General features: G+C 57.6%; 49 protein-coding genes, 1 tRNA gene and 6 pseudogenes (1 of these 56 cut by a window edge). 31 read left to right on the forward strand and 25 right to left on the reverse strand.

The window, feature by feature from the left end:
- The 6 genes from ACQZ5K_RS19110 to ACQZ5K_RS19135 all read left to right on the forward strand — a co-directional run.
- Positions 1-368: hypothetical protein (locus ACQZ5K_RS19110; RefSeq protein WP_448741136.1), on the forward strand; the 368-nt coding region annotated here is incomplete at its 5' end.
- Between the two features lie 67 nt (positions 369-435).
- Positions 436-675 (forward strand): hypothetical protein, encoded by a 240-nt coding sequence (locus tag ACQZ5K_RS19115; RefSeq protein WP_448741137.1) that lies wholly within the window; start codon positions 436-438, stop codon positions 673-675.
- Between the two features lie 263 nt (positions 676-938).
- Positions 939-1,418 (forward strand): hypothetical protein, encoded by a 480-nt coding sequence (locus ACQZ5K_RS19120; RefSeq protein WP_448741138.1) that lies wholly within the window; start codon positions 939-941, stop codon positions 1,416-1,418.
- 2 nt (positions 1,419-1,420) lie between these two features.
- Positions 1,421-2,083 carry an SOS response-associated peptidase gene (locus tag ACQZ5K_RS19125; protein WP_448741139.1) on the forward strand — a complete coding sequence of 221 codons (663 nt, stop codon included), beginning with the start codon at positions 1,421-1,423 and terminating at the stop codon, positions 2,081-2,083.
- Positions 2,084-2,092: 9 nt separating this feature from the next.
- Positions 2,093-2,506 (forward strand): hypothetical protein, encoded by a 414-nt coding sequence (locus tag ACQZ5K_RS19130; protein ID WP_448741140.1) that lies wholly within the window; start codon positions 2,093-2,095, stop codon positions 2,504-2,506.
- Positions 2,503-2,676 (forward strand): hypothetical protein, encoded by a 174-nt coding sequence (locus tag ACQZ5K_RS19135; protein WP_448741141.1) that lies wholly within the window; start codon positions 2,503-2,505, stop codon positions 2,674-2,676. Before ACQZ5K_RS19130 ends, ACQZ5K_RS19135 begins: the two co-directional genes overlap by 4 nt.
- A gap of 272 nt (positions 2,677-2,948) precedes the next feature.
- Here ACQZ5K_RS19135 and ACQZ5K_RS19140 read toward each other — a convergent pair whose 3' ends face one another.
- On the reverse strand, positions 2,949-3,740 hold the full coding sequence (locus ACQZ5K_RS19140; protein WP_448741142.1) for a hypothetical protein: 792 nt from the start codon (positions 3,738-3,740) through the stop codon (positions 2,949-2,951).
- Positions 3,741-3,855: 115 nt separating this feature from the next.
- Between ACQZ5K_RS19140 and istA the strand changes: the two genes are divergently transcribed.
- Both istA and istB read left to right on the forward strand, forming a co-directional pair.
- Positions 3,856-5,382: an IS21 family transposase gene (istA, locus tag ACQZ5K_RS19145; protein WP_174059040.1), complete on the forward strand. Its 1,527-nt coding sequence runs from the start codon at positions 3,856-3,858 to the stop codon at positions 5,380-5,382.
- Positions 5,372-6,184 (forward strand): IS21-like element helper ATPase IstB, encoded by an 813-nt coding sequence (istB, locus tag ACQZ5K_RS19150; RefSeq protein ID WP_174059039.1) that lies wholly within the window; start codon positions 5,372-5,374, stop codon positions 6,182-6,184. The genes istA and istB overlap by 11 nt, the downstream gene beginning before the upstream one ends.
- A 32-nt stretch (positions 6,185-6,216) precedes the next feature.
- Here istB and ACQZ5K_RS19155 read toward each other — a convergent pair whose 3' ends face one another.
- From ACQZ5K_RS19155 to ACQZ5K_RS19165, 3 genes and pseudogenes are all read right to left on the reverse strand, one after another.
- Positions 6,217-7,626, reverse strand: coding sequence for an ABC transporter substrate-binding protein (locus ACQZ5K_RS19155; RefSeq protein WP_448741143.1), 1,410 nt, complete (start codon positions 7,624-7,626; stop codon positions 6,217-6,219).
- A 379-nt stretch (positions 7,627-8,005) separates the two neighbouring features.
- Positions 8,006-8,238, reverse strand: a pseudogene (locus ACQZ5K_RS19160) (Na/Pi cotransporter family protein); the annotation flags it as partial.
- Positions 8,239-8,593: 355 nt separating this feature from the next.
- Positions 8,594-8,678, reverse strand: a tRNA-Leu gene (locus tag ACQZ5K_RS19165).
- A gap of 381 nt (positions 8,679-9,059) precedes the next feature.
- Between ACQZ5K_RS19165 and ACQZ5K_RS19170 the strand changes: the two are divergent.
- Positions 9,060-9,344, forward strand: a pseudogene (locus tag ACQZ5K_RS19170) (acetyl-CoA C-acetyltransferase); the annotation flags it as partial.
- A gap of 147 nt (positions 9,345-9,491) precedes the next feature.
- The gene (locus tag ACQZ5K_RS19175) at positions 9,492-9,884 is read left to right on the forward strand and encodes a LysR family transcriptional regulator (protein WP_174056022.1); all 393 of its coding nucleotides are present in this window, start codon (positions 9,492-9,494) and stop codon (positions 9,882-9,884) included.
- A 139-nt stretch (positions 9,885-10,023) separates the two neighbouring features.
- On the opposite strand, the gene ACQZ5K_RS19180 is transcribed toward ACQZ5K_RS19175, so the two are convergent.
- A complete protein-coding gene (locus tag ACQZ5K_RS19180; protein WP_149622362.1) occupies positions 10,024-10,620 on the reverse strand; it encodes a TetR/AcrR family transcriptional regulator in 597 nt (198 codons plus the stop codon).
- Between the two features lie 213 nt (positions 10,621-10,833).
- Here ACQZ5K_RS19180 and ACQZ5K_RS19185 point away from each other — a divergent pair, with 213 nt between their 5' ends.
- From ACQZ5K_RS19185 to ACQZ5K_RS19195, 3 genes are read left to right on the forward strand one after another with little or no spacing between them, the layout of a single operon-like run.
- Positions 10,834-12,510: an FUSC family protein gene (locus ACQZ5K_RS19185; protein WP_174056016.1), complete on the forward strand. Its 1,677-nt coding sequence runs from the start codon at positions 10,834-10,836 to the stop codon at positions 12,508-12,510.
- Positions 12,503-13,975: an aldehyde dehydrogenase family protein gene (locus ACQZ5K_RS19190; protein WP_149622364.1), complete on the forward strand. Its 1,473-nt coding sequence runs from the start codon at positions 12,503-12,505 to the stop codon at positions 13,973-13,975. Before ACQZ5K_RS19185 ends, ACQZ5K_RS19190 begins: the two co-directional genes overlap by 8 nt.
- A gap of 43 nt (positions 13,976-14,018) precedes the next feature.
- On the forward strand, positions 14,019-15,509 hold the full coding sequence (locus ACQZ5K_RS19195) for a carotenoid oxygenase family protein (protein WP_149622365.1): 1,491 nt from the start codon (positions 14,019-14,021) through the stop codon (positions 15,507-15,509).
- 168 nt (positions 15,510-15,677) lie between these two features.
- Here ACQZ5K_RS19195 and ACQZ5K_RS19200 read toward each other — a convergent pair.
- The 4 genes and pseudogenes from ACQZ5K_RS19200 to ACQZ5K_RS19215 form a co-directional block, all read right to left on the reverse strand.
- Positions 15,678-16,151 (reverse strand): annotated as a pseudogene (locus tag ACQZ5K_RS19200) (substrate-binding domain-containing protein); the annotation flags it as partial.
- A 600-nt stretch (positions 16,152-16,751) separates the two neighbouring features.
- Positions 16,752-18,308, reverse strand: coding sequence for a carboxylesterase/lipase family protein (locus ACQZ5K_RS19205; protein WP_149622366.1), 1,557 nt, complete (start codon positions 18,306-18,308; stop codon positions 16,752-16,754).
- A gap of 54 nt (positions 18,309-18,362) precedes the next feature.
- The gene (locus ACQZ5K_RS19210) at positions 18,363-19,772 is read right to left on the reverse strand and encodes a neutral/alkaline non-lysosomal ceramidase N-terminal domain-containing protein (RefSeq protein ID WP_448741144.1); all 1,410 of its coding nucleotides are present in this window, start codon (positions 19,770-19,772) and stop codon (positions 18,363-18,365) included.
- A 156-nt stretch (positions 19,773-19,928) separates the two neighbouring features.
- Positions 19,929-21,593 (reverse strand): carboxylesterase/lipase family protein, encoded by a 1,665-nt coding sequence (locus ACQZ5K_RS19215; protein ID WP_149622368.1) that lies wholly within the window; start codon positions 21,591-21,593, stop codon positions 19,929-19,931.
- Between the two features lie 381 nt (positions 21,594-21,974).
- Between ACQZ5K_RS19215 and ACQZ5K_RS19220 the strand changes: the two are divergent.
- Positions 21,975-22,614 (forward strand): annotated as a pseudogene (locus ACQZ5K_RS19220) (IS5 family transposase); the annotation flags it as partial.
- Between the two features lie 260 nt (positions 22,615-22,874).
- Here ACQZ5K_RS19220 and ACQZ5K_RS19225 read toward each other — a convergent pair.
- Positions 22,875-23,600 (reverse strand): response regulator, encoded by a 726-nt coding sequence (locus ACQZ5K_RS19225; RefSeq protein WP_149622370.1) that lies wholly within the window; start codon positions 23,598-23,600, stop codon positions 22,875-22,877.
- Between the two features lie 225 nt (positions 23,601-23,825).
- Between ACQZ5K_RS19225 and ACQZ5K_RS19230 the strand changes: the two genes are divergently transcribed.
- The 5 genes and pseudogenes from ACQZ5K_RS19230 to ACQZ5K_RS19250 all read left to right on the forward strand — a co-directional run.
- Entirely contained in the window at positions 23,826-24,581 is a 756-nt protein-coding gene (locus ACQZ5K_RS19230; RefSeq protein ID WP_153315393.1) for a hypothetical protein, read from the forward strand.
- Positions 24,582-24,808: 227 nt separating this feature from the next.
- Positions 24,809-25,459: an invasion associated locus B family protein gene (locus ACQZ5K_RS19235; RefSeq protein WP_149622372.1), complete on the forward strand. Its 651-nt coding sequence runs from the start codon at positions 24,809-24,811 to the stop codon at positions 25,457-25,459.
- A 264-nt stretch (positions 25,460-25,723) separates the two neighbouring features.
- Complete coding sequence (locus ACQZ5K_RS19240; RefSeq protein WP_336509900.1) at positions 25,724-27,208, forward strand: efflux transporter outer membrane subunit; 1,485 nt, start codon at positions 25,724-25,726, stop codon at positions 27,206-27,208.
- 244 nt (positions 27,209-27,452) lie between these two features.
- Positions 27,453-27,722, forward strand: a complete 270-nt coding sequence (locus ACQZ5K_RS19245) for a hypothetical protein (RefSeq protein WP_149622373.1) — start codon at positions 27,453-27,455, stop codon at positions 27,720-27,722.
- 84 nt (positions 27,723-27,806) lie between these two features.
- A pseudogene (locus tag ACQZ5K_RS19250) lies at positions 27,807-28,494 on the forward strand (transposase); the annotation flags it as partial.
- Between the two features lie 117 nt (positions 28,495-28,611).
- Here ACQZ5K_RS19250 and ACQZ5K_RS19255 read toward each other — a convergent pair.
- Positions 28,612-30,711, reverse strand: coding sequence for a TonB-dependent receptor (locus tag ACQZ5K_RS19255; RefSeq protein ID WP_448741145.1), 2,100 nt, complete (start codon positions 30,709-30,711; stop codon positions 28,612-28,614).
- Between the two features lie 261 nt (positions 30,712-30,972).
- Here ACQZ5K_RS19255 and ACQZ5K_RS19260 point away from each other — a divergent pair, with 261 nt between their 5' ends.
- On the forward strand, positions 30,973-31,758 hold the full coding sequence (locus ACQZ5K_RS19260; RefSeq protein WP_448741146.1) for an IclR family transcriptional regulator: 786 nt from the start codon (positions 30,973-30,975) through the stop codon (positions 31,756-31,758).
- Positions 31,759-32,097: 339 nt separating this feature from the next.
- On the opposite strand, the pseudogene ACQZ5K_RS19265 reads toward ACQZ5K_RS19260, so the two are convergent.
- From ACQZ5K_RS19265 to ACQZ5K_RS19280, 4 genes and pseudogenes are all read right to left on the reverse strand, one after another.
- Positions 32,098-32,232 (reverse strand): annotated as a pseudogene (locus ACQZ5K_RS19265) (IS3 family transposase); the annotation flags it as partial.
- Positions 32,233-32,315: 83 nt separating this feature from the next.
- A complete protein-coding gene (locus ACQZ5K_RS19270) occupies positions 32,316-33,308 on the reverse strand; it encodes a Bug family tripartite tricarboxylate transporter substrate binding protein (RefSeq protein WP_236762486.1) in 993 nt (330 codons plus the stop codon).
- A 32-nt stretch (positions 33,309-33,340) separates the two neighbouring features.
- Positions 33,341-34,846: a tripartite tricarboxylate transporter permease gene (locus tag ACQZ5K_RS19275; RefSeq protein ID WP_448741147.1), complete on the reverse strand. Its 1,506-nt coding sequence runs from the start codon at positions 34,844-34,846 to the stop codon at positions 33,341-33,343.
- Positions 34,839-35,489, reverse strand: coding sequence for a tripartite tricarboxylate transporter TctB family protein (locus ACQZ5K_RS19280; RefSeq protein ID WP_174057915.1), 651 nt, complete (start codon positions 35,487-35,489; stop codon positions 34,839-34,841). The genes ACQZ5K_RS19275 and ACQZ5K_RS19280 overlap by 8 nt, the downstream gene beginning before the upstream one ends.
- Positions 35,490-35,591: 102 nt before the next feature.
- Between ACQZ5K_RS19280 and ACQZ5K_RS19285 the strand changes: the two genes are divergently transcribed.
- Complete coding sequence (locus ACQZ5K_RS19285) at positions 35,592-36,506, forward strand: LysR family transcriptional regulator (protein ID WP_149622378.1); 915 nt, start codon at positions 35,592-35,594, stop codon at positions 36,504-36,506.
- Between the two features lie 28 nt (positions 36,507-36,534).
- Here ACQZ5K_RS19285 and ACQZ5K_RS19290 read toward each other — a convergent pair whose 3' ends face one another.
- The 3 genes from ACQZ5K_RS19290 to ACQZ5K_RS19300 form a co-directional block, all read right to left on the reverse strand.
- A complete protein-coding gene (locus ACQZ5K_RS19290) occupies positions 36,535-37,425 on the reverse strand; it encodes an amidohydrolase family protein (protein WP_149622379.1) in 891 nt (296 codons plus the stop codon).
- A complete protein-coding gene (locus tag ACQZ5K_RS19295) occupies positions 37,425-38,447 on the reverse strand; it encodes an amidohydrolase family protein (protein ID WP_149622380.1) in 1,023 nt (340 codons plus the stop codon). The genes ACQZ5K_RS19290 and ACQZ5K_RS19295 overlap by 1 nt, the downstream gene beginning before the upstream one ends.
- Before the next feature lie 148 nt (positions 38,448-38,595).
- Positions 38,596-39,873 (reverse strand): LysR substrate-binding domain-containing protein, encoded by a 1,278-nt coding sequence (locus ACQZ5K_RS19300; protein WP_236760057.1) that lies wholly within the window; start codon positions 39,871-39,873, stop codon positions 38,596-38,598.
- A gap of 292 nt (positions 39,874-40,165) precedes the next feature.
- Here ACQZ5K_RS19300 and dctA point away from each other — a divergent pair, with 292 nt between their 5' ends.
- The 4 genes from dctA (at position 40,166) to ACQZ5K_RS19320 (ending at position 44,399) form a co-directional block, all read left to right on the forward strand.
- The gene (dctA, locus tag ACQZ5K_RS19305) at positions 40,166-41,512 is read left to right on the forward strand and encodes a C4-dicarboxylate transporter DctA (RefSeq protein ID WP_423752644.1); all 1,347 of its coding nucleotides are present in this window, start codon (positions 40,166-40,168) and stop codon (positions 41,510-41,512) included.
- A gap of 41 nt (positions 41,513-41,553) precedes the next feature.
- Positions 41,554-42,225: a 4-carboxy-4-hydroxy-2-oxoadipate aldolase/oxaloacetate decarboxylase gene (locus tag ACQZ5K_RS19310; protein WP_149622381.1), complete on the forward strand. Its 672-nt coding sequence runs from the start codon at positions 41,554-41,556 to the stop codon at positions 42,223-42,225.
- Complete coding sequence (locus tag ACQZ5K_RS19315; RefSeq protein ID WP_149622382.1) at positions 42,218-43,282, forward strand: 4-oxalomesaconate tautomerase; 1,065 nt, start codon at positions 42,218-42,220, stop codon at positions 43,280-43,282. Before ACQZ5K_RS19310 ends, ACQZ5K_RS19315 begins: the two co-directional genes overlap by 8 nt.
- A gap of 106 nt (positions 43,283-43,388) precedes the next feature.
- Positions 43,389-44,399 (forward strand): Bug family tripartite tricarboxylate transporter substrate binding protein, encoded by a 1,011-nt coding sequence (locus ACQZ5K_RS19320; protein WP_149622383.1) that lies wholly within the window; start codon positions 43,389-43,391, stop codon positions 44,397-44,399.
- 25 nt (positions 44,400-44,424) lie between these two features.
- Here ACQZ5K_RS19320 and ACQZ5K_RS19325 read toward each other — a convergent pair whose 3' ends face one another.
- The 7 genes from ACQZ5K_RS19325 to ACQZ5K_RS19355 all read right to left on the reverse strand — a co-directional run bounded on the left by ACQZ5K_RS19325 (position 44,425) and on the right by ACQZ5K_RS19355 (position 51,177).
- Positions 44,425-45,627: a LysR family transcriptional regulator gene (locus ACQZ5K_RS19325; protein ID WP_149622384.1), complete on the reverse strand. Its 1,203-nt coding sequence runs from the start codon at positions 45,625-45,627 to the stop codon at positions 44,425-44,427.
- Entirely contained in the window at positions 45,624-46,508 is an 885-nt protein-coding gene (locus ACQZ5K_RS19330; protein WP_149622385.1) for an NAD(P)-dependent oxidoreductase, read from the reverse strand. The genes ACQZ5K_RS19325 and ACQZ5K_RS19330 overlap by 4 nt, the downstream gene beginning before the upstream one ends.
- A gap of 91 nt (positions 46,509-46,599) precedes the next feature.
- Entirely contained in the window at positions 46,600-47,772 is a 1,173-nt protein-coding gene (locus tag ACQZ5K_RS19335) for an ABC transporter substrate-binding protein (protein ID WP_149622386.1), read from the reverse strand.
- Positions 47,773-47,812: 40 nt separating this feature from the next.
- Positions 47,813-48,523, reverse strand: coding sequence for an ABC transporter ATP-binding protein (locus tag ACQZ5K_RS19340; RefSeq protein WP_149622387.1), 711 nt, complete (start codon positions 48,521-48,523; stop codon positions 47,813-47,815).
- On the reverse strand, positions 48,516-49,271 hold the full coding sequence (locus ACQZ5K_RS19345; protein WP_153315401.1) for an ABC transporter ATP-binding protein: 756 nt from the start codon (positions 49,269-49,271) through the stop codon (positions 48,516-48,518). The genes ACQZ5K_RS19340 and ACQZ5K_RS19345 overlap by 8 nt, the downstream gene beginning before the upstream one ends.
- On the reverse strand, positions 49,268-50,323 hold the full coding sequence (locus ACQZ5K_RS19350) for a branched-chain amino acid ABC transporter permease (protein ID WP_153315403.1): 1,056 nt from the start codon (positions 50,321-50,323) through the stop codon (positions 49,268-49,270). The genes ACQZ5K_RS19345 and ACQZ5K_RS19350 overlap by 4 nt, the downstream gene beginning before the upstream one ends.
- Positions 50,323-51,177, reverse strand: coding sequence for a branched-chain amino acid ABC transporter permease (locus tag ACQZ5K_RS19355; protein ID WP_149622390.1), 855 nt, complete (start codon positions 51,175-51,177; stop codon positions 50,323-50,325). The genes ACQZ5K_RS19350 and ACQZ5K_RS19355 overlap by 1 nt, the downstream gene beginning before the upstream one ends.
- Positions 51,178-51,453: 276 nt before the next feature.
- Here ACQZ5K_RS19355 and ACQZ5K_RS19360 point away from each other — a divergent pair, with 276 nt between their 5' ends.
- The 6 genes from ACQZ5K_RS19360 to ACQZ5K_RS19385 form a co-directional block, all read left to right on the forward strand.
- Positions 51,454-52,188, forward strand: a complete 735-nt coding sequence (locus tag ACQZ5K_RS19360; RefSeq protein ID WP_149622391.1) for a PIG-L deacetylase family protein — start codon at positions 51,454-51,456, stop codon at positions 52,186-52,188.
- Between the two features lie 21 nt (positions 52,189-52,209).
- Complete coding sequence (locus tag ACQZ5K_RS19365) at positions 52,210-53,163, forward strand: VOC family protein (protein ID WP_149622392.1); 954 nt, start codon at positions 52,210-52,212, stop codon at positions 53,161-53,163.
- Positions 53,164-53,651: 488 nt separating this feature from the next.
- Positions 53,652-53,879 (forward strand): hypothetical protein, encoded by a 228-nt coding sequence (locus tag ACQZ5K_RS19370; RefSeq protein ID WP_149622393.1) that lies wholly within the window; start codon positions 53,652-53,654, stop codon positions 53,877-53,879.
- 677 nt (positions 53,880-54,556) lie between these two features.
- Positions 54,557-55,918: a CapA family protein gene (locus tag ACQZ5K_RS19375; RefSeq protein WP_448741148.1), complete on the forward strand. Its 1,362-nt coding sequence runs from the start codon at positions 54,557-54,559 to the stop codon at positions 55,916-55,918.
- 100 nt (positions 55,919-56,018) lie between these two features.
- The gene (locus ACQZ5K_RS19380) at positions 56,019-57,032 is read left to right on the forward strand and encodes an ABC transporter ATP-binding protein (protein ID WP_149622395.1); all 1,014 of its coding nucleotides are present in this window, start codon (positions 56,019-56,021) and stop codon (positions 57,030-57,032) included.
- Positions 57,029-57,412, forward strand: partial view of an ABC transporter ATP-binding protein gene (locus ACQZ5K_RS19385; RefSeq protein ID WP_149622396.1) — the 5' end (the start) only. Its footprint extends 561 nt past the window's final position; 384 of the gene's 945 nt are visible here — the first part of the coding sequence; it begins with the start codon at positions 57,029-57,031; its stop codon lies off the right edge, out of view. The genes ACQZ5K_RS19380 and ACQZ5K_RS19385 overlap by 4 nt, the downstream gene beginning before the upstream one ends.

Consider the following 57,412-nt stretch of genomic DNA (forward strand, 5'->3'; position numbering starts at 1 on the left):
TATTGCCTCCGACCAAATCACCAGTCGGGGCGATAGAATCAGAATTCCGCAGCCAGGGGAATCCTCAATGCGATTCCGCGTTCAATGGACGTGCTCTAGTTGAAAACCACGCGAAAGAGTATTCAATAATTACTAAGAGCAATATTCAGTCGTATATCCTAGATGCCGTTGAAGTTTCTGCGAGAGCAGCCGCACTTTTTGATTTTGGAAGGGGTGCGAAAGAGCATCCACCTCAATTTGTGACTCGAGAACGAATGCAACAAATTCTGCGGTTCTCCATCTTTGACGATGCTGAGGTTGATGAGATCGTTGAAAAGTTCGATCTAAAGGGCTCGCAGCGTTGGGGCGATCGCTGGTTAAGCGCATAGACAAAGCGTCATATTGACTCTCTCTCGAAATGAGAACATTTATAGAACAAATGAGAGGTCAATAGACGTGGCAGACGCTGAAAAAATTATTGTCGTGCAGTTCAAAAACAGCCGTGGCGGTGTCGTGCCTGGGGAAATGCGGCCCGCCTCCAATGCAGCATCCGCAGAAAAAATGGCGAGCGCCATGGCATCGCGTCACATCGGCGTTGCGGCATACACCGTGACCGTGGACGAAGAAAGCGGCAGCATGGCAAACCCACGTTTGCTTGTCTCGCACGGGCAAATTGCCGATTTGATGCCAGACTGAATTACTGGCGCGGGGGCGCGCGCCTTTTCAACACAGGGAGAAATTTGAGGCTCTGAGACAGGAGAATGAGAACGTGCGCCCACAACCAAGAGAACCGGAAGCCGATCCGGTAGACCTCATCATTGCATGGCACGACGGAGACAGCCGCGCTGCGATTGAGACGCTGATGGAAGATATTCAGCATTTGAGGATGCAGCTTGCTCTGGCGACGGCTGCAATGGGCAGAGGGTTTACACGAGGCTGGCTACCGAATGAAGACCGGGATGACAGCAAACGATAACGGCTACGACTACAAGGAACTCGACAGAGAAAAAATATGGGTCGTCTGCGAGGATTGTGAGCTTCTTCGGTCGTTTGATGGCAAGGCGGTGAAAGCCGAATTTACCGCTACCCCGGCCCCAAGTCCGCTCCGCATGATTGCGCAGAAGCTTATAGGATGCCCAAAATCGAAAGAAGATTTCGGCCCACGATGCAGGATGAGCTACTATTGGACCTTCGAGGAGCGAACGGAAAAAGCAGCGCAAGAAGAAACATCTGGCACGCGGGTGTTCGATCTACGCTCTTGGGAAGTCGTTGTGGCTGGTTGTGGATCGTGCAAGCATGTGACGGAGTTACCACGCTGGAAGCTCGTAAAGATGGTCGGCGGTAACACGACCCTTAAGGAACTGCAGCCCCGCCTAAAGTGCCGGAAGTGCGGCGAGAAAGGCGGCTCCTACATCACAATTGCAAAATTGCCGAGGTGAGCATGTGCAATCTGTACCGTGTGAAGACCAATCAGGAATCGATCCGCGATATCGTGGGTATCATGCAGGAGCGGCTTAACCTGGAGCCGGATGTGGAAGTCCATCCTGACCGGCCGGCACCAGTGGTTCGCAACGGCGAGAGCGGCAGGGAGCTTGTCGGGCTGACTTGGGGGATGCCGTCGCCGCAGTTCGTGACGCAGGGCAAACCCGATACAGGCGTCACCAACATCCGCAATGTCACCTCCCCGCACTGGCGCCGATGGCTGCGGCCCGAAAACCGCTGTGTCGCGCCGTGGACAACTTTTTGTGAGTGGGAAGACACGAAACCTCGCAAGACGAAGCGCTGGTTTGCGCTGAATGAGGAGACGCCCTTCGCCTTCTTCGCCGGCATCTGGACAGACTGGCATGGCGTTCGGGGATCGATGAAGAACCCCCGCGAGGGCGATCACCAGCTATACGCGTTCCTGACAACGGAACCGAACAGCGTCGTCAAACCAATCCACCCGAAGGCTATGCCGGTCATCCTGACAAACAAGGATGAGGTGGAGATGTGGCTGACAGCACCATGGGAGGAAGCGAAAGAACTTCAGCGGCCCTTGCCCGACGACCGCCTCGTACTGCTTCCGGTCGAAGATGAGAGCAAGACGGTCGATCTATTCGGATAGGAGATGAATATGCATATCCGTCCTTACATTCTGGAAAATCACGGTGTCTACCCGAAGGCGCTGCTGGAAGATGGCGACTTCTTCGGAGTGCAGAAAGCCATTCACGAGGACATTGACCCGCGCCTGCTCGCCGAAGTGGACCGGGAATCGGACCTCACCGCTTATTCCGGATACATCGCCATGGAACTTTGGGCTGATGACGACGACATACCGACCGGCGCAAAGATTGAGATTTTGTTCAGCCAGCGAAAAAGCGTTGCTGCCCTTCTCTACGACCACCCCAAGATTTCCGACGTGTTCATAGAGTGGGTTTTTTGCACCTCACCCGATGATGCTTTGACCGAATGGCGGCGGAAGGTGCGCTGGCCGCTGATTGAGACGTCGAGGGGACCAGTAGAGATTATTGGGGAGGCCCATCCATGAGCGACCAGACCGACAAGGCCGGCGACGGCATTCATGAAAACCACTGGTGCGAACATCCCGGTTGTAGGGGTTGGGGCGGCTTTGGATATAGTCGGAATAAGGTCGAAAAGCCGCATTGGTGGTGCTGGGAGCATTATCCTCACAAGACAGGCGCCTCCCGCGACGCGTAGATTGAACCACAGTGTTGAAGTTCATCAACGCTTCAGTTCGGCACTTAGTTGTTCAACGACCAAGCCGGTCACTGACGGGCCATGCCGATCACAGCGCATTCTAAACGCCGCGTAACAACAAGAGGTATTTATCACCGCCAACCAATTTAGTTGCCTGATCAAGGTCGCACTGGTCGCGTTGGTCTTCCATAAGCCGTTCTAACGAGGTTTGGGCGAAATCTTCGGACACTGATCCGGATACCTCGAGAAAAATTCGATGATAGCTCGAAATCCTAGGGCGGGGGGACCGGGATGGCGTCTCCGCCATCATTGGCTACATTGACCTCTTCCGCGCCAGCCCCGGCGGGAATGATTTGGTCGTCGGGGTGACGCCCTTCCTCGTAGTGACGTATCAGACCTTGCAAGTTCTCTGTCGCCATTATGCGATGATGTTCAGGCCAATCCGCGATCTTCCGGAGTACGGCTTCGTAAACCTGCCGGGCCCAAGATATTTCGGTCAGCAAAGCCTCGCCGTGTCTAGCATGATGATATCTGTAGGCTAGCAGTCGCGCACCGATGTTGAGCGAGGTGACGTCGTCCGCAATCAGCGCGGCCATTCGTTCGATGTCGACGTCGACCAAGACCGGGTTTCGGGAGAGCTCGTCGTTCAACATGTTAAGCCTGTGGAGCGCTTCGAGTTCTCCCATTTCGGCTTCTCTTACGATCGCGTTGACGCGCTCCCTGCGGTCGACCTGCAGCAATTCAGCTTGCCGCTCAGCCAGATGGTTAGCTATCTCTAGGAACTCCGGCGTATCCTTTGAGCTGAAACCCAGCCCGCCATATGCGTCGTATTCGAGCGGTAGCGGGTCGATTTCTTTCCTACGGAGCTTACGCTGATTGGAAAGGCCGTCGATGTACGCCTTGAAGAAGGGCACGATACCTTGATCTCCCGTGACACGGGTGTCGCCAGCCTTGCTCAGCTTTATCGCGAGGCCGGCGCAATGAAGTATCTGTCCGCGCTCAGTGTATTGTCCTCGGGCAAGCTCGCCCCGCAATTCCTCGATAGCCGCATCCGTTTCGTCCATTGGTGTTGATTGCCACTGAGAACTGACCCTGCGTGGCCTGATATTTCCATTGAGAATTGACCCATGTTCCAACCTTCCCTCGCATGTTTTCAGCGGGGGCTATGGAGTGATCGACATGGCGTTATTGAGCGTGATCCGACGCTGGCATTTTCGAGAGCATCTATCGATCCGGGAGATTTGCCGCAGGACCGGCTTATCCCGGAATACCATCCGCAAATACCTGCGCCTGGACGGCGTGGAGCCGAAGTTCAAGGTCCCGGAGCGGCCGAGCAAGCTCGATCCTTTTGCCGATCGGTTGTCGGCCTGGCTGAAGACCGAATCCAAGAAGAACCGCAAACAGAAGCGGACGATGAAGCAGTTGCATGCCGATCTGATGGGCCTCGGCTATGAGGGGTCCTATAATCGGGTGGCGGCATTTGCCCGGGAATGGCGTGATGATCGTCAGAGGGAATTGCAGACGACGGGTCGCGGGACATATGTGCCCCTGGCGTTCGATCCTGGAGAAGCCTTCCAGTTCGACTGGTCGGAAGACTGGGCGATCATCGGCAATGAGCGCACCAAGCTGCAGGTGGCGCACACGAAGCTGAGCTACAGCCGCGCGTTCATCGTGCGGGCTTACCTCCTGCAGACGCACGAGATGCTGTTCGACGCCCACAACCATGCATTCCGCGTGTTCGGAGGCATCCCTGGTCGTGGCATCTACGACAACATGCGCACCGCGATCGACAAGGTCGGCCGTGGCAAAGAGCGTGACGTCAACGTCCGTTTCCAGGCGATGGCCAGCCACTACCTGTTCGAGCCTGAGTTCTGCAATCCGGCTTCTGGCTGGGAGAAGGGACAGGTCGAGAAGAACGTTCAGGACGCGCGTCATCGTCTGTGGCAGCCAACGCCGCGCTTTCCATCGCTGGATGCTCTGAACGACTGGCTCGAGCAGCGCTGCAAGGAGTTCTGGGCAAAGACCCCGCACGGTCAAATGCGTGGCTCCATTGCCGACATCTGGGCGGAGGAAGCACCTGCGCTCATGCCCGTTACCCGGCCGTTCGATGGGTTTGTCGAATACACCAAACGTGTCTCACCGACCTGCCTCGTGCATCTGGAGCGCAATCGCTACAGCGTCCCGGCGTCCTTCGCCAATCGACCGGTAAGCCTCCGGGTTTACCCAGACCGTGTTGTGGTCGCCGCAGAAGGACAGATCGTTTGCGAGCATCGTCGCGTTATTGATCGCTCCCACGACCGGCCGGGCCAGACGATCTACGACTGGCGGCATTATCTGGCGGTGGTGCAGCGCAAGCCAGGTGCGCTTCGCAATGGCGCACCGTTCGCCGAACTCCCCGAGGCATTCCGGGCCTTGCAGCAATACCTGCTCAAGAAGCCGGGCGGCGACCGGGAGGTGGTCGATATCCTGGCGCTCGTCCTTCAACACGATGAACAGGCCGTCCTGTCGGCGGTCGATATGGCACTGAAGTCCGGCGTTCCAACCAAGACGCATGTGCTGAACCTGCTGCATCGTCTTGTCGACGGCAAATCCTTCACGCCGCCGACCATCGATGCGCCGCAAGCCCTGACGCTCGTCAACGAGCCCAAGGCCAATGTCGAACGATACGATGCCCTGAGAAAGACGGAGGCCCGCCATGCGTCATAATCCAGCAAGCGGCGCGATCGTCATCATGCTGCGGCAATTGAAGATGCACGGTATGGCACAAGCCGTTGGCGAACTGACCGAGCAAGGATCGCCGGCTTTCGAGGCCGCCATTCCGATCCTGTCGCAGCTCTTGAAAGCGGAAACAGCCGAACGGGAGGTGCGATCGACCGCCTATCAGCTCAAGACCGCCCGCTTTCCTGCTTATCGTGATCTGAATGGCTTCGATTTTACCAGCAGCGAGATCAACGAGGCGCTCGTGCGTCAGCTTCACCGCTGCGACTTCCTCGACGACGCCAACAACATTGTCCTGGTCGGTGGCCCCGGCACGGGCAAAACGCATATCGCGACGGCAATCGGCGTTCAGGCCATCGAGCATCATCACAAACGGGTCCGGTTCTTCTCAACGGTCGAGCTGGTCAACGCGCTGGAACAGGAGAAGGCGCAAGGCCGCTCCGGCCAGATCGCCAACCGGCTTGTCCACTCCGATCTCGTCATCCTTGATGAGCTGGGCTACCTGCCGTTCAGCGCGTCAGGCGGTGCGATGCTGTTCCATCTGCTGAGCAAGCTTTACGAGCGAACCAGCGTCATCATCACGACAAACCTCAGCTTCAGCGAATGGGCTAGCGTCTTCGGCGATGCCAAGATGACCACCGCACTGTTGGACCGGCTTACGCATCACTGCCACATCCTCGAAACCGGAAACGACAGCTTCCGCTTCAAGAATAGCTCTGCGCACGACACCAAAACGACAAAGGAGAAGACGAGGAACTTGACCACGACCGCAGACCCGAAACATACCTAACAGGCGGGTCAATTCTCGGTGGAAACGCAGGGTCAGTTCTCAGTGGCAATCAACAGCTTCAGTCTCTCCTGATCGTTAACGGCGCGCCTTGCGGAGGTGATCTCACTATCAGCTACATTGCAATGAGAGAAGTTGGTGACGGCAGTCGGCTTCCCAACAGACGAATCCGAGTGGTAGAATTGGGTCAGATAGCTGTCGGCGACAGGATAGCGGGCCGCTCCGTAATAAACTGCGTCGCTGAGATTCTTACGGGTTTGCTCCTGATAGGTTGGGTGGTCGACTACGTTCATTTGCATATCGATGCCAACTTCCGCCAATTGTGCCTGGATAACCTCCATGATAGGCAGCTGGGCCGAACTCGAGGAAACGATAGCGGAGAACGATAGGCCTTTAGCGAAGCCTGCTTCCGCCAAAAGCTTCTTGGACAGGGCAGGATCGTATTTGTAGCTCCAGGTGCAGTCTTCACCAAGATAGCCTGTCGGAACGACGGAACAGCCCTTAGGGCCGACTGAAGCCCCAACGAATTGCACGATTTGATCGACGTTGACCGCGTGTGCAATCGCCTGTCTGACCTTAATGTTGTCCAGGGGCGGACGCATCGTGTTCAGGAACAACGTGCGGAATTCGCCTGGCCCGAAGATGTCGATAACGGTGTTGTCCCACGTCTTTGCCTGCTCAACCCAACGCTGCTCGCGCTTGCCATAGATCAGGTCGAGCTCGCCTGATCGAAACGCTAGCTCGCGGCTCGAATCCGCGGGGATGAAATCGAGGCGTATTCCATCAAGCTTTGGCGCACCGCGGAAATATTCCGGGAATGCCTTGAGATAGACTCCCTGCTGAGTGATGGCTTTTTCAAACATGAATGGACCGGTGCCGATCGGGTGGCTCTTGAACTCCGCTCCAAGCTTCTCGACGGCCTTCTTGCTGACGATGTTTCCGCCGTGATAATTCGAAATCAACCCAAGAAATCCCGGCACAGGTTCGGAAAGAGTGATCTTGACAGTCAGAGGATCGATCGCCTCGATCGATTCAACGCCGAGGTAGTCGCTTGAGAAAGCTGAAGTTTTTGGATCCTTGCCTCGCAACAAGGAAAATACGACATCCTCCGCAGTAACCGTTCCGTAATCGCCGTGAAACTTGACGCCCTTCTTCAGGTAAAACGTCCATTCGAGGCCATTTGGCGAGGTGGTCCAGCGTTCCGCGAGATCGGGCTCTATCTTGGAGGGATCGGCGCTACCGGGTGGGAAGCGAACCAGTCCGTTAAACATCCAAGACACAAGTGCAACGTCCGCAGTAGCAGTCGCACGCGCCGGGTCCAGGGTAGTGATATCGGGCATGTTTATGCCGACCTTCAGAATATCGGCACGCACATCGTACGGAGAACTTAATATTACCGATGCTGATAAAGCAGCCGCGAATGTTACCGATTTTAAGAGAGCCATGTTCCACCTCGTTATTGTTTCATCGAATTTTGCAGCAGGATATTAGTCTGTCAAAGTCCGAATTCGCTGTGTTGTATCTGTCTAGGTCATACTATCGAAGGAAGGGGTTCGGTCGCGGAAGACTCTCGTGCGGCTGACCCCGGTGTGGGCCACTGTGATTAGTCTCTAGCCAGCGATCCATCTCGGCAACGTCGACGAAAGCCAAGTGATCTAACATCTGCGTCGCATTTTCCCGTTGATGAGCAGGCAGTCGTCATCCGCAGCCGGGTGTTGGCGGTCTGCGGAGCCGCGTAGTCAGAAAGCGGTTGAATAACCTATCGGCGATCGCCGGAACCATCCGGGGCGCCCACTGAACAGCACCCTCCAGCGGGACAACGCTCAGCTGACGCTCGACGAAGGAGGCAACCATCAGTGCCGTGGCTGTCGAACTCTGCAGCGCGATAGTGGCAACGAAGCCCGAGAAGAAAGCAGACCGCTCTTGGTGCCGGTCGCAAGCCCGGTTCGGAGCCTGATGCCGAACGCCCGCGACACGCCGTCCTTCACCTGCGCCAAGCCGAACAGCAGCAAGGCGACGGCCCCTAACAGGTTTATCATGACGATCGTGGAAGCCAATATTCTTCCACCGTATGAGCGGCAGCCGGGTATGGCAGGTTGTCTGTTTCGCTCCGGTCGAATTCCAAAAGGGCCGTCGGCCGCCGCAATAGGCGGTCCGCCAGTCGGCGACCAATGGCCCTCCCTCCGGGAGGACTGCGGAGCAGAAACTCTGGCCCGCAGATAACGGGTCTATCCTCTTGCCCTTGAGCCGGTGCGCCGCGGCAACGTTACAACGAGATCAACGAGTGGCCGGGCATGCTGTCGCCTGGTCAGGTTGCAAGCTCGTGGCTCGAATTGCAGCTGTCGTCGATTTACCAAATCTGACCTGAGCCTCTCATCGCGAGGCCGTCGGTATTAGATTCATGAGACAAGATGGTGCGGGTGGTCGGGCTCGAACCGACACTCCTCTCGGAACCGGATTTTGAATCCGGCGCGTCTACCAATTCCACCACACCCGCACGGTGCCGATCTCCTGCGTGCGTAGCGCCTGAGGGTAGCCGACCGCTCCTATACAGCACATGCGCAGTGATTTCCAGAGCAAAGTTGCGCTGTGGAAAAACAGTAATTTCAGCGCTGTAGCGAACGCTGTCGAACCAATTGCTGCCTTTCCTTCAACTCGTGCCCCTGTTACTCGGGAACACATACAACCTCGGGACTGACCACATGCGGCGACGACGATCATGTCGGCGCTGTGGTGCACTGCCTCCACGTTCAACTCGGCAGGGATCAGATCGGAAGGCCGAAAATGGGCTCGCATGCGCTGATTCTCCGTCAGAAACGGCCAGTAGAATCCGAAACGACATCGAGAATGAGTCAGACCCCGTTACGACGCCGATTGACAGGCACTGGACAAGGCAGGGTGGAAGGTTGAAGACCTCGATCTGGTGGAAGCGAATGAGGCATTTGCTGCACAGGCATGCGCCGTAAATAAGGAAATCGGTTGGGACTCGGGCATTGTAAAGGTCAACGGCGGAGCGATCGCTCTCGGGCATCCGATCGGTGCATCTGGTGCACGCATCCTAGTTACGCTTCTCCACGAACTTGCCAAAAGAGACGGACATAAAGCACTGGCAACGTTGTGCATAGGCGGTGGAATGGGGATCGCACTGACAATTGAACGCTGACTATATGTCAGTCCCCGGATGGCTCAACGCAGATTTGGTTAAAAATCAAATTGGCAATTCGTGGAGTTCCGTAATCAGACAGCTAAAAAGGCGATTGTCTGAGATCGTGTCTCCTGTTCTCAACCACATTCAACTGGTCAGGCGCTCATCGTCGCCGAGGAAGGCAGCTTTATTCGTGCCGGAAGAAGGCTCAACACGCATTACTTCCTGGTGAGCCGCAAAATTCGCCACCTTGAAGAGTCGGTGGGGATAAGGTTATTTACCCGCGGTGGAAGCGGTGTGACCCCTACGCCCGATGCAGCCCATTTCGCGACGTTCGCCAGATCATCACCGACCTCGAAACTGTTCTCAACCTCGGGGATAATGGTCGTCACAACAAGCGGCAGCCTCTCCGTCGGCGTGCATGTGTCCATGCTCGACGGTGAACTTTACAAAAGCCTTCACCAATTCGTCACCGAGTATCCGGATTTTTCCCCGCAATATCTCGACGCGCCCCGTGTTGAATTGATAATTGCCGCGAATGCTGGCGATCGGCAGTAGTGGTCCTAAGCGTCTTGGTGGCCGCCTCAAACAGGATCGAATAGACTTGCCGCTTGTTCTGGTAGGCTCGCGTCTCTCCATAACGTGCGGGAAAATCGATCACCACGCCCGCGGCCGGGGAGCTCTCCACGTTCATCGCTTATCCAAACGCCGCCAGAAACACTTCCGTCGCCCTTTCGACTGCGGACTGACGAACTTGGTGATCGGGTTGGTCATCCAGTCCCCATAGCTGACGCTCGACAAGTCCAGCCTCACAAAGGGACTTGAAGTAAAGGCTGGCCTCGCGGAGGTCGGATCGTTGAAGCTTGCCCGCCTCCATCAGCGCGGCAATGATTTCACTGATTGCGATGAGGGTTTTCCGCGGTCCGTTCTCATAAAAGATGCGGCTTAGCTGTGGCTGTCGTCCGGCCTCGCCCATGATCAGGCGATTTGCCTCGATGACGTCAGGGCGCGTGACAAGATCGAGATAAGCAGTCCCGAGCTTTCGAAGAATTTGCTCGACATCGTCGCCGCGTCCCGCAGCCTCGATTTCCTCGACGCCGCCTTTCCCCGCCTCGTTAACAAAGGCCTCAAAGAGCGCCTCCTTGCTTGGGAAATAACCGTAAAGCGTAGCCTTCGACGCCGTGGCCTCAGCCGCTACCGCTTCCATAGTCACCGCGCCGAAGCCCCTTTCGATGAACAATTTCCCGGCGGCCTTCACAAAACTCAACCGCCGATCCTCGGTCTTTCTTCGCATCGCGTCATTCCCGTTTCGCATCAGGCTCAACGCCCGCCGTCATCATAATTAAACGATATCGTACAGGAATATTGACAATGAACAAGTCAGGTTATATCTAAACGATAACGTTCAATTATGGGTGCCTCTGTGAGCGCTAAGCCGGAAATGCTTGAAAACGAAAAAGGCTGGGGGCGATCCGGCCCCTTGGCTCCATGCGCTGTGGGAAAGCCGATGGACAACCGGCCCGCTGCCGATCCACCTCGTCATCCGATCGCGTTCGCCTTGCACACCACCATTGCTGCACTCATGGCGCTCGCCCTAGCACACGTGCTCGCCATCCATCATCCATGGTGGGCGGCGATGACCGTTTGGCTGGTCGCTCAGCCGACACGCGGCCTTCTTGTGGAGCGCAGCGCCGCGCGCCTCGTCGGAACGATCTGTGGAGCCGCCGCCGGCGCATCGATTCTGCTCGTCCATGCATATCTGCCGGTCACTCTGATCCTGCTTGCCTTCTGGCTGGCTTGTTGCGCTGGGCTCGGCACGATCTTCCGGCATTTCCGCAACTACGGCTTTGTTCTTGCCGGCTACACTGCGGGGATCGTCGTCCTGTTTGGGTTGGGCGACGGACATGCGGACAGCGTGTTGGCGCAGGACAGGGTTCTGTGCACGCTGATCGGCATCGTCTGTTCGATGCTGTTGTCCTTCAGAGCCCTGCCGTCGCGAAAGGCGGATGCACAGGCACGGGCCAGGAACCTTCTGGGTCGCGTTTTGCAGCGGATCGAAAACCGGCAGGCCGACAAAGAAGCGCATGCGGACGCTTCGTTGATCGCCGAGATAGCGGCCTTTGACCGAGCCATCGACGAGCAGTCCGCAGGATCGATCCGCGGACGTGCCGACGCCCGGCGCCTGCGGCACATCTCTGGCATATTGCTGGAACTTCTCGCGCTGGGCGGAAGTAGGAACACGGCTCTCGACAGACCCTTCGCGCCTGACGATCCGTTTCAGCGGGCGCGGCGTATGGCCAGGGATGCCGCAGCACACGGTCACGTGGTGCTGGCGGGCGCGCTGGAGGATCTTGCGAAGGCGCTGGAGCCCGGCCGTCTGTCTGCACTCGGTTATTTCCGGTTCGACCTCGATCGCGTCGCCTCGTATCGCGCCGCCATGCGGCCGGTGGTTGCACTGGCAGTCGCGTCCGCGATCTGGCTGGCCGCAGGCTGGCAGGCTGGCTCCATGATGGCGATGACAGCGGTCCTGTTCACCTCGCTGTTCTCCAGTCACGACCATGGAAACCATATGGTTGTCCAGGTATTGCTCGGAACCCTCGCCGGCGCCGCGATGGGACTGCTTGTCCGGCTGCTTCTGCTGCCGCATGCCGAAGGTCTGCTGACGATACTAGTCTGCGTCACGCCGTTCCTGTTGGTTTCAGCGTGGCTCATGCGCAAGACCGTCACCGCCAAGATGGCCATAGACATGGCCATGACATTCCTGTTGACCGCCCAGCCGGGAACCGCGCCAGTAGCCGCCGAGACCGCCGTTCTGGAAGCCCTGGCAATCGTCTCGGGCGTGGTCATAGCGGTGGCGATATTTTGGCTGGTCCTCCCGTCGACGCCGGATGTACGCCGCAGGCTTCTCGCCCGCCGTATTGCAACCTTGACGCACCGCATCGCCTGCGGCGCCGACGAAAAGACACTGGCATCCCATCATGAGACGTTGCGCAGCGCGCAGGTGCAGCTGCTCGACGTCACGGAGGTTGAGTCCCCGCTTTTCAAAGCAGCACAGGCCTGCCTGGCCGCCGCCGCAGAAAGCCGCCGCCTCAAATCGGCTACCGCAAGAGAGGCTTCGGTCAAGGCGAGCGCGGCGCTCGATGCGCTGGCCACTTCAAACACAAGGAGGAAAAACAATGCCTGATACTCAGATCCAGCGTCAGTTCACCGGCCAGTATATTGATGGGCGCTGGCGAACCGGTCGGGCTGCAACATCGCTTAGCGATCGCAACCCGTACAACGGTGAAGTCTTAACCGAAATCGGTTGCGCCTCCCACGATGATCTCGACGACGCCTATCGCGCCGCAGCGAGAGCCCAGCTCGACTGGGCGCGGCTCCTGCCAGGAGAACGGGCTGCGGTCATGCATCGCGCAGTCGCCGTCATGGACCGCCGCCATGCCGAGATAGTCGACTGGCTGATCGCCGAGTCCGGCAGCACCCGCATGAAGGCGGAAATCGAATGGGCGGCCGTTCGTGCCGGCACGCTGGCTGCAGCATCCATGCCCGCGCGTGTGATGGGACGGATACTGCCCATCGACATTTCCGGGAAGGAGAGCAGAGTTTATCGCCGGCCGTTGGGTGTCGTCGGCGTCATCAGCCCCTGGAACGTTCCGATGCATCTGTCGAATCGTTCGGTCGCTCCGGCGCTCGCACTTGGCAACGGTATCGTGCTCAAACCTGCCGAGGACACGCCGGTCACCGGTGGCCTTCTGCTTGCCAGCATCTACGAGGAAGCGGGACTGCCCGCCGGCCTGCTCAACGTTGTCGTCGGCGACGTCAGGGAAATCGGCGATGCGTTCACGCTGCACGAAATTCCCAAGTTCATCTCGTTTACAGGGTCTACGCGAGTAGGACGGCGTATCGGCGAACTGGCGATGACCGGCGCCACGTTGAAGCGCGTAGCGCTCGAACTGGGTGGCAATGCGCCCTGTGTAGTGCTGGACGATGCCGATCTCGACCATGCGGTTTCCGGAGCTATCGTCGGTCGCTTTCTGCATCAGGGGCAGATCTGCATGAGTACGAACCGCATCATCGTCGAGTCGCGACTTTATGATCGCTTCGTGGAGGCGTTCATCGAGCGAGCACGTTCATTGAAGGTCGGTGACCCGAACGAACCGGACACGGTGATCGGTCCGCTCATCAATGAGAGGCAGCTCAAGGCAGCGCTCGGTCATGTCGACAAGGCGAGGGCCGCCGGCATTCACCAAGTCCTGAGCGGTGAACCCTCAGGACAGGTTTTGCCGCCTCAAGTCTTTGTCGATGTCGCTAATAATTCCGTTTTGGCGCAAACCGAGCTGTTCAGCCCGATCGCGCCTCTGATCCGCGCTGCCGATGAAGCCGACGCGTTGCGCATGGCAAATGCCGTCGAATTCGGCCTGTCGAGCGCGGTCTTCACCACCGATGCCGCGCGCGGACTGCGCTTTGCCAAAGGCATCGAGGCGGGCATGACCCACATCAACGACATCTCTCCCAATGACGACCCGAACACAATGTTCGGCGGCGAGAAGAACAGCGGTCTCGGCCGCTTCAACAGCGACTGGATCATCCAGGAACTGACCACCGATCACTGGATCAGCGTGCAGGACGAACCGCGCGTCTATCCGTTCTGACCTTACCCCCCAGCAACCGGGCCTAAACAGAAAGAAAGACAAAATGAGCATGACCTTCCCGGAAATTCCAGAATTCACTGGCCTCTACGAGCCCAGTCGCGTCGAAACGCAGATCTTCGATCTCGAGGTCGAGGGGACCGTTCCTCCGACGATTGCCGGCACCTTTTTCCAGGTATCCCCGGATTCCTATTATCCGCCGATGCTCGGTAAGGACATCTTCTTTAACGGCGATGGACTAGTCTCGGCCTTCAGGTTCGAGAACGGCCATGTCAGTCTGCGCAGGCGCTATGTCCATACAGACCGGTTGGCGGCGCAGTGGCGCGAGCGGCGCTCGCTCAACGGCGTCTATCGCAACGTTTTCACCAACGACCCGCTGGCAGCCGAAAACAACACGACAGCGAACACGACGGTACTCTGCCATGCCGGCGTATTGCTCGCCATGAAGGAGGATGCACTTCCTTATGCGCTCGACCCCGAGACGCTGGAAACGATCGGCGTCTGGGACTTCAACGGCCAGATCAAGTCGGCCACTTTCACAGCCCATCCCAAGGTCGATCCTGACAACGGCGACCTCCTTTGCTTCGCCTATGAAGCCAAGGGCGACGGCACGCCCGATATCGCCTATTTCGAAATCGACGCCTCGGGCAAGCTCAAGAAGGAGATCTGGTTCAAGGCTCCCTACGCCGCAATGATCCACGATTTCGCCATCACCGCCCGGCATGTCGTCTTCCCGCTCATCCCTCTGACCGTCGATATCGAACGCATGAAGGCGGGCGGGCAGCATTTTGAATGGCAACCGGATCTGGCGCAGCTCTTCGGTGTGCTGCCGCGAGACGGCAGCGCTGAGGATGTCATGTGGTTCGAGGGGCCGAAGGACGGATTCCAGGGGCATACTCTGAACTCGTACGAGGAAGACGGCTTTCTGCAAGTCGACATGCCTGTCACCACGGGGAATATCTTCTACTTTTTCCCTCAGGCAGACGGGTCCGTACCGCTTCCCGAAACCCTCAGTTCGCAGCTGATGCGCTGGTCGTTCAATCTCAATGGTCCTGGCGAACCGGGTGCGGCCGACTATGCTCTCCAGCCGCGCCCCATCACATCTTTCCCGTGTGAATTCCCGCGTTGCGATGAACGGTTCACCGGCAAACCCTATGAGCATGGTTTCGTGTTGGCCTTCGATCCGACACTACCTTTCGATGAAAGCCTGGGGGACCGACCGTTCCAGTTCTTCAACCAGCTTGCCCATGTCAATGTGAAGACAGGTACGACTGATGCCTGGTTCCCCGGTGATGGACAGTGCTTCCAGGAGCCGATCTTTGTGCCGCGTTCGGACGATGCTCCTGAAGGCGATGGATATGTGATTGCGTTGCTGAACCATCTCAACGGCGACAACACGGAACTGGTCGTGCTCGACTCGTTGAATATGGCGGCCGGCCCAGTGGCCCGCATCAAGATCCCGTTCCGCCTGCGCATGTCGCTGCACGGCAACTGGACGCCCGCGAAGGCGCTCGAAGCGGTCCGCAAACAGGCCTGATCCGCAAACACGCAACCGTGCGTCGGGATACGTCCCGGCGCAAGGGATCCAGAAAGTTCTGTCTGATTTCAACCATGTGTCCGAATCTCGGTGCAGGGTCGCTGGCGGCTCACGCCTGCTGAGTCCGTCCATTCCGACCGTCGAAGATGCCCCTGCCGTCGATTGACGCACGACCAGTTCCGGTTGGAAGACAACTTCAGCCGATGGTCGGGTTGGCGCAGAAAGACGGGCAATCAAACGGTCGACTGCCGTCTCCGCAATTTGTGACAAAGGTTGGCATATGGTGGTCAGCCGCGGCGTCGTCAGGCGAGATAAGACAATATCGTCTATTCCAACCAGGGAAATATCATTCGGGATCGAGATGTCGCGCTGGCGTAGTTCCGAGAGGATGCCCACAGCGATCATATCATTGAGCGCAACGATTGCCGTTGGCCGCGGTACCGTCTCCAGCAAGCGCCCCGCCGCACGCCGCCCCACTTCGAACAACTCGATGTCCGAATAGCTGATCGCTTTTTTATCAGAGTTTTCTTCGAAGACAGGGCACTCCGCGAGGTTAATTTCAGCAACCGCAGCTCGGAAACCCTTGAGGCGCGAGGCGCGGGCAAAGGTGAATGATTTGTCCGTCACGTAGGCGATCCGGGTGTGCCCGAGGCCGCGCTATAAACGGCGTTTGCGGCTTCAAATTCTTTGGTATCGCGCACACCGGCCTCATTGAGGACAATGCGCCGCCCAGAGATGGTAACAAATCGACTTGACGGTTCACGTCAGTTGCGACGTTTAATGTCGAGGCCGTTGAGGACGTTTGCCGGCTTGGGGTGATATCTCGGCGATCGCACGACGAATCGGGATTACGCCCTCTTAACTCTACCGCAACCGCCCGGTTTGGACCGCGTGCCGCCTGAGGGTAGATACCCATCTGATCGCCCACGACGGAGATGACCGCCCCTGAGGTGTCTCTCGTGAGCAAGGGGGCGGCCGAGACCTCGCACCAGCGTAAGCTGAACAGCAAAACCCAGGCGACTGCGGGAACGGCAACGCACCTTGCGAGGCCTTCAACCACCGGATACTTGCACTCTCTCAAAGTCTTATTGTCGACGGCCTAGCCGCAGGAGAGGGCCTCCTCCCGTCAGGGGCAAAGGCCGCTCCGCTGACCAAAGGAGATCGTGACGACTGACAAATCCAACGCAAACTATGTAACGACCGAGTACGAGATCCAATCATGCCTGGCTGGACGATGCCTGACTATTTTGCGGCCTGCCACAGGTCACAACGATGATCGGCGCGATACTCATCTTCGCTGATGACTTTCGTAATGCCGTCTTCCAGAAACGCCAGACGCTGGGGGTTTTCCACGGTAAACCGAGGCCATTCGGGCGGCATTCCTTTGGGATCGGCGAGCGCCGAAAAATAGCGACGCATCACCTCGGCGAGTTTCAGTTGCCGAGTCGTCAAGCCCGCAGGCACCATGCTTTCTCCCCACAGATAGGAAATCTCCGAACTATGGCCGCTTCCTACGGCGAAGGACTGTGGAACGGAGGCATAGGAACGCAACGGCGCCGTTTCGTCCCTGAACTCGTAGGCATAAGTGGGGGTCCAGCGGGCAAGTGCCGTAACAAGCTTTGTCGTCGGGCAGGTAGAGCCGCGGTCGGTGCTATAGTCGGCCAGCGCGGCTCCGGGAGCGGTCTTTTCGATCGCCGAATAAGCAGCGAGGATTTTTTCCGCCTTGTCTCCTTCGTTCTTGCGGACTTCGGCGCGATACTGTGCCTGACTGACCGGTTGATCCTTCAGATCGTTGGCCTCATAGACGAATATGCGCGCTTCGTTTCGCGTATTGCCCACAATGACCGGGACCCGGTTGAATTCTCCGGTCTCGAATGCCTCTAAAGGCGGTTTCGGCATGGCGTAGCCGCCGGAAACCGTTGGGAGAGTCAGTGCGGACTTTTCCTGAGCATCCAGGATTTCGTCTGGGCTCTTGCCGCGAAGGCAGGCGAGGCGGGTTGCCTTGTCCGCACAACCGATTGCAGCCGCGAATTTCTCCCCGCTTTCCACCGCCTTTTCGTTCGGCGTGCTCGGGCAGTCGCGTCCACTTTCTATGATCGCTCCATGAAACAGGCCCTTCGCTTGCGGCGACGCGACGATGAAGCATACGCCTCGGGCTCCGCCCGATTGTCCGGCAACCACGACCCTTTCCGGATTGCCTCCGAAAGCGGCGATGTTCTTCTTGACCCATTTGAGAGCCTCGATCTTGTCGAGATCACCGAAATTCCCACTGCTCTTGCCATCCTGAGATTCCGCATTCAGTTCCGCAAGCGCGAGATAACCGAGAGCTCCCAGTCTGTAGTTCGCGGTTACAACGATATTCCCGCGCCTTGCAATCTCCTTCGGGTCCCAGTCGGTCTTGGCGCCATTGCGCGATCCACCGCCATGATATCCCACGATGACGGGCAAATTTCCCGCATCGCCCTGCGGCCGGTAGATGGTGAGCGTCAGGCAATCCTCGGTCCAGCTTGCCCCTTTGTCCGGACGCCAGAACACCGCGTGTTGGACGCATTCGTTGCCGGGCACATCTGCGACAAAGGGTTGCTTGAACGGCTCCGCTTCCCGAGGTGGAGCGAAGCGCAAATCACCTATCGGCGGTCGGGCATAGGGTATACCCTGATAGACAAGCAGATCGCCCTGTTCTTGTCCGACGACTTCGCCGATCGGCGCGGAAACGGGTTGAGTGACGGCATGCGCGGCGGGTACTGCGAACGATAGCAGCATGACGCCGATCATCGTGGGGCGATGTGCGAACAACATTCGTGTTCCTCCTGATATAGGGTCTTCAGTTTGCTTCGGGGCCTTTGGCGCACATCAGTTCGTGCGCTTGCGTTCGATGTGGTCGCTGACCATGCCGGCAATGCCCTTTGCAATGCCCTCTTCGGCGCAACCCGGCTTCAGCCGCGAACCCAGAACCTGGAACGTCTGATGTTCGAACGACTGGTCGTCCGGAATATAGCCGGAATTGGCGCGACCGTTCGCCAGGGTGATCAACACGGTTTTCGACAGGGGCGACATCTGTTTCGCGCGTTGGCCGATACGGCTATAGATCTCGGCGTTGACGGTCGAGAGCGCGATATCACCGATGTCAACGGCCCCTAGCCGGATGTCGACGTCCTTGCCGTCTTCGTATTGACCGGCCGCACCCTCGCGCACTTTGTCGAGTCGCGTCCGGCCAGGGCAGGTCAGCGTGGTCTGCGCCGCCCAGATTTCCGGCGATGCCATCCATCCATCCGTATGAGACATAACGCGGATGACTTCCTCGCCGAGAATCACACCGAGGGCCTGCATATAGTCGGCAAGCTGGTGCGCTCTTTTCGGATCGAGGGGGCCGTCCACCACCTGCTTGTTGCGCAACGGCGCCTCGACATCCTCGCGGCTCATCTCGTAGCCGGAGATCGGTACTCCGGTTTTTGACGCGAGCGTGTTGGTGCCAGTCCTCAGCCAGCGCGGGTTCTGATCACCGGATGCTCCCTGGGTGAATATCGCCACGACATCATCGCTGAAATTGCGCTCGATATAGCGGCTCGTGGCGGCGGCGAAATCTCCGCTGACAAAACCCGAGAGATAGCCGTTCACAGGATGCATCGCATAGTTGACATAGGTCGCGATCGGCTCGCCACTCGGCTTGATGACGGAAAGGACGCTTACGGTCTTGTCGGAATAGGCATTGAAATTCGCTGCCTGCGTCCACAGATGCGTCCGCGGATTGATCGCGTCGCGGTTGACGTTGAGATAGGCTTCTCCGGTGGAATAGCCGACCTTTGCCGGTTGCAATGCGGAAACGGCCTTTTTCACCGCATCGACCGCAACATTCGACACGAAATCGCTGCCGTAGCGCGGCTGGCCAGGCGCCGTGGTCGCATTGGCCGGCCAGTCGCTATGGGTATGGGTGGATGACAGGACAACGTTCTGAGGCGGAATGCCGAGGGTTTCGCCGACGCGCTTGCTGGCCTCGGCCCAGACTTCCTCGTTTATGCCGCCGAGATCAGCACCGATGAGCGCCATCTTCGTCTTGCCGTTGTCGATGACGATCACCCGAAGATAAAGCTTCTCGTGATCGTATTCGTTCATCGCCGGGTAAGCCGGGCTCGCTGGTGGTGTGATCTCGATGCGCGCAGCCCCAGCACGGAGCGTTCCCGTTGCACTCTGCGCCGCGGCAGGGGCCGCCGCCAGGGCAGACACGCTCGACGCGATTGCGAGGCTAATAACTGTCTTTTTCATGCTTTCCTCCAATGGAATAAATGAAAAGAAATACAGGCGCCTGTTCTTGTGGCGCGCCGGCTGGACATCCCGTGACATTGCGTAAAGGCCAGCCGCTCTTCCGGCGACGGCACCGCCGGAAGTTTGTCACTCATCAGGAATGGAACGAGATGCGGGCTACAACACGCCGGCGGCCTTGAGCAGCGGCAGGTCGTGATTGAACCGGACTTCGCTCTTGTTGTCGAAGATCATCGTCGCACCCTTGTCGGCGGCATAAGCCGGCCATTTAGGCAGGCCAGGATGGTTCGGATTGCCGGATTTCGCGAAATTGATCCATGCCTCGCTCATCTTGTCCTGCAAGGCAGCAGCCTCTGGCCCGCCGCCTGTGGCCTGCGAGACAAGTTCGGCATTGGCAAAGACATAGGGAATTTCCGAGCAATGCCAGGCGCCGCCGATTCCGCCCATGGCAGGCGATTCACGCGTGAAGACGTAGGAATAGACCGGTGCGCCGCCCTGCTTGGCCTTCATCTGAATGTTCTTCAGCGTGCCGGTGCGGCCGGTCAGATCGACGAAGGCGGCATCCGCCAGCTTCTTTTCAGGATAGGCCTCCAGAAAAGCCTTGCCGATAGCATTCGCCTTGTCGCCGAAGCGTTGCTTCAGTTTGGCGTCGGTCTTTTCAGCGTTCCATTCGTTCTTGTTGTCGGCATAAAGGATCGCCGGGTTGACACGGGTGACGGTCTCTTGCTCGTTGAGCACGGTACCTATCAGCAGCGGGATATGCTTGGCCTGATCCACCCAGCCATCACCTACCGGATCGCGCGGCAGATATGCGCCATCGACAACCGGTGCCCAGCGCGGGTTTTCGATGCCTTCTTTCTTGGCATCCTCCAGTGCCTTCGTACCGGCCTCGACAAGTTGCTCGACGGGCACCGTCTTGAGGTGGTCGACCTGAGAGGTTTCGATACCGAGATTCTTCAAGGTGAGTTCCGCAACGCGGCGTGCCGACCTCTGGCTGGTGACCGGCGAGGTCGTCGCGCCGCTCTGAACGATCGCCTTGCCGAACAGGCCTTTTGCCGCCGGGAGCCCCATCAGCGTGCGCACCTTGCTGCCGCCGCCCGACTGACCGAAGATCGTCACATTGCCCGGATCGCCGCCGAACGCTTCGGCATTGTCCTTGACCCACTGCAGCGCCGTGACGAGGTCGGCGATGCTGGCATTGCCCGATTCCTTGTATTCCGGCCCATAGGCGGAAAGATCCAAGAATCCGAGCGCGTTCAGGCGATGGTTGAGGGTGATCACCACCACATCGCCCTTGCGCGACAGGTTTTCGCCGTCATAGGAGACCTGCTCGATCGAAGAGCCGTTGGTGTAGCCGCCACCATGCAGCCAGACCATCACAGGCCGCTTCTTGCCGTCCTTCAGGCCGGGCGTCCAGACATTCAGGAACAGGCAATTCTCGCTGGTCGGCAGGTAGCGATGCGGATTGAACAACTCGTCGCCCGCGACCGACTTCATCGTCGGGATCGGGCATGTTTCGCCGAACGCCAACGCAGGCCGCACGCCCTCCCAGGGCGCGACCGGTTTCGGCGGCACGAACCGCTCGGCGGTCGCATATTGAACGCCGAGATAGCTATAGACGCCGTTGCGTTCGGCCCCGACGATCTCGCCAGCCTTGGTATCGACAACGGCCGCCTTGGCGCCTGACACGTAACCGTCGGCATAAACCGTCGAGGCAGTACTCACACCTGCGAGAAGAATTACCGAGGCCATGGCCAGGTGGCGCGGCGTTTTGTCGATGGCAAAATAAAGGCCTTTGGATATTAACGATGGTTGGTAACGCATCTGCTATTCCTCCAATTCATGATGACGTTCGGGAGCGAGAAATCGTCGAGGCTGACGGTATCCTCACACAACCGCGTGCAGCTTCCTCCAAAGCCGCACGATGCCCTCCCGTCCAGAGGACCTGCGTAAAGTCGAACATAATCGATTTAAGTCAATCCTTGCGGGCGGCATAACTGATAGAGCAAAATGCAATATAAAAGCAGAGCAAGCGATTTGAGATGCTCAGCGAGCGCTTCGCACAATTCCGTCCGCAATATCCAGATGCGTTGTGCGTTTCGTCGCCGAGCGGCTTCAAGCAGCACCGGTCCGTCCGGCATTACCAGTGCTTGATGAGATGTGATTCACGTTCTCCGAGAAGGAGGCCGTGATGGGTGATTTGTTCTGCTGAGCGAGCGCCAGATTGCGCGAATATCGCCGCATTTCCCGCTTTCGCATGGTATTGCGCGGGTCGATGACCGGCGCGTGGTAAGCGGCATCGTCTATGTGATCAGGAACGGGCTGCAGTGGAAGAAAGCGCCGGCTGACTACGGTCCGCACAAGACGCTCTATAACCGCTTCATCCGCTGGAGCCGCCTCGGTGTTTTCGACCGTATCTTTGCGGGGCTTGCGGGCAAAAGGCCGAAACCCGAGCGCATCATGATCGACGCGACGCATCTGAAGGCCCACCGCACGGCAGCGAGCCTGTTTAAAAAGGGGATGTTCCACGTCGTATCGGGCGAACCAAGGGCGGGCTGAACTCGAAGCTCCACACCGTTTGCGACGGTGACGGACGGCCAATCATCCTGCTCCTGTCGGAAGGCCAGATGAGCGACCACAGGGGCGCTCGTCTCGCGCTCGACGCGTTGCCTCCCGCCGATCATCTGATTGCCGATCGAGGATACGACAGCACTTGGTTCCGCGAGGAACTCGGAGCCAGAGGCATAGAGCCGTGCATCCCGTCCAGCCGGAGCCGCAAAGTTCCATTCGCCTACGACAAGGTCCTCTACGTCAGCGCCACAAGGTCGAGAACCTCATCGGGCGGTTCGGGATACGGGCAATATTCCGTCGGTTCCGATCAATTGACCCGCTTTCAAGCTTGATGGAGGCCGTTACAACCGGCCCGTACCGCGTCTAACGCTCACGTCTCCACCGCGCCATTTGAGAAAGCGGATCTGGCCGACGATTGGTTCTACTTGATATTCCAACTGCGGGGGTGCAGACCATATTGACCGCGAAGATTGCCAAGTCAACGACGGTGACGATTGTCAGGATCGTAGTGCGACGATAGGTTTTATAGTGAATTCATCTTGTAATCACTGACACCTTCACCGGCACCATGAGCTGATAGCCGCCGTTGCGGATTGTCTTGAAGAGCGGTCCGGTTTTGCTTTCGCCTAGCTTGCGACGCAGTCTGCTCACCAGGACGTCAATCGAGCGGTCCATATGATCACGAGAGCGTCCCTGCGTAAGTTCAAGAAGCTGGTCGCGTGACAGGGGCCGACCGGGCCGCTCAAGAAATACCCTGAGAAGCTCGAACTCGGCACGGGTGAGATCGACGGTGTCGCCATTTTCGCGTGACACGTGGCGCTGCTCGGGATCGGCTTCCAGTCCGGCGAAACTGTAGATCCTCGCTTCAGCATCGGGCGGATCGTTTTGACCCGAGCGCCGTAATGCGCTCTTGATGCGGGCAACCAGTTCCTTGGGGTTGAAGGGTTTGCCGAGATAGTCGTCTGCATCGATCTCCAAACCGACGATGCGATCGACGTCTTCCTTCAGCGCCGTCAACAGGATGACGGGTATGGGGGAGCGGCGATCACGCAACCCACGGCAAATGTCCAGACCCGAGCCATCTCGCAACATGGCATCGAGAACCAGAAGATTTGGATTGGCAACCTGCATGTGATGTTCGAATTCGCGCTTGTTCGATGCGACGGAGGCACGAAACCCCTGTCCGCTGAGATAACGCGCAAGCAGGGAGCGAATTTCAAGGTCGTCATCGACGATTAATATATGAGCCTGACTGTTCATCTCCGATGCCCTCTTGCATGGCGGAATTATAGAGATCACACCCGCGCGAAGCTGAGAATTTTGTAAAAAATCTTTTCTGCTTTAGAGTTAGCAACCTTTCTTTGCAAATTTTGCGGGCTGGGAAACCTTCCCAAATATGCGGACCAATTCGGGATACGCTCGCTGCTTATGGTCATCAACCGTGAACACTGACATTGGAAGGAAGACGTCATGAGAGGCTCCCTCATGGTTACGGGGCTCCTGTCGGCAGCTTTGGTGATATTGATAAGCGCGCCCTCCCATACGCAAGATCTCAGCGGCGGAACTTCGGAAGAAAGGGAATTGAGGATCCCAATCGTTGCGGGCAATCCAGGCAAGCCGAAGAAGGACGGATCGGCCGCCACCGGAATGTTGCGTCTTCCCATGCCAGGAGGCGGTGACGGTCCTGGCTTGCCTCCGCCCTGGATCCACGGTGAATATCCATTTGCCCAGCCAATCCGACCGCACGAGGATACTGGTCTGCCACCAATCGGCGCGGGGCCTGGTGGCGATTGGCCCGGTGATCCCGCACTTAGTTTTGCAGCGCAATTGTCGGCGTTAGAACTGTATGTCGGTATCGGCGCCGCGCAGATCGATGCTTGGCGCGCCTATACATCCGCATTTATCGCCTTCTTGGAGCCCCCGGCTGTGCCTTGGGTGATCATCGGGCCTCCTTCGCCTCCAGCTACCGGTCGGCCAGCAATGCCGGCTGAAGATCAAAGGGCAGTACCGCTTTTTGCCGAAATCCTCGCCGACGGTGCCATCGTACGTGCGAAGAAGGCCAGGTCCTTGAAGCAGGCGATCGACATCTTGCAAAAGACGCTCCGACCCGAACAGCTCGACAAGCTCGCTAAAGCCGACCACCCTTTTGGTCCGCTTCATCTTTTTGCGCCGCCGCTCCCCCCGGAAATTCTTCCGAGTCCGGGCGGCGACGCCCTGCCTCTGCCTCTGCCGCTGAGGTGAGACACCACCCCCCCATGTCAGCTCCCAGGACGAATGGCGATGAGGCCGGAAACGGCTGTAACTTGGGGTACCCAAAAAACTTCATTGTCGCCCCGGTCCCAACCGTATCAGACAGCCTCTTCTGAGAGCGGCGCTTCCCTCAATTCGAAGACGTGCCGGTCGCAGCGGATTGGGCGCGCAGCCACCGGCGGTTCAGAACGGGCCAGCCACGGAAAACGACGACTGAAATGGTAAACACGAAGATTTTGAAACGAATAGCTTGGTTCGCCCCGTCCCTTCTTTTGCTTCACGGCGTTGCCGGCGGCACAGTCTCGGGCGGAGCAGTCGATTGGTTGGTCCTAGGACCGTTGATGCAGCTGGCGTCCGAGAGGATGCCCGGGGCGAGCGGCGAGGTTGATATCCCCTCGGTTACGGCGGAGGATGAGCCCGCGCCGCATTATAGCGCCAATTCCGTTAGGGAGGGTTTTGAGGACTGGGCGGTCGAATGCAAGATTATCGAAGCGGCCCGAAGATGTTCGATGGGGCAATATCATGAAGATAAGAAAACGGGCAGAACGATCATCGCGATAGCGATTTTCCCGCCTGCAGACGGATTAACGCGTGTTCTGGTACTGATGCCGTTTGGTCTTTCGCTGTCGCAGGGAATTCGGCTGAAAATGGATGGTCAACCAGCTGCTCAGATCGCACCCTTTGCGACTTGCGTCGCGGATGGTTGCCTCGTTCCAATGGTCTTTTCAGGGGATAGCATCGATGCTCTGAAACACGCCGGGACCCTAGCGATCGCTGCCACGGTTCACGGCACGTCAACAGAGCAGATGTTCGAGATTTCGTTAAAGGGATTCGCAGCTGCTTACGGGCGGCTAATCAGTTTGAAATGAGAGCCCGTGACGACGTGGTTGGTCGTAAGCAGGAACTGCAGGTCATGCCTGCGCGGCGGGAGTGAGAGGAGCCGAAGAGCGGTGTCCTTCACCACGAGAGCGTTCTTTTGCTCCACGGCACTCAATGCACTAGGCCCTGTTCGTCAGGCGACCTCGAAGCAATTTCATCCCGAGTCACCCTCGCGGGGCAGGATAGGGGCTCCAACGAGCAGCAACGACGGCTTCGTCAGTCCAGCCGAATGGTCTATTTTAAAGGAGGTCATCGTGCCGAAAACGATAATTAATCAAGGCCCCCTACTTGGTTGCGTCCGTCTTTCCGTTATCGGGACAATGGTTGCGACACTTGTCGGGTGCGTCGTCGGGCCTGACTATCAGACGCCGAAAACGGTCCATCTCGCCTCATGGGCCAGTGCAAAAAAGGCCGAACGGGCCAAGCCGCCGGAGCTGACTCAATGGTGGCGAAAGTTGAACGACCCGCTCCTCGACGATCTCATAGCGCAAGCCATCGAGAAGAATTTGGATGTGGCAAGCGCCAAAGCCCGGGTGAGGGAAGCAAGAGCTGCATATCGCCAGCAGACGGGGGCGCTCCTCCCCACACTTGACGGTTCGGCTTCGACAACACGGAGCAAATCCAAGTCGTCCGACGAAAACACGATCTCCACCGAATATCAGATCGGCTTTGACGCGAACTGGGAAATCGATCTGTTCGGCGCAAACCGCCGCGCCGCCGAAGCCGCGCGCTATTCGGCGGAAGCAGCGGACGAAGATTTGCGCGATGCCTATGTCACGCTAATCGGCGACGTTGCCTCATACTATATCCAGGCACGCGAATATCAGGCTCTGATCACCTTGGCCGGACGTACGGCCCGATCGCAGCGCGAAACCGCCTCTCTCACGCGCAAGCAGCAGGAAGCTGGCGATGCAACGAGTGTGGATACTGCTACGGCTGATGCTCAGGCTGCCTCCACGGAAGCCGATATCCCATCCTATCGGATTTCCTATCAGCATTCCGTCCATCGGCTGAGCGTTCTTCTCGGCAACACACCTTCGGCGCTACAGCAACTCATGGATAAACCCGTCCAGATTCCTTCTCCGACATATCCGGTAAACGTCGGCATTCCGGCCGACGTACTGCATTCGCGTCCGGATGTGCGATCGGCGGAAAGACAGTTGGCGCAGTACACGGCAAAGATCGGTCAGGCTGAAGCCGCTAGATATCCCACCATCAGCCTGACGGGCGACATCGCGTCATCGGCAGCAAGCATTTCCGATCTCGCCCAGAAGTCGTCGATCAGTTGGTCGTTCGGACCGACTATTTCGATCCCTCTTTTCAAGGGCGGGCAATTGAAGGCCGCCGTCGACGTGGCAAAGGCACAAAGAGACCAGTATTTCGTTGCCTATCAATCTGCCGTCCTCTCAGCCATGGAAGATGTCGAGAATGCCATCGTCGCTCTCAACCAGTCGCAGCAGCGCCGGGCAAAGCTGTCGGCGTCGGTCGCTGCCTATCGGCAGGCGGTGCAATTGGCGCATGCACTCAACAAGGCCGGGATGGAGGATCTTCTGGATGTATTGGAATCGGAACGCGATCTGTACTCCACCGAAGAAGACCTCATCGAGAGTAAAGCGAATATAGCAACCTATTATGTCTCCCTCCACAAGGCCTTGGGTGGCGGATGGGAAGGGAATGCCCGCGTCGAAAAACCCGCAGTTGTGGATACGGATACAGGACCCAGGATCGCCAGCAGGTGAGCTCAGTCATTGCGGTTTCGCCGATCAGATAGCGCCACATGGGCCGTGGCAGGCGGCCGCCCCCAGTCGCATTCGGCTCTCGATGGCGTAATTCAAACGTGCCGAAAGACGGTTGAGCGTCCGAGCAGTTGCTCCAACTTCGCCTGGGCCGTCTCCGGGAGTGTGCACATACTCAGTCCGATCCGACATGTCCGATCGAACTATCGACAAGCCGCAGGGGTTTTAGGAGGCCGCAGAGATCGAAATGATCGTGCTGCTGACGATGATCAAGACAATCCAGTCGGCAAGGACCATCCGGGCGCCGGTCTGTGATTGGTTGGCGGAAGAGGTCAGGGAGGGGCATGCTTTTGGTGGCAATGGTCCTTTTGGGCTTGAGAAATTTTCCACCGGTCGGGTGGAAAGCAGCGAACTCATTGTTCTTCGTACCACTCTGTCCGGCCCGAATTGCTGGCCCATCCTAAAGGCAACAACTCCCCGCACGGTATGTTCTATTATCGAGGGACGTATCTATTAAGCCTTTGGGGGTGAACTGCACCCCCTTTCGACCGGACAATCGGCATAAGCAGAAAGGCTCAAGCACGGGCTTGAGGACAGGCTTATGTCTAACGAGTATCGACATGTTGAATTGCTGACGGGTGATATCCGCCGGAGGCGGTGAACAACCGAGCAGAAGCTGACAATCATTGAGCAGAGTTTCGAACCAGGCGAGACGGTATCTTCGACCGCTCGCCGCCATGGCGTTGCGCCCAATCTGCTTTACCGGTGGCGCAGGCTCTTAAGTGAGGGAGGTGCCGCCGCCGTGGATTCAGACGAGCCGGTTGTCGGCAATTCGGAAGTGAAGAAGCTTGAAGACCGCGTCCGCGAGCTGGAGCGGATGCTGGGCCGCAATGGAGGTCGAGATACTCCGCGAAGCCCTTTCGAAAGCAGACTCAAAAAAACGGATATCGCGGCCGATCTTGTTGCCGAAGGACGGTTCCCGATGAAAGCCGTCGCAGACACGCTTGGGGGTGTGCCGTTCCAACCTCGTGGAGCGGTTGAAAGGCAGATCAAAGCCGCGCGGGCCCTATCGGAAGGCCGAGGATGCAGAGCTTCTGCCCGCCATTCGCAGGTTGGTGGATCAGAGGCCAACCTATGGCTATCGGCGGATCGCCGCGCTCCTCAATCGCGAAAGGCGAGCCGCCGATAAGCCTGTCGTCAACGCCAAACGGGTTCACCGCATCATGGGCAACCACGCCATGTTGCTGGAGAAGCATACGGCCGTTCGCAAGGGCCGCATCCATGACGGCTCCGCAAATCCGAATGAATTATAACTACTTGAAACACTCAACTATTTTAGAAAGGACACTTGGGCTCGTGGATGAGTTCCAAGCCTGCCGAGCGTCGATAGTTGGTGAGGCGATGGCTCAGAACGTGCCGCGGACGCCGATGCCAAACATGCGCGGTTCGGTCATGCTGGCCTCGATACCACCAATGCCGCGGTTCTGCTGCATATAGGTGGGCGCGCGCTCGTCGAAGACGTTCTTGACGTAAGCGTAGAACTCAAGCTCCTCCTGGAACTTGTAGCTCGCCCGCACGTCCGCGATCGTATAGGGATCGATCGCATAGGTGGCCGTATTGGCCGTATCGGAATAATAACCGTCGATATGGCGCACCTGTCCAGAAACGGTGAACTTGTCGGTCACATCCCAGCTTGCGCCGATACTAAACATGTAGCCCGGCGATTTTGCGAATTCATTGCCGGCATAGCTGGTGTTGCTGGCGATCTCGTCGATTTCGGTCTTCAGCAGACCGGCGCTGGCCTTCAGCGTCAGATTGTCGAGAACCTGATAATCGGCGCCAACTTCCAGACCATAGGCGTGAGCCTTCTGTGCATTGATCGTATAGGACTGGGTAACACCCGAAGAGATGACGACCGGAATGTTAAATTGGGCATTCGTATAGTCCATGTAGAACAGGTTGCTGTTAAGCACCAGCCGGTCATCCAGCAGACTCGCGCGGGTGAACAACTCATAGTTCCAGATCTTTTCCTCCTCGAAGGTCATCCATTTGCCCGAGGAGATATTGAGTGACACCCCGCCCGGATTGTACCCGCGGCTGATCATGCCACCGACAGTCCAGTCGTCGTTCACCGCATAGGCAAGCGTCGCCTTGGGTAGCAGTTCGGAGAATGTTTCGTCAAAATCCACGGCCTGAGCCGAATAGACGGAACGGCCGGTACGCTGAATTCGGTCCTGCTGGTAGCGCAGCCCGCCGGTCAGCGTCCATTGGTCGGTTAGGCGATAACTCAACTCGCTGAAGATACCTAAGTTATCTTTGGTGTCGTCGAACGTCGAAAGACTATTGTTATATCGCCCCGTAAGCCGAAGAAGCTCGTCAGCCTGAGTATGAGCGTAATAAATACCCGCAACACCGCTCAGCACGTCTTCCTGATCACCGAAGGTCACGCGTGTTTCGTGGGAAGTGTTCGTCTGGTCGATATCCGCATCGCCGTTATTCACGACGCCAACCCGGCGTCTGGCATCGGAAGCCGAGAACTGCGTCTGGTTGAACAGTTTCACGCCGTTCTCGAAATCGTAATTGATGTCGAGAATACCGGTGTGGGTGTTCTGGCTCCAGCTTGGCATGGTGGTGGTGACGTGATTGAGATCCTCGAAAGGACGCGACGCCGCTTCCTGGCTCGGCCGGTTGGCGGCATTATAGGAATAGGTCAGTTTGGTCGTCAGCCCGGGAATCTCCGGCGGTTCCCACAGAAGCTTGAAGCGACCGTTGAACTCCTTGAAGTCCTGATCCGTTCCCTCATGGGCGAATGCGGAATTGATGTAATCGATGAAGGTGTCGCGGCCGGAATAATCAACCGCCAGACGCGCCGCCAGCTGATCCTCGACAAGCGGGCCCGAAAGCGCAAATGAAGCCCGCTTCTGGTGGTAATTCCCGATTTCCGCCTGATAGGAGGCTTCCGGCGTGAATGTCGGATCCTTCGTGTTGACGATGATCGCGCCGGCTATGGCGTTGGCACCCTGCGAGGTGGTCTGTGGGCCACGGAAAACTTCGATGCTTTCGACATCCCAGATGGAGGTGGCACCATAGATGAATTCGTTATAACCGAGATAATGGCCGTCTACATTGATCGTGGCGCGTGGCACGGTGCCGGCAAAAAATGCCGTCGCGCCCGTATTCGGACCTTGCGTATCCAGACCGCGAATGATCGGGGCGCTGACATTGTCGGTGTAAACGACGTTCGGAATATCCTTGATCGCTTCCGATACGGTCGGGTCGCCGGTCTTTTCCTTCTTGATTTTATCCCCGGATATGACCGAAACGGACGACGCCGTGTTCTTCATGTCACGCGCCACTTTTTCACCGGTCACGACAATCGGCTTCAAGACGGTGGTGCCCGCCGCATCAGCCTGCTGATCCTGACCGAGAACCGGCGTCACAAACATTGTCGCCAGCGTCAGAGCGCTGACCCCGCTCATCAAACGACCGTTAGAACTAAACCCCATCACACACCCCTAATAAACATGAGTATTAAAGTCATATTCAAGTAACGGAAGCGTTATCCGTTTCGCAATAGAGAATGCGTTCTGTATTGCGGACAAAAAGGCTTCCGTAACGGGATGTGCCATATTTACAACAAAGTTTACCGACCGCCGCTTGCGCACCCGCAGCGTTTCGAAAGGGAACAGCATAGTTCCGTCCGCAGAAATCGATTCCGATTTCCGGCCCGATGCGTTAGGCATGCTCAACAAAACGGGGGAACGCGCTTGAACGCCACGGATGACGATTCGGACAATCTGCCGGAAAACGAGGGCGAAAAACGCTCGGCCCTCATTCAGTCGGTGTCGATCGCGGCGCGTTTCCTCAATCTTCTCGCCAGATCGGACAGGGCGCTGGCACTTGGCGAACTGGCCAAACGCGCCGGCACCGGCCGTTCCACCGCGCATCGCTACATGCAAAGCCTCGTGCGGGAGGGGCTGGTGATACAGGACCCCGCAAGCGGCAGTTACGATCTCGGACCCGCGGCGCTCGGAATAGGCATCAGCGCGCTCAGGCGAATCAATCCGGTCGAAACCGCCGGCCGCCAGATGAATGCGCTTGCCTCCGAGATCGGCGCCAGCTGCGGCGTGGCGATCTGGACCGAACGCGGCCCGACCGTGGTGCGGTGGGCGAGAAGCGCCAGCTTTTCCATCAGCACCGTGGCGCTCGGCGATGTTCTGCCGCTGGACAACAGCGCCTGCGGGCTGGTTTTTCAGGCCTACCTGCCGCCGGACAGGATAACCGCCGTGCGCAGGCTGCAACCGGCCGCCTTTCGCGGCTCCCGTCCCGATGCCGGCATTCTGGAAACCATCCGCGAAGCGGGTGGCGCGGAACTCAATGAACATCTGTTCTCCGCCCTAACGGGCAAGGCGGCGCCGGTTTTCGACGCCCAGGGCGAACTCTGTTGTGTCGTCACCACCGTATCCTTCGTGGCCACCGCCGAGACCGAACGGCATTTTTCCCGACTGATCGAAGCAGCTAGACAGGCGACGGCCGAATCCGGCGGCGCATAAGCCTATTCGGCCAGATGCTCCGCAAAGGTGCAGCACGAGGATAGCTTGGACTAGTGTGAGTACCGGATCCGCCACACCAGCGACGGTCGGCTTCCGATTAATAACTTCTTCCTAGAACGCTATCAGGCCGTTTTGTACCCGACGGAAGGGAAGCTTCGCCGCAGCTGGCAAGTACTCTTTGGGCGGATCTGCAGTTGCCCAGCCGTGCCCTTGCCCCCTTTATCAAGGGAGTCTGACCCCGCCCCCAAGTTTTATCCGGTTTTTGAGTTCGCTCGCGCGGTTATTGAGGTGCTCCCCGATTTAGGGCCAGCGGGAGCTGGAATTTTCCGGGGTTAAGGCTCAGTTCGGCGGAGGTGCCGATGAGCCGTTCATGAGCGAAATCGGCACCTTGTTACCGATAGCGCTGTGTGGCGGGAACTCATCATAGTCTCTACGCCAATCCTCACGGCACGATTTTGGAACAGCGAGGTTGACGGGGGTCGATTCTCTCAAGATCTTCACAGTGGAGGCTTGGAATTTCATTGGCCCCGCCAGAAGCGGGGCTGAATTTTTTTCGATCAATCGAGGCGGATACCGGCTTTGTTGACCAGCGCTCCCCATCGGTCGATTTCGGTGGCAATGTGCTGACTGTAGTGGGACGGACTGTTCGTCCAAACATCTGCACCCTCGACCGAAAGGCGATCGCGGATTTGACTGTCTGCCATGCCTTTCACGATCTCGTTGTTCAACGTCTCGATGATTTCTTTGGGAGTTCCGGCGGGTGCCGAGATGCCATACCACTGCGACGCCTCAAAGCCTGAGAAGGTCTCCGCGACGGTTGGGACTGTCGGAGCTGAGCGAAGACGCGTTTCACCCGACACGGCGAGCGCTTTAAGCTTTCCGGCCTCGACATGTTGGAGGAGGTTCGGCGCGCCGGTAAAGGTTAGTTGTACCCTACCGCCAAGAAGATCAGTAACAGCCGGCGCCGTCCCCTTATACGGAACGTGGGTCATCTTGACGCCAGCCTGCTCATTAAGTGCGACCATCGCGATATGCGCTGCACTGCCATTGCCGCCGGACGCGTAGTTCAACTTGCGGGGGTTTTGCTTCGCATATTCGATGAGCTCGGCGAGAGTGTTTACCGGTACATCGGGATTGACGACGAGCATATTGTGAACCTTAGCGATCCCGCTGACATGCTCGAGGCTCTTCAATGGGTCATAGGATAGCTTCGGATAAAGGGCAGGTGCGACGGCAAGCGTACCAATGTGCCCCATGACCAAGGTATATCCGTCGGGCTGTGCCCTGGCCACGGCCGCTACCCCGACCGTTCCACCTGCTCCGGGTCGTGACTCAACGATGACGGGCTGTTTCAGAGCTGTTTCGAGTTTCTGGCCAAGCAAACGCGCGAGAATGTCGGTCGACCCTCCCGGGGTAAACGGAACGATCAACGTGATGTTCCGGCCTGGGTAGGTTTGCGCCTGAGCGCTCAATCCCGGTAAAGCCGTCGCGGCAGCCGCAGCCGTCCCGATGAGCATCGTGCGCCTGGTAATTCTTATGTCTTGGTTCATGTGCATTCTCCTCCAAAGATGCGTGGTTTTTGTTAGTCGTCCGCGAAAACCTCATCGCGCCCGCGCCGAATGCTCGGTAAAAGGGCGAGAACGAGTGTCACTGCTGCGAGCAAAAGCAATGAGATACTGATCGAGCTTTCTACTAGCGTAGCTAGCGAACCATGGGAGATCAGCAGCGCCCGCCGGAAGTTCTCCTCGATGAGATCTCCCAGCACAAAGCCGAGAAGCAGCGGGGCGGGTTCGAACCCGAGCCGCGTCAATGCGTATCCGAGCAGGCCGAAGAAGCCGATGAATAGCACGTCGGTCGGCATTGAGCTGATCGTGTAAATGCCAATACAGCAAAACAGCAATATCGCCGGGAACATCAACCGGTACGGGACCGTCAAAAGCCTGACCCAGATCCCAACCATTGGGAGATTGATCACAAGCAGCATCAGGTTGCCGATCCACATGGACGCAATCATTCCCCAGAATAGGTCAGGGCTCTTCGTCATGACCTGCGGACCTGGCACGATGCCATGAATGGTCATCGCACCCACCATCAGCGCCATAACTGCGTTAGAGGGGATACCCAGTGTCAGAAGCGGTATGAACGATGTCTGTGCCCCGGCATTGTTGGCTGATTCTGGCCCCGCGACACCTTCGATGGCTCCATTTCCGAAGCGATCGGGCGTCTTGGATATCTTCTTTTCCAATGTGTAAGAAGCGAAGGGACCTAGGATCGCCCCGCTTCCTGGCAAGATACCGAGAATAGCTCCAATCACGGTGCCACGAAGGACCGGCCAACTGGATGCTTTGACGTCGCTCCTGTTCGGTAGCAAACGCCCGATCGCCTTTTTCACGATATCGCGTGTTTCTGGCGCGTCGAGGTTCCTAAGAACTTCGGATATGCCAAATAATCCCATGGCGAGGACCGAGAAATCAATGCCGTCTGCCAGGAACGGCAATCCGAACGTCATCCGTTCTTCGCCGGTCTCAAGGTCTGTCCCCACCGTCGAAAGCAGGATGCCGACCAGGATCATGGCGACAGCCTTGATGACGGACCCTCTTGCCAGAACGACAGCGAAAATTAGCCCCATCACAACCAGTGCAAAATATTCCGGAGCGCCGAACATCAGGGCTATACCGGTAAGTGGACCGCTCAAGGCCGCGATGACAATTGTCGCGACCGTACCGGCAATGAACGATCCGATTGCGGCGACGCCGAGGGCGACGCCAGCTCTGCCCTGCTTCGCCATCTGATGTCCATCAAGCGCCGTCACGACTGATGAGGCTTCACCTGGAATGTTGACGAGGATTGCTGTTGTGGATCCGCCGTATTGGGCACCGTAATAGATGCCTGCTAACATGATCAGGGCACCGGTCGGATCGATGCCGAATGTAATTGGCAGCAGCATGGCTATAGTGGCGATAGGGCCAACGCCTGGCAAGACACCAATCAGGGTGCCAACAAGACATCCGATGAATGCTAAGCCAAGGTTGACTGGGGTGAAGGCGATTGAGAACCCAAAGGCGAGATTAGCGAATAGGTCAGGCATTGTTCGCCTCCGCTTTTTTCGATGCTGTCCCGTCCGCTTTTGCTGATACGACATTGGAGGAGATGTGCGCTGTTATGGCGAGAACTACCAAAAGACCAGTCGTAACCCTCAGCACCAGCTTCGCCGAGATCCCTGACAACACGACGTTCAGAATCTTTGGGAAGACCGGAAGCGGGAGGTTCAAGACGTCCGCAAACAGCAGGATGCTGAATGCCGTCAGTGAAAAAGCGATTATGAGCAGTTCGCGAAGATTTGTCTCAGGCGATGCATAGCCGGCGATAAGCACCGTTGTTGGGCCGGCAATGAGCATGCCGAGACCCGGGGTCGTGACGAGACCAAGGTCGAATGGGCGGATGGTCAACGCAAAGACCGCCACAGAGAGTGAGACCAATGCGAGCCCTCGCCAGTTTGTACGGCCAAAGCCGCTCGCGGGGGATCGCAGGCCCGCAGCGAAAAGCACTGCACCGAGGACGCTGATCGCCATTCCAAGGTATCGAGGCAAGAAGCCCGCGCCCATCGACGACAAGTTGCCCTGGCTCAAATCGCTTGTGAGCCAGATCGCAAAACATCCGAGTGCGATCAGAAATGCGCCCGCAAATACGTTTTCATTGAGCGACGGAGTCGCTTTTCTCCCTAAAGTCATATGCACCTCCCTTGCATACTCTGATAGATCGTGCATTTTTCCCGATGAAACAAACGAATTTAATGAACCATCAGATGATCTAGATTCATTAGGAGTGTAGAGATGAGCATTGTTTCGCGCATGGATTTTCTTGGCCTTCAGGCGTTCGTGGCGATCGCCGATCGAGGTAGCTTTCGCGAAGCAGCACAACACCTTCATTTGTCTCATACGGCGATAAGCCACCGTATTCGAAAGCTTGAAGACGAGGTCGGCCAGAAGCTGTTCATGCGTAGTAGCAAGGAGGTAAGCCTTACCCAGGCGGGGCTGGAACTGCTTCCCAAGGTCAAGGAGATGCTTGCTGTCCTAGCGGCAACGATCGACGACTTGAAGCTATCTGGGAACGCGCGCCGCGAACGAATTGCAATCGGTTGCCTCCCGACATTCGCCGCCGGCCGGCTTCCCGAGATTTTGAAGAGTTTCAGCGCTGCCAATCCTGACGTTGTCGTCCACATCTTCGACAAGTCAGCAGCGGAGATCTCAGACTTGCTCGCAAAAGGTCTCATCGAGTTCGGCATTACCATCATCACCACCAACCGTTGGGACTTTGATGCTGAGGTCCTTGTCGAAGATCCTTTTGTTCTTGTAGCTCCTTCTGATCATGCCTTGGCTCAGCCCATGGCGGTAAAGTGGCGTGACTTGGAGGGTTTCCCGCTTATCCGTGTCTCTCAGCATTCCGGAAACCGCCTCATCATCGACGATGCGCTGGCCGGCTCCGATTTCGACTTGTCGTGGCAATTCGAGGCACAACATCTTCAAACAGCGATTGCGATGGCGCGGGCAGGAACGGCGTTAGCTGTGGTTCCTCGCATGGCTTTTGATGCAACAGCCGACACCGCGCTATCGCTCCAGGTCCTTACCGAGCCGAACGTCTCCCGCGAAATCGGCATCATCACCCGTAAGAGCGGTTCGCTGTCCGCCAATGCGGAAAGACTACGAAATCTTATCCGGCAGTCTTTCGGCTATGTGGGAGACGCATAAATTGCTCGACGATCGCTCGAGCTGCTCGTTAGTCGTTCCAATAGATGCGCATCGGGTTCTCGACGAGAAGCTTTTTCTGAAGTTCGGCAGTCGGCGCTATGCGCGGGATGATGTCAACCAGGTGACCGTCGTCCGGCATGTGAGTGGTCATGTTGGGATGAGGCCAGTCCGTGCCCCAGAGCACGCGATCGGGAAAACGTTCGACCAGCATACGGGCGAAGGGAACGACGTCGTCGTAGCCTGGTGCTCCCGTTTTTGACAGACGCTCCGGGCAACTGACCTTGCTGACGACGTTTTCGTATTCCGCCATCAATTTCACGAAGCGGCCGAATTCCGGACCGTCGACAGGCTTGCTGACGTCCGGTCTTCCCATGTGGTCGACCACGACAGTCGTCGGCAGCGAGGTGAAGAACTTCCATCTTTCCTCAAGGTCTGCTGCTTCGAAATAGATGACGACATGCCAGCCCAACGGTGCGATGCGGTCGATAATGGTGCGGTAATAGGCGTCCGATTTGGGATCTACGAGGCGGCGGACAAAATTGAAGCGTACGCCCCGGACTCCGGCTTCGTTCAGTTGCGAAAGCTCATCGTCGGAAACTGTGTCGCGTACGGTCGCCACGCCGCGTGCCTTGCCGTTGGAGGCTTGCAGTGCATCGACAAGCGCACGGTTGTCTGCGCCATGGCAGGTTGCCTGTACGATGACGTTGCGGTCGAAACCTAGATAGTCGCGCAACGCGAATAATTTGTCCTTACCGGCATCGCAAGGCGTATATTTACGCTCATCTGCATATGGAAAAGCGTTGCCCGGGCCGAAGACATGACAATGCGCGTCGACTGCGCCGGCCGGCGGACGATAGCGCGGTTTGCTGGGATCAGGATCGAAACATAACCAGTTCGGGTCCATCGTGAATGTCGTCATTACAATCCCCTTACCTTCAGTTGTGCGTCGAGACGCGGATAGACGCGACGGGCATTCAGTTCGAACACCTTTTTCTTGTCGGCATCCGAAATATCGAGAGCATCGACATAGCGTTTGGTGTCATCGAAATAATGGCCGGTCTGCGGGTCGATTCCGCGGACAGCGCCCACCATTTCCGAGCCGAACAGGATGTTGTCGACGTCTATGACCTCGAACAGCAAGTCGATGCCGGGCTGATGATAGACGCAGGTATCGAAGAACACGTTTTTCATGACGTGCTCGTCGAGCGGTGGCCGTTTCAGCATGTCCGCCAGTCCGCGATAACGCCCCCAGTGATAGGGGACAGCGCCACCGCCGTGGGGAATTATGAAGCGCAGATCCGGAAAGTCCTTGAACAAGTCACCCTCTAGGAATTGCATGAAGGCAATCGTGTCCGCGGCAATATAGTAGGCGCCGGTGGCATGCATGGCGCAATTGCAACTCCCGGAGACATGGATCATCGCCGGGACATCGAGCTCGACCATTTTCTCGAAGAACGGATACCAGGCCTTGTCCGTCAGAGGCGGTGCATCGAAACGTCCGCCAGACGGATCGGGGTTTAGATTGCAGCCGACAAATCCCAGTTCCGAAACGCAGCGTTCCAGCTCTTCGATCGAGGTGGAAACGGAGATGCCGGGTGTCTGCGGCAGTTGGCAAACACCGACGAATGTCTCCGGATAGAGGTCGACAACGCGCTTGATCAGATCGTTGGAACGCCGTGCCCATACTTTTGCCGCAGGCTGGTCGCCGACGTGGGGCGCCATCGCCGAAGCGCGTGGTGAAAAGATCGTCATGTCGGCGCCGCGCTCGCGCAAGAGCCGCAACTGGTTGGCCTCGATCGTCTCACGGATCTCGTCGTCGGAAATTTCGGGATAAGCTGGATTGATATCGCCACCGCTTTTGATCGCGTCTTCCTGACGACCACGCCATTGAGAATGAGCGGCGGGTGCAGTTGTGTAGTGGCCGTGGCAATCGATAATCATGACGTCCGGGTTCCTCCTGTATTTTTAAGCGTCCTGAAAGCGCGAAGCTGCGGCCGCATCCATGACAAGCGGAAGGAGTTTGGAACGTGATCAGACTTGGTGAGCGGTTCTCCTCCCGGCTCATTGCGTTATAGCTGGCAAGCCGATATCAGCCGTATCGGAATGAGTTACTCTCCATTCGTTTTTCTGAAGTCCAGTCAACACAAGCTCGGCGGAATTCTGCTACGAATGCGGCTTGTAGACGGGTCGGTTGCCAGTCGCTGCGGAACGTCAGGCCAATCTTCCGCTGTGAAGAGAAAGCGCTGGGGATTTCGACGAGAAGGCCGGCAAGCCTTTCAACAACGAACTGGTCTCGCGACATCAACGTTAGCCAGTCATCGTTGAGCATCAAGCCGCGACTGATCGTGACCGAATTGCTTTCGATCCGCATCGGCGGCGGGTCAATACCATGCTCCGTGAATATCGATTCCCATTTCAAGCGCATTGGCGCCCCGCTGGATGCAGTGATCCACGGGAAATCTCTCAGGCTCGTAAAGTCGACCTCTTTGCGCCGGGCCAGAGGGTGTTCCTTGCGTGCAACGATGACCAAGTCATCGTCAAACAATTCCTCTTGCACCACGTCCTTCACGGGTGAGGGATCACGAACGGCACCAATCAGCACATCCATTTGGCCATTGCGAAGATTGACGAGCAGGTCTGCGTACGGCCCTTCAACGACGGCGATACTGGCAGCTGGATTGGCACTGGAAAAACGAGCGAGAGCCCGTGGGAGCAAGATCGTCTGCGCCATGGGTAATGTTCCGATCGTCAGTCGGCCAGCACCATCACGATGAAGCGCCGCCAGTTCATCGAAACCGGCTTCAATTTCGGCAAGCGCCAGGCGTGCAAAGCGTAAGAGATGTGAGGCCGCGTGGGTTGGCTGAACTGTCCGCCCATGTCGCGTGAGAAGCAATACGCCAAGAAGCTGCTCGAGCTCTCGGGACGATCGATGCAAGGCAGGCTCTGATAGTGCGGTCATCTTTGACGCCAACGCAAAGCTGCCTGCCTGATCGACAGCGGTGAGTGCGCGCAACTGTCCGAACGTGATGCGACGTTCGATATTCGGCAATGCAGGCAAGCGGGCTGAGCGACGAACTCCCTGTCCGCCTCTGATAATGTAGGCGAGCGCCCGCTCTATTCGCTGCGTCATGAGGTGGCCCGCCTGGGTCATGACCACACCGCCGGGCTGTCGTTCAAGAAGAATATGCCCAAGCTGAGCTTCCACCTTGGCCACTGCCTGGGTCACGGCCGGCTGCGATAGGTTCATCGCGTTTGCGGCGCTGCTGATGCTACCTAAACGGCCGGCAATCGCGACGGCTTCGAAGTGACGAAAGTTGATCTCACGCTGCAAGGTCATATCGATACTTAACCAGAACTTATGGGCCATGCGCAAATCCATTTTGCCTTTTCAGGCGCTTTGTCCCTTAATTTGGGTCGGAGGTTGAAGAGGAGGTCTTCTACAAAGCCCAACGGGAAAGGTGACCTCTGTGTCTGGCCTTGCAACGGGATCGCTGGAGCGGGCCGGGTTGCTTTCCCTTCATCTCCATGGAGTTCGGATATCGAGCGAGCACAAGCGCGTGCTTGATGTCCGGGGAGTGGCATAGCGCCAATTATGTGCCGGGACCGCAATCCGAGACCCTGTCGGGGTCGGAGCTGAGGTTTCGGGAGGAGAATATCGCGTGACTTATTCAGGAATAAGCAGTCCTGTGCCGACAAGGCCGGGCAAGGTCGGCGAAAGCAGCCGGTTTGGCATTTTAGGGCAGCTCTGGTTTCAGGTTCTCGCCGGCACGGTGATCGGCATCCTGCTCGGCCATTTCGCACCGGAAATAGCGATTGCGATGAAGCCGTTCGGCGATGCTTTCATCAAGATGATCCGAATGATGATCGGGCCGATCATCTTCGTCACCGTTGTTCACGGCATCGCCGGCATGAACGACATGAAGAGCGTTGGCCGGGTTGCTTTGAAGTCGATCTTCTATTTTGAAGTCATTACCACACTTGCCCTGGTTTTCGGCCTTGTTGCCGTCAATCTATGGAAGCCCGGTGCAGGCATGAACATCGATCCGACGACGCTTGATGCATCATCGATCAAATCGTATGTCGCAACGGCGCATGATCAGTCAATGACCGCCTATTTCATGGGTATCATTCCTGACAGTTTCGTTAGCGCCTTCACGGAAGGGCACGTCCTCCAGGTACTGTTCATCTCCGTCCTCTTCGGTATTGCCCTGGCTTCCATCGGCGAGCGCGGCCGTCCGGTCTTTCATGTCATCGAGAGCGCGTCGCAGGGCTTCTTCAAGATCATCGGCTACATCATGTATTTCGCGCCGCTCGGCGCATTTGGAGCCATCGCATTCACCATCGGGCAGTTTGGTACGTCCTCACTCTGGTCGCTGGGTTCGCTGATTATCGAGTTTTTTGCGGTCTGTGCGCTCTTTACCGCAATCGTTTTCGGGATGATTGCGCACTGGTGCGGTGTCAGTCTGTTCCGGTTGTTCAGCTATCTGTGGGATGAAATCATCATTGTCGCAGCCACCACGTCGACCGAGACGGTGCTCCCGCGGCTCATCCAGAAAATGGGTAAGGCTGGTTGCGAGGAATCCGTCGTCGGGTTTGTCATTCCGGCAGGCTATTCGTTCAATCTCGACGGGACGTGCCTCTATCTCACGACGGTCGCGGTGTTTCTCGCCCAGGCAACGAACACGCCTCTCACCATCTGGCATGAATTGAGCCTAATCGGCGTGCTTCTCCTGACATCGAAGGGGGCTGCGGGCGTTGCGGGTGCGGCATTTGTCGTTCTTGCAGCCACGCTCAACACGACCGGCGCCATCCCTGTCGCGAGCATCGCTCTGATCCTCGGCATTCACCGCATTCTGGCCGAAGGGCTGACTTTCGTGAACCTCATCGGCAATTCCCTGGCATCGATTGTCATCGCCAAATGGGAAGGCAAGCTCGATGAAAAGATGCTGGCAGAGACGGTTGGCAATGTTCGCTTAAGACGCGCTCAAGGCGTTGTTGCCGCGTGAACCTCTCGCAGACTTTCTCATAGGTAAAAGGACTTATTGAAATGGGTATCGTTGTTCAAAATATCGAGCGGGTCGAAGCCGACATCATCAGGCGTCTTGGCGCGGCTGGTGTCGCTACGGTGCATGAGGCACAGGGCCGGAAGGGAATGTTGGCGAGCTACATGCGCCCGATCTATGCCGGTGGTCAGGTCGCTGGGTCGGCGGTCACCATTTCCTCGCCTCCTGGCGACAACTGGATGCTGCATGTTGCAATTGAACAGTTGAAGGACGGGGACATCCTTGTGTTGGCGCCAACCTCCCCCTGCGACAACGGTTATTTCGGCGATCTTCTGGCGACCTCGGCAATGGCCCGCGGCTGCAAGGGCTTGGTCATCGACGCGGGCGTACGTGATATCCGCGACCTGACGGCAATGGGTTTTCCGGTTTGGTCCAAGGCAATCTCCGCGCAGGGGACGGTGAAGGAGACGTTGGGCTCCGTCAACGTGCCGATTGTCTGTGCCGGTGCACATATAGAGGCCGGGGACGTTATCGTCGCCGATGATGACGGCGTATGCGTTGTCAAGCGCATCGAGGCGTCAACCGTACTCGCCGCTGCGGAAAAGCGGCTTGCGAACGAAGACGCCAAGCGCACCAAGCTTGCTGCCGGAGAACTCGGCCTGGATATCTACCATATGCGCCCGATGCTTGAGCAGAAGGGTCTCAAATATGTTTGAAGAAGGCATTCCGTGCCTTTGGATGCGCGGCGGCACATCCAAAGGGGCATATTTCCTCGGGCAACATATACCCGGTGAGCCGCGCGCGCGCGATGCATTGCTGCTCGCCATCATGGGATCGCCGGACCCGCGCCAGATCGATGGTATAGGCGGCGCCGATCCACTCACGTCGAAGGTCGCAGTTCTTTCACCTTCGACGCGCAATGATGCGGATGTCGACTACCTATTTCTGCAGGTTTTTGTCGACCAGGCTCTGGTGAGCGATGCGCAAGGATGCGGGAACATCTTGGCGGGGGTTGGCCCCGCCGCGATCGAACGCGGGCTCGTCACGGCAACAGACGGGGTCACCGAAGTCCGCATCCACATGGTCAACTCAGGGGAGGTGGCTGTGGCGAAGGTCTCTACCCCTGGTCAGCGCGTGGACTATCGAGGCGAAACCGAAATCGCCGGCGTACCGGGTCGCCACGCGGCTGTGCCGCTATTATTCGAGAACATTGCTGGATCGATGTGTGGATCATTGCTGCCCACCGGTAATGAAGCGGATGTTATTGATGGCATCTCTGCAACCCTCATAGACAACGGCATGCCATGCGTCGTGATGCGCGCCTCGGATTTCGGCCTGAGCGGCTCGGAGACGCGCGAACAAATTGAAGCCGATGCGGAACTGAAGCAGCGTATCGAAACGATCCGATTGAAAGCCGGGCCTATGATGAACCTCGGGGACGTCACAGCTGCTTCGGTTCCAAAGATGACTTTGGTCTCAAAAGCGTTCGATGGTGGAGCAATCTCCACCCGCAGCTTCATTCCCCATCGCGTCCATGCGTCGGTTGGCGTTCTGGCAGCCGTGACCGTCGCCACTGCAACGCAGCTAGCCAAGAGTCCGGCTGCGGAACTCGTCACGAAACCAGACAATGGCCGTTACAGGATCGAGCATCCCACCGGCGCCATGGAGGTATTTCTCGACATCGATGCTGACGGAAAGATCAAAGCGGCTGGCACCGTGCGAACGGCGCGCAAGCTTTTCGACGGGTTAGTGTTTCCTGCACCGATGGACTGACGATCACAACCGCTCATCACCGATGGAAGAGGAGCCTCGGCGGTGAGCGCTATCCAGGATCATCCAAAAACCAAGCTGCCCTGCGGCTTAAATGGGAGGAGAAGACATGAGACTGTTCGTTCGTAAGATCGCTGGTGGTTTTTGTAAAGCTAGGAGGTTCACCATGGCGGTTGGAGCATTTGCGTTGGCAGGTGTGTTTCCTAACTTTGCTGCGGCACAAAGTTACCCGGAGCGAGAGATCACCCTCGTTTTGCCTTTTGGTCCTGGAGGGATCGCCGACATAACTGCGCGCATCGTGTCGGATGCACTCGGCAAAAAGCTCGGACGTCAGATCATAATCATGAACCAGCCTGGAGCTGGTGGAGCGTCCGCGGCACGTGCCGTTCTCAATGCTGAGCCGGATGGCTACACGCTTGCCCTTTTTTCGAACGGAACGGCGATCAGCGTGCCGCTGTTTAAAAAGTTACCCTTCGATCCAGTTGCCGAGTTCGTACCGGTTTCCAGCCTTGCTTACTTCGATTTCGTTTTCGTCACCAAGGCGGGTAGCAAGTTCAACTCGCTGAAGGATGTTCTGGATGCCGCAAAGGCAGATCCGGGCGCGTTGAACGTTGGGACGATCAACACAGGCAGCAGCCAGAACCTCGCGGCTGAACTATTCAAATCATCCGCCGGGATAGATTTCACAATCGTTCCTTACAAGGCCACTCCTGACCTCCAAGTCGCATTGTTGGGAGGCGAACTCGACATGATCATTGACAGTCCATCGGCGTTAAAGGCCGCGTTGCAACAGAACAACGCCATTGCGATTGCTTCTTCCGGAGCTCAGCGATCAAGTCTTACAGGAGATGTTCCCACGGTCGCGGAGGCGGGTGTTACGGGCTTCGAAGTCACTTCGTGGAATGCTGTTTTTGCGCCCAAGGGGACGCCGCGAGAGGTATTGGATGTCCTCAATGGGGCCCTCAAGGAGGTGCTTGCGGACGAAGGGATAAAAAAGCGCTTTGCAGACTTGGGCGTTGAGGCACGTTCGAGCGAACCGCAGGAAATCGGAAAGCGGCTGGCAGATGATATCGCGAAATGGTCGTCGGTGATCAATCGTGCGGGTGTGCCGAAGCAGTGAAAAAATGGGTCGGCTTGGGTGCTCGCTATTCCATATCGGCTTTGGAATACTTGTCTACAATTTCAAGAAATTGGCGTTGAGGCGCGGTGGGCACCCAGTTGGCTCGAGTGGTGAGACCTATCGGGCGAGCCGTTTGCTCAAGGTCCGGCGATATGGATGAAATGAGGCCGCGCGACAGCTCTGCTTGAGCTTGGCGGTATGAGATGCATCCAAGGTGATCGGTTGTCAGCAGCAGTTCCCGCATTAGGATAAGCGAAGCCGATTCCACGATGCTGTCCGGACGACAGTTCCACCGTTCGAACATGCGATCGAACTGGGTACGAATTGGCGTTCCGGGCAGGCCGACGATCCAGGGGTATTCCACGAGCCTATCAGCTCGCACGGGCATATCTCTCAGTATCGGATGAGATTTCCCGGCAACGATCACAATTGTGTCGCTGAAGAGAAATGTTTGCTTAACGTCGGCAATCGGAAGTGGGTCGCGAAGGGCGCCGATCAGGAAATCGATCTCACCTCGACGCAGGCCGGCCAGAAGTTCGGCGTAAGGTCCGTCGACAATTTGAATTGTGATCTTTCTGCGCCAATTGCGAAATTCGGCGATGGCTCTTGGCAGTAAATACGAACGCGACAAGGGTAGCGCACCAACAACGATCTTGCCAACCTCTTCCGACCGCGTTTCCGCCAGATCGACTTCCGCCTGTATAAGTTCGGCAAAGGCGAGCCTTGCTGCCTCGGCAATGCTGACAGCCTGTTTCGTGGCTATGATGCCGTAAGATGTCCGCTCGAACAGTGGCTTGGCGGCCTCTGCCTCCAATTGTGTTACGGCGCGATGGACGGTGGGCTGTGCCAGACCGAGCCTACGAGCCGCCAGCGTAAAGTTGCCGGCTTCCTTGACCGCGATCAGCGCTTCAAGCTGGGATGTGGTTGCGATAAGTTTTAGCCGTGGACTGAGCTCGGTGAGGGCTGGATCGAGAAAATCGAAGGCGCGCCGTACGCGCCGCTCCAGAACCTGGCCTTCGGTATTGGGAAAAAGCCCCTGCGCCGTGCGCTCGAATAGCGGCGTCTTCAAAATGCGCTCGATCTTCGAAAGTGCCTGGGTGACTGCGGGCTGCGACAGATAGCAAAGCGCCGCCGCCCGGGTTACCGAATTGGTGTCGGCAACCGCGAGGAAGACCCGCAGATGTCGAAGATTGTGTTGAACGTTCGATGCGGTCTGAACCAGGGTCACGTCGGGAGGGATTTCAATATTGCATCTGCCCGCCCGGTCAGGCTGGCGTCGGTGATTTCGGCGTCGAGTTCGCCAAGTTGGCTTTGCCAGTCCACGGTGGCAAGGGCCATGCGATTGGGCAGGTTCAATTCGCTCAACGTCATCGCAACCTCGCGCATCTCAGCGGCGCGCCGTTTTCCATGGACCAGCATTCTCTCCAGATTGTATGCGGAACGAGCGGTCCAGTCTATGCCGGGGTCGGACGCCTGAAGCGAGGCGAGCACTTGTTGCTCGACGCCGGCGCGCCGAGCAGCCAGCATGCATTCTGCAGTTAGCGCCTCAAGCCCCTTGATCATCACCGAGCGAAGCATTTTGATCGAAGATGCCTCGCCGACGTTCTCGCCGGCAATCCGGGCCTTCATGCCGAGATCGGCCAGCAAAGCCAGCGCACTCGGTGCATTTTCGCCCGAAAGCAGGAGCGGCGTGCGATGCCGGCCGGGATGGACCGGAGACATGACAGCGACGTCGACATATCGGGCGCCCGCGCCTTCGATCAGCGCGGCGGCGGCTGACTTGGTCGCAGGGGAACAGGAATTGCAGTCGAGATAAAGGCTGTTTTCTTCAAGAAAGGGCAGGGCTGCTTTTGCCGCTTCCAACGCGCAGTCGGCCGTGACGAGGCTGAAGATCGCCGAACTGTCCTTGAAGGCTACTGCCCGCGTCTGAGCGCAGGTGACGTCGAGCTTTGCGCAGGCATCGATGAGCACATTATGTTGCGCCTTGTCCTCGATCTTGATATCGAAAGTTGAAACTAGGCCCAGTTTTTGCGCATCGATTTCGCTTCGCCAGCCGGAGACGAAGGCCTGAGCCGCTTCACCGAAGCCCAAAGTCGCTATTTTCAACATGATCTCTCCCGAACCGCGCGCCAACCCAATCTAATGTCCTGTGCAGGGGCGCGCGATGTCGCGCCCCTATTTTGTGCAGGTGATCAGGCGCTTACTGTGCCGGATCCTTCACTTTTTCAAAGGTCTTGAACTCAGTGTTGTAGAGCGCGCCTTCAACGCGCTCTACCTTGCGCATGTAGATATTCTGTACGATGTCGCGGGTGTCAGGGTCGATCGAAATTGGCCCGCGTGGGCTGTCGAGTTGCATACCCTTGGCCGCATCGACAAACTTATCGCCGCTGGTATCGCCCTTGGTCTTGTCGAGCGTCTTGTAGATAAGATCCAGCGAATCCCACGCAGCGGCAGCCACCATATTGGGGCGCATCCCGTCATTGCTCTTCTTGAAAGCTTCAACGAAGGCCTTGTTCTGAGGAGAATCGTGGTTGGTCGAGTAAGGTCCGCCTGTGATGACACCGATCACGGGGTCGCCCATGCTGTCGAGGATGTCGTCATCGGTGACGTCGGCCATGGCGATGACCTTGATGCCGGACTTGTCGAGACCGCGTTCGACGAACTGCTTCATGAAGGCAGCGCCTGCGCCGGTTGGCACGAAGACGAACAGCGCCTCAGGCTTTTCGTCGGCCGCACGCTGCAGGAAGGGGGCAAAATCCGGGTTAGCCAGCGGTACCTTGAGTTTCGATACGACCGTGCCGCCATTCGCTTCGATCGCTTTCACGAACCATTCCTCTGCATCTTTCCCCGGACCGTAATCCGACACCACGCTGACGAATTTCTTGGCGCCGTTTTCCGGCGCCCATTTGCCGATTACGCTGGCGACCTGAGGGATGGTCCAGGAGGTGCGCAGGATATATGGCGAGGCCTTCATGATCGACGAGGTCGCTGCTACCATGATGACCTGCGGGACCTTTGCGCGTTTGGACAATTGCGCCACGGAAAGTGCGGTCGGCGTATTGCCGAAACCGGTCAGGATCGAAACCTTGTCATTGGCGACAAGCTCCTGTGAAATTCGCAGCGCGTTATCCGGGACGCTGCCATCGTCCTTGACGATGAATTCGATCTTCTTGCCGCCGGCAGTCTCGCCATGGGTCGCCACATAAGCCTTCAACGCTGCGTTGATCTGGCGGCCGTTTGATTGGAAACCACCAGTCAACGGAATGACCACACCAACCTTGACACTGTCATCGGCGTGCAGCGTGGAGGCTCCCCCCGCCATCAGCGCAACCGCGGCCATCGCGCCTGTCAGGAACTTGTTCAATCGTTTCATTCTCTCCTCCTGTGTTTTGGTTTTCATTGTCCTGTGGTTTTTAAACTTGCGCGCCGACCCCCAGAAACCGACCCAGAGTCTGGTGATCGGCCGCAAGCGTCGAGCTTTGGCAGGCATGAGCGACGCTGCCCCGGTCAAGAATGATCGCCTCATCCGTGATGGAGAGGATCTGCTGGGCATGCTGCTCTACGATGATTGCCGCCATTCCTTCGTCGCGAACGATCTTCCTGATCGCAGCAAGAAGTTCCTCGACGATGATCGGCGCTAATCCTTCGGTCGGCTCATCAAGCAGAAGGACTTTCGGATTGAGGACCAATGCGCGGGCGATAGACAGCATCTGTTGCTCGCCTCCTGAGAGCTGATTGCCGAAATTCGAGCGCCGTTCTTCCAGCCGGGGAAAGAGCGCATACATGGAAGCAAGCGTCCATTTCCCCCGTCGCGCGACCGCCGTGATGTTCTCCTCGACGGTCAGCGAGCGGAAGATGCCGCGTTCCTGCGGCACCCAGCCGAGACCCGTCTCGACGCGGCGCTCCGGCATCATCTTCGTCACATCGAGGCCGTCGAGCGTGATCACTCCGCCATGGTGACGGGTCAGGCCCACCATGGTGTTGAGCAGTGTCGTCTTGCCGACGCCATTGCGCCCAAGCAGGGCCATGGCCTTGCCACGTTCGAGTGTAAGATCGATGCCGTGGATGACGGTCGCCTTGCCGTATCCGGCCGAAAGCGATGTTATGCTGAGCAGTTCACCCATGCTCTGCGCCTCCAAGATAGACTTGCTTGACCCGCTGGTCTTTCGAGATTTCCTCGACGGAGCCCTCCGCAAAGAGCGCACCGGCCACGAGAACGGAAATGCGATTGGCAAAATTGAAGACGAGATCCATGTCGTGCTCGATCAACAGAATGGAGACCTCGTTGGGAAGGGCGGCAATCCGCGCCATCACCTCCTTGCGATCGGCCTCGGGAACGCCGGCTGCCGGTTCGTCGAGCAGCAGAACCTTCGGCTTGCAGGCGACGGCTAGTGCGATCTCCAAGAGTCGCTGCTTACCATAGGGGAGAGAGGAGCATTTCTCGTCGAACACCGTGTCGAGTCCGAAGTCTTTCAGCAGTTGTGCGACTTCCGTTTCGGTCCCGGCAAACTTCGCCGCGGATCGCAAGCAGTTCCAGCCGCGCCCTTCGCGTTCAGTGATCACCAGCATCAGGCTTTCCACGACAGTGAGGCCCGCAAAAAGCTGGTTGATCTGGAAAGTACGCACGAGCCCACGATGAACGCGGCGTTCGCGGTTCAGCCCCGTCACGCTCTCGCCGTCAAGAAGTACATCACCACTCGAAGGGCGGATAACACCTGTTAGAAGGTTGATGAAGGTCGTCTTGCCGGCACCGTTCGGGCCGATTAGTGCATGGCGAGCGCCCTTGGCGAGACGAAAGCTGACATCGGTGGTCGCTTTCAACGCACCGAAGGTTTTGTTGAGATTTCGGGTTTCCAGTGCGACAGCCGTCATGACGCCTTGCCTTCGCTATTGAGGTTTCGGGACTGTGCGACGGTACGTTTTCTGCGCGTCAGCCTAGCGGTGAGTATTTCCACGGTTTGGCGTGGACGATCGCGTCCGATGATGACAAAGGCGATCAGCAGAAGTCCGAGCCAAAACTGCCAGTATTGCGGCGTGAGCGACGATAGCGTGTCCTGGATGAGTTTATAGACCAGGGCACCAACGATCCCGCCATACAGATAGCCGGTCCCACCGATCACGAGCACCATCAGGCCATCGGCAGATTTCTGAAACGATAGGACATCGAGTGAGATGAACTGCTGGGTCTGGGTAAAAAGCGCGCCGGCGATGCCGGCATAGGCACCGGAGAGTGTATAGACGACAATCAGGCGCGCCTTGACGGGAACCCCAATTGCAGATGCGCGCAAGGGATTGTCACGGATCGCTCTCAGCGAATAACCAAAGGGAGAGGCGACGATGAAGCGGGCGATGACGAACAGAACGAAGAGGACGGCGAGACTGTAGGCGTAGCCAGTATGACCATAAAAATCGAACTCGAAGCGTCCAAACAAGGGTTCGATCGTGATCCCTTGAAGTCCATCAGCGCCGCCGGTCAGCCAACTCGCCTGGTTGGCGATCTCATGCAGGACCGCGGCGACGCCGAGCGTGACCATCAGCCGCGTCAGATCCGCCCCGCGCAAAAGGAGCAGGCTTGTCGGCAAAGCGACTGTCGCTCCAGCAAGGGCAGCGATCAGGAGCCCGGTCAACGGTTCACCAGTGACATAGATCGAAAACAGTCCGCTCGCATAAGCGCCAACGCCAAACATTGCAGCCTGGCCGAGCGTCACGATACCGGCATAGCCGAGTACGAGGTCGATCGACAGCGCAAGGACGGCAAAGCCGACAATCTCGGTCAGGATCAGATGCTCACCTGGAGCTAAGAACCATGCGGCCACGGCGCAAACCCAGAAGATGATCTCGAGCGGCGACCAGCGAGTTTTGCGCCGCATGCCGGCATCGATGTTAGCGGGAATGACGGGGGCTTCTGTTTTGCTGTGCGGCATTAGTTCGCCCTTGCGAAAAGGCCCTGCGGGCGCACGACCAGCACCGCGACGAGGACGATATAGAGGATAAAGCCGCCAAGCGACGGGACGTAATATTTGCCGAGCACGTCGGCGACGCCGAGAAGGATCGAGGCGACCAGGGGGCCGGTCATGCTGGATGTGCCGCCGACGGACACAACGATCAGGAAATAGACCATGAACTTCAACGGAAAGGTTGGGTCGAGGCCCAAGATCTCAGCGCCGAGCGCGCCGCCAAGGCCGGCAAGGCCGGAACCAACGGCGAAGGTCACGGCAAAGATCGTGTTGACCCGGATGCCAACTCCACGGGCGACGCGCCGGTCATCAACCGACGCCCGCAGTCGGCTGCCAAAACGCGTGCGGGCAAGAACAAGCTGAAGTGCGACAGCAAGAATACCGCAGACGACGATCAGAAAGGCGCGATAGACGCCGATGCCGACACCGAATATCGTCAGGCGGCCGTGTAGGTATTCCGGCAGTCTGAGGATCTGCTGCTGCGATCCCATGACGTAGTCGATCCCGGCTACGGCGACAAATACGATGCCGATCGAAAACAGCACCTGGTCGAGATGACTCTTGTCGTAAAGGCGGCAATAGAGCGTCTTTTCCAAGAGCCCGCCCACAAGTGCGGTGACGAGGAAAGCGGCTGGCAGGGACAAAAGAAAAGGCACGCCCAAGCGGTTGGTCAGGATGACCGTGACATAGCCGCCGGCCATGGCGAAGGCACCGTGGGCGAGATTGATAAAGTTCATGAGCCCGAGGGTAACGGCCAGTCCGCATGACAATACGAACAGCAGCATCCCGTAGGCGAGCCCATCGAATAGAAGGGTCAGCATTTTTCCTCCCGACAGATGCCCTCCTCCTCAGAGCGGCACCAAACTCGAACTTTCTCCATGGCAATCGCGAGAGCGGCGCCAGTTCGAGGCCCAAGGCTTACGCCAATGTTGGATAATGCCTATTTCAAATTGGCGTGGTCATCATAAAAAATAGCTATAGCTGTCTGTTTTTCGGAGCCGGTGCCTATAGCAATATCTTATGGATTTGAGCGGAAATCCAAATTGGCAAATCGGCCTTCGAAGCATGGAATCTCTGCCAAGAGGAAGGAGATCATCATGTCTGAGAAAAAGACGGCGCTTGTCATCAGCGCGCATGCCGCGGATTTCGTCTGGCGCTGCGGCGGCGCAATCGCGCTCCATGCGGAAATGGGATATGACGTTACTGTCGTATGCCTGTCGTTCGGCGAGCGTGGCGAGTCCGCCAAGCTCTGGAAACAGCCTGGAATGACCTTGGACAGGGTTAAATCCGCGCGTCGAACGGAAGCCGAGCAAGCAGCCAGAACGCTTGGCGTTCATAACATCATCGGTTTCGAGCTCGGGGATTATCCGCTTCGACTGACGGACGAGGACAAGTATCGCCTGGTCGATGTGATCAGGGATGTGCAGCCGTCCTTCATGCTCAGTCATTCGCAATATGATCCCTATAATACCGACCATATGTATGCGACGCAGGTTGCACTGGAAACCCGAATGATCGCCCAGGCATGGGGCCATAATCCTGGCGAAAAAGTTCTTGGTGCGCCGCAACTCTACCTCTTCGAGCCGCATCAGACCGAACAGATGGGCTGGAAGCCGGATGTATTCCTCGATATCACCTCTGTCTGGGAGAAGAAGCGCGCGGCGATCGAATGCATGGAGGGCCAAGAGCATCTGTGGGAATTCTACACCCGCGTCGCTCAGAACCGCGCCAATCACTTCCAGCGTAATTCCGGCGGCCAGTCGGGCGGTCGGGCAGTACAATATGCAGAAGGCTTTCAGTCCGTCTTCCCGCGAACGGTCGATGAACTCTGACAGGCCTTGGGGAGGAAAAAAATGGAGCAGTGCTTTGATATCGCGCATCTGGCGCATGTCGAGATGTATTCGGACAGGTTCGAGGAAAGTCTCGATTTCTTTGTGACCGTCTACGGTCTGACCGTGACCGACAGGGACGAAAACTCGGCCTATCTGCGGGCTTGGGATGACTACGAGTTTCACACGCTGAAACTGACCCGCCACACGACTACGGGTGTCGGCCATATTGCCTATCGAGCGAGTTCCCCGCAGGCACTGGAGCGGCGGGCAAGTGCCATCGAGGCGAGTGGCTACAAGGTAATCGGCTGGGTCGACGGCGATCTTGGGCACGGCCGGGCGTTTCGTTTCGAGGATCCTTTCGGTCATGTGTTCGAGATCTATTACGACACCGTTCGCTATCGGCCGCCACTCGAGGAAACGCCAAAACTCAAGAATTTGGCACAGCGTTTCCATGGACGCGGATGCCACCCGCGTCGCCTCGATCATCTCAATCTTCTCGCATCCGACGTTTCTGAATTTCGCGGGTTCATGGAAACCTGCCTCGGCTCGAGGGTGACGGAGATGATTCAGTTGGACAATGGCAGGGTCGGCGGATGCTGGTTTACCGTCAATAACAAGACCTATGATCTTGCCTGCACGGAAGAGCATGGGCGCGCCGATGGCCGTCTGCATCATGTCACCTATGCGACCGACACGCGCGAGGATATCCTGCGTGCCGCCGATATATTCCTGGAAAACGGCGTGCATATCGAGACTGGCCCGCACAAACATGCAATCCAGGGCACCTTCTTTCTCTATGTCTGGGAGCCGGCCGGAAATCGCGTCGAGCTTGCCAACGCTGGTGCACGGTTGATCCTGGCGCCCGACTGGGAGCCGGTCGTGTGGACGGAGACGGATCGCAAGAAGGGCCAGGCCTGGGGTCTCAAAACCATCGAGACATTTCATACCCACGGCACGCCGCCGTCGGACAGATAAGGAAGCAATATGAAGAAGCTCTGCGTCAGCGGAAGGCCGCTGACGCTTGAAGGAGCGGTGCGCGCATCCAGCCAAACTCCTTCCGTTTCGGGCGGATTCAGTCTCGGTGGTTTGGGTATGGGGACAGCACTCTCGAGCAGATCATTGCGGGTGCCAATCAAGCCATGTGCAAATTTCTTGATCACTTTCGATAGCATATCTCATGATAGTGAAGTTTCCCGGCCAAAGAACGGACGAAAGGAATTTGAAAGGGTGAACTGTGTAATCGTCGATCTTATCAAACTGAACCGCGGTTTGTGCGCGGTATCGGTTACTGCTGGTCGATGACATCGGATGTGGCTCGATATCTCAGATCGCCGCCCACAGCGGTCCCTTTATGGGAAACGCAGCGAAGTCGTGATTGATGGTGTCGAGAATGGCGGTTGCCCGCAATGCGAGCCAACTCGTCAAAACAGGAGATATAGAACCATGCTTTCGGGCGACCCTTGATGCCATTTGATCGGCGGATCGACGTTCAGCAGCGTCCGCCAGAAGCTCGGCGCGAGGGAAGCCGGCCAAACGTTGTTCAATCGATTGCGCGAACTGTTCTGGAAATTTTTCTCCATTATCTGGCTGATGATGGCCGCATCGATCGCGGATTGCTCACATTCAGCGTGCTACTCAATGTTAGCGCCATTTCCGAGGACATCGCGCCAGTGACGGGTCTTTTCCCTTGATGTTGCGGAGCGATTGCTTTCGCGAGAGAGATTAGAACAGTGAAGGCTTGCGCACGCGCGGCCAACGCCGCGCCTTAGCCCGTTGGCCTAACGGTCTCTGCCATTGGCCGGCGACCGCTTATCAAAGCGTCGTTGATGCAAAGAGTGTCCGCAGCGTCATCGTCATCGCGCAGGAACCGGGGCCGTCTGGCTTCACGAAGGGCAAAAGTATTATCGCCTGAGCTTGCGGATATTCCGGCCATTTTCCCGCGGCAGCGATGCAATGCAACTGCACGAAACGGCTTTGGCCTTGCCTAGCCATCACAAAGCAGGAGATCGAGCGGCATTGTGGTCGTGTTTGGGCATCGACAGCTGCTAGACGCTGTCACTCTGGAGATTCCAAGGCAGACCGTGTCCGCAAGAGTGCGGTTGATAAGAATGACAAACGGAGGCGCGCAGCGATTTCCGGAAAGCGCAGTCTCGACGTCCACCCGCGAGCGGGATTCTATGCCGAAAAGGTATATCTGAAAGCAAAGTTATGAAACTAGTGATATCGGGGGAGAGTGATATGGTTGGGATGCGATGGGAGTGAGGCATCGTCGCATTGCGAGATTTTCTAATTTACGAATTACACGAAAGCGGCGGTCGCGCGGCATCGGCACTTCGGTGCATCTGCCCGTGCCGGCTCAGGAGGTTTTATGGTATCGACACGAAACTGGAAAGTAGCACTGGCGGGCGAATGCATGGTGTGTCGCCCCTTCTCCATGCATGACGAACCCGAATTCAAGGAAGTTTGGGATGTCCTGAAGGAGGCCGACGTCACTTACGGCCATCTGGAAATGAATTTTGCCGATTACGATGAGCTCAAGTACCCGGCGCGCGGTCAGGGTATCGGCAGTTTCATGATGGCGGACCCGGAGATTGCCAAGGATCTCAAGTGGGTCGGCTTTGACATCATGTCTACGGCGCACAACCACAGCTTCGATTTCGGGGCTGAAGGTCTAATCGCAACCAAGAAGCATATGAAGGCCGCTGGCATCGTCACCGCAGGCACCGGCGCGGATCTTGAGCTCGCAAGCGAGCCGGGGTACGTCGAAAAGAAAAACGGTCGCGTTGCGCTCGTTTCGACCAGCTCGGGCAACCAGCATTTCATGTGGGCAGGCATGCCGAAGGGAGCCCTCAAGGGCCGCCCCGGCGTCAACCCCCAACGTTTGACCTTCGAATTCATGGTTGATGCGGAGACTGCCAGAAACCTCAAGGATTTCGGCAGCAAGCTCAACGTGATGAAGAAGCCAAAGCATGGCCGCGAGGGCTCCTTCGGCATCCAGATCCCCGGCGCGCAGCAATGGGGCGATCCGGAATCCTTCTTTGTCGGCGATCGTTGCGAGATCATCAGTCGTTGCCACAAGCGCGACCTGGAGCGCAACCTGCGTTCGGTCCATGAAGCGCGATCGATGGCGGACCTGGTCATCGTGGCGCATCACTTCAGCGTCTCCGACGGCCCCCGCGGAGATACTCCGCCCGGCTTCGTCAAGGAATTCGCGCGTGCGGTCATCGATGGCGGCGCCGATGTCTATGTCGGCCACGGCTGGCACCGAACGCTCGGTATCGAAATTTACAATGGAAAGCCAATCTTCTACGGTATCGGCAATTTCTTTGCGCAGTCCGAATTCATACAGCGCGTTCCCTACGACAGCTACGATGCCTGGGGTCACGATGTGGATCGTCTGTCTACGCTGACGCCCGCTGCCCATCCGCTTCATCCGGGCCTCGATACGCCTTCCGACACCTGGTGGAGTTCTGCGATTATCAAGCTTGAGATGGAGGGCGAAAAGCTGAGGCGCATCCTTCTGCATCCGGTGGAAATGGGGCGCGACTCGTCGCCCGAGGTCAAGCAGACTCGACGCACCGGCAATGGTGATCACCACAATACCGAAGGCCGGCCAATGGCGGCAAAGGGAGAGGATGCCGTCCGTATCATCGATCGCTACCGTCGTCTCTCCGAGCCGTTTGGGACGAGGATCGAGATCAGGAATGGCGTGGGCGTCGTCGATCTCTAATCAGGACCTGCTTGCAGCGGCTTGTGCCGCTGCAAGCAGCTATAGAAGAGAACAATAACTGAGCCTTTGAAAGGCCAGGCATTCGAAAGGGAGGTGACGAATGCTTTATGTCAACGACGTCATTGTTGGTGACGGAGCTGCGTCGATCGCGGAGGGCCCCACGCCTTTGCTGGACGTTCGCGACCTGACGGTCTCCTTTCCGGGGCCAATGGGCTCTTTGCAGATCGTAAGAGGTCTGAGCTACAAGATCCCGCGCGGCCAGACCCTGGGCATTGTCGGGGAAAGCGGCTGCGGCAAGACCATGACATCGCTTGCTCTACTCGGTCTGGTGGCGGGCGGGGGCAAGGTTGGCGGGAGGATCGATTTCACCGGCAAGAACCTTGCCAGCTTCAGCCAGCGCCAGTGGCAGCAGGTCCGCGGACGAGAGATCGCCATGATCTTCCAGGAGCCGATGACTGCCATGAACCCTGTCATGCCGGTGGGCCGCCAGATAGCCGAGGTGCTGATAAAGCACGAGAAGCTCGGTAAGGGCGAAGCGCAAAAGCGGGCGGTGGACCTGCTTGCGCAGGTCGGCATACCGTCGCCGGCGCGCCGTGCGGAGGACTATCCGCACCAACTCTCCGGCGGCATGCGCCAGCGCGCGATGATCGCCATGGCGCTTGCTTGCCGCCCCCAGCTTCTGATCGCCGACGAACCGACGACCGCACTCGACGTGACCATCCAGGCGCAGATTCTCGACCTCATGCTGACGCTGCAGGACGACGCACACATGTCGATCCAGTTCATCAGCCATAACCTCGCTGTCGTCTCCGAGATCGCCCATGCGATCATGGTGATGTATGCCGGCAAAGCGGTCGAATACGCGCCGGCCGACACACTGTTCGCCAATCCGCTGCATCCCTATACGCAAGGATTGATCCAGACGTTGCCGGACCCTGACAAGCGGGTCGATCGTCTCTACGTGATACCCGGCCGTGTCACCTCGGACGTCACCGCAGGATGTCGTTTCGCTAAACGCTGTCCTTATGCGGACGAAACGTGCCGGCAGATAGAACCGGACCTTCTTGAAGTTGTCCCCAACCATCACGTCGCCTGCCACAGGGTTAAGCCATGACCGAACTGCTAAAGCTCGACCATATCAACGTTGACATTCCAATTGGCGGCGCGTTCATGAAGCCTGCACTCTGGCTTCAGGCCGTAAACAACGTGTCGCTGAGCGTTGCCAAGGGCGAAACGCTGGCGCTCGTCGGAGAAAGTGGCAGCGGAAAATCGACGCTTGGCTATGTCGTGGCCGGCCTGCGCAAGCAGACCGCAGGCTCCGTAACGTTCAACAGTGAGAGGCGCGATAGCAACACGGGTGCCGCGGTGCAAGTCATTTTCCAGGATCCATTTTCCGCGCTCGATCCGCGCATGGTGGTCGGGGAGATTGTTGCCGAGCCTTTGAGGCTCAAGGGCGTGCCGTCGGACCAGCGGCAGGCGAGGGCAATCGAGGTG

Source organism: Agrobacterium sp. 22-226-1 (assembly GCF_053522345.1).

Coding starts and splice junctions, on each gene's coding strand:
- ACQZ5K_RS19185 (WP_174056016.1), top strand. CDS start 10,834: ATGGACAACCGGCCCGCTGCCGATCCACCTCGTCATCCGATCGCGTTC.
- ACQZ5K_RS19215 (WP_149622368.1), bottom strand. CDS start 21,593: ATGCGTTACCAACCATCGTTAATATCCAAAGGCCTTTATTTTGCCATC.
- ACQZ5K_RS19255 (WP_448741145.1), bottom strand. CDS start 30,711: ATGGGGTTTAGTTCTAACGGTCGTTTGATGAGCGGGGTCAGCGCTCTG.
- ACQZ5K_RS19225 (WP_149622370.1), bottom strand. CDS start 23,600: ATGAACAGTCAGGCTCATATATTAATCGTCGATGACGACCTTGAAATT.
- ACQZ5K_RS19375 (WP_448741148.1), top strand. CDS start 54,557: ATGGTATCGACACGAAACTGGAAAGTAGCACTGGCGGGCGAATGCATG.
- ACQZ5K_RS19205 (WP_149622366.1), bottom strand. CDS start 18,308: ATGTTGTTCGCACATCGCCCCACGATGATCGGCGTCATGCTGCTATCG.
- ACQZ5K_RS19340 (WP_149622387.1), bottom strand. CDS start 48,523: ATGGGTGAACTGCTCAGCATAACATCGCTTTCGGCCGGATACGGCAAG.
- ACQZ5K_RS19245 (WP_149622373.1), top strand. CDS start 27,453: ATGATCGTGCTGCTGACGATGATCAAGACAATCCAGTCGGCAAGGACC.
- ACQZ5K_RS19280 (WP_174057915.1), bottom strand. CDS start 35,489: ATGACTTTAGGGAGAAAAGCGACTCCGTCGCTCAATGAAAACGTATTT.
- ACQZ5K_RS19285 (WP_149622378.1), top strand. CDS start 35,592: ATGAGCATTGTTTCGCGCATGGATTTTCTTGGCCTTCAGGCGTTCGTG.
- ACQZ5K_RS19120 (WP_448741138.1), top strand. CDS start 939: ATGACAGCAAACGATAACGGCTACGACTACAAGGAACTCGACAGAGAA.
- ACQZ5K_RS19360 (WP_149622391.1), top strand. CDS start 51,454: ATGTCTGAGAAAAAGACGGCGCTTGTCATCAGCGCGCATGCCGCGGAT.
- ACQZ5K_RS19335 (WP_149622386.1), bottom strand. CDS start 47,772: ATGAAACGATTGAACAAGTTCCTGACAGGCGCGATGGCCGCGGTTGCG.
- ACQZ5K_RS19155 (WP_448741143.1), bottom strand. CDS start 7,626: ATGGCTCTCTTAAAATCGGTAACATTCGCGGCTGCTTTATCAGCATCG.
- ACQZ5K_RS19330 (WP_149622385.1), bottom strand. CDS start 46,508: ATGTTGAAAATAGCGACTTTGGGCTTCGGTGAAGCGGCTCAGGCCTTC.
- ACQZ5K_RS19130 (WP_448741140.1), top strand. CDS start 2,093: ATGCATATCCGTCCTTACATTCTGGAAAATCACGGTGTCTACCCGAAG.
- ACQZ5K_RS19300 (WP_236760057.1), bottom strand. CDS start 39,873: ATGGCCCATAAGTTCTGGTTAAGTATCGATATGACCTTGCAGCGTGAG.
- ACQZ5K_RS19190 (WP_149622364.1), top strand. CDS start 12,503: ATGCCTGATACTCAGATCCAGCGTCAGTTCACCGGCCAGTATATTGAT.
- ACQZ5K_RS19295 (WP_149622380.1), bottom strand. CDS start 38,447: ATGATTATCGATTGCCACGGCCACTACACAACTGCACCCGCCGCTCAT.
- ACQZ5K_RS19380 (WP_149622395.1), top strand. CDS start 56,019: ATGCTTTATGTCAACGACGTCATTGTTGGTGACGGAGCTGCGTCGATC.
- ACQZ5K_RS19355 (WP_149622390.1), bottom strand. CDS start 51,177: ATGCTGACCCTTCTATTCGATGGGCTCGCCTACGGGATGCTGCTGTTC.
- ACQZ5K_RS19345 (WP_153315401.1), bottom strand. CDS start 49,271: ATGACGGCTGTCGCACTGGAAACCCGAAATCTCAACAAAACCTTCGGT.
- ACQZ5K_RS19210 (WP_448741144.1), bottom strand. CDS start 19,772: ATGAAAAAGACAGTTATTAGCCTCGCAATCGCGTCGAGCGTGTCTGCC.
- ACQZ5K_RS19180 (WP_149622362.1), bottom strand. CDS start 10,620: ATGCGAAGAAAGACCGAGGATCGGCGGTTGAGTTTTGTGAAGGCCGCC.
- ACQZ5K_RS19270 (WP_236762486.1), bottom strand. CDS start 33,308: ATGAACCAAGACATAAGAATTACCAGGCGCACGATGCTCATCGGGACG.
- ACQZ5K_RS19135 (WP_448741141.1), top strand. CDS start 2,503: ATGAGCGACCAGACCGACAAGGCCGGCGACGGCATTCATGAAAACCAC.
- ACQZ5K_RS19235 (WP_149622372.1), top strand. CDS start 24,809: ATGGTAAACACGAAGATTTTGAAACGAATAGCTTGGTTCGCCCCGTCC.
- ACQZ5K_RS19140 (WP_448741142.1), bottom strand. CDS start 3,740: ATGGACGAAACGGATGCGGCTATCGAGGAATTGCGGGGCGAGCTTGCC.
- ACQZ5K_RS19370 (WP_149622393.1), top strand. CDS start 53,652: ATGCCATTTGATCGGCGGATCGACGTTCAGCAGCGTCCGCCAGAAGCT.
- ACQZ5K_RS19315 (WP_149622382.1), top strand. CDS start 42,218: ATGTTTGAAGAAGGCATTCCGTGCCTTTGGATGCGCGGCGGCACATCC.
- ACQZ5K_RS19290 (WP_149622379.1), bottom strand. CDS start 37,425: ATGACGACATTCACGATGGACCCGAACTGGTTATGTTTCGATCCTGAT.
- istB (WP_174059039.1), top strand. CDS start 5,372: ATGCGTCATAATCCAGCAAGCGGCGCGATCGTCATCATGCTGCGGCAA.
- ACQZ5K_RS19350 (WP_153315403.1), bottom strand. CDS start 50,323: ATGCCGCACAGCAAAACAGAAGCCCCCGTCATTCCCGCTAACATCGAT.
- ACQZ5K_RS19310 (WP_149622381.1), top strand. CDS start 41,554: ATGGGTATCGTTGTTCAAAATATCGAGCGGGTCGAAGCCGACATCATC.
- ACQZ5K_RS19365 (WP_149622392.1), top strand. CDS start 52,210: ATGGAGCAGTGCTTTGATATCGCGCATCTGGCGCATGTCGAGATGTAT.
- istA (WP_174059040.1), top strand. CDS start 3,856: ATGGCGTTATTGAGCGTGATCCGACGCTGGCATTTTCGAGAGCATCTA.
- ACQZ5K_RS19275 (WP_448741147.1), bottom strand. CDS start 34,846: ATGCCTGACCTATTCGCTAATCTCGCCTTTGGGTTCTCAATCGCCTTC.
- ACQZ5K_RS19125 (WP_448741139.1), top strand. CDS start 1,421: ATGTGCAATCTGTACCGTGTGAAGACCAATCAGGAATCGATCCGCGAT.
- ACQZ5K_RS19230 (WP_153315393.1), top strand. CDS start 23,826: ATGGTTACGGGGCTCCTGTCGGCAGCTTTGGTGATATTGATAAGCGCG.
- ACQZ5K_RS19195 (WP_149622365.1), top strand. CDS start 14,019: ATGAGCATGACCTTCCCGGAAATTCCAGAATTCACTGGCCTCTACGAG.
- ACQZ5K_RS19320 (WP_149622383.1), top strand. CDS start 43,389: ATGAGACTGTTCGTTCGTAAGATCGCTGGTGGTTTTTGTAAAGCTAGG.